The organism is Persephonella sp., from assembly GCF_027023985.1.
Classification (GTDB): Bacteria; Aquificota; Aquificia; order Aquificales; family Hydrogenothermaceae; genus Persephonella_A.
Genome location: NZ_JALVTW010000008.1, coordinates 1 through 53,944 on the forward strand (window position 1 = coordinate 1; position 53,944 = coordinate 53,944).

At 33.9% G+C, this 53,944-nt stretch carries 55 protein-coding genes, 1 tRNA gene and 1 CRISPR repeat array; of the genes, 22 read left to right on the forward strand and 34 right to left on the reverse strand.

Annotated features, from left to right (window positions below):
• Window positions 1-241: 241 nt before the first annotated feature.
• Window positions 242-382, reverse strand: a complete 141-nt coding sequence (locus MVE07_RS01260; RefSeq protein WP_297452991.1) for a hypothetical protein — start codon at window positions 380-382, stop codon at window positions 242-244.
• Between the two features lie 113 nt (window positions 383-495).
• On the opposite strand from MVE07_RS01260, the gene MVE07_RS01265 reads away from it, so the two are divergent.
• On the forward strand, window positions 496-759 hold the full coding sequence (locus tag MVE07_RS01265; protein WP_297452993.1) for a hypothetical protein: 264 nt from the start codon (window positions 496-498) through the stop codon (window positions 757-759).
• An 8-nt stretch (window positions 760-767) separates the two neighbouring features.
• Window positions 768-1,655, forward strand: coding sequence for a bifunctional methylenetetrahydrofolate dehydrogenase/methenyltetrahydrofolate cyclohydrolase FolD (folD, locus tag MVE07_RS01270; RefSeq protein ID WP_297452995.1), 888 nt, complete (start codon window positions 768-770; stop codon window positions 1,653-1,655).
• Here the strand turns inward: folD and MVE07_RS01275 are convergent.
• Genes MVE07_RS01275 through MVE07_RS01300 form a run of 6 tightly spaced genes read right to left on the reverse strand, consistent with a single transcriptional unit; the run spans window position 1,642 to window position 6,188 of the window.
• Complete coding sequence (locus MVE07_RS01275; RefSeq protein ID WP_297452998.1) at window positions 1,642-2,256, reverse strand: DUF502 domain-containing protein; 615 nt, start codon at window positions 2,254-2,256, stop codon at window positions 1,642-1,644. The genes folD and MVE07_RS01275 overlap by 14 nt on opposite strands.
• Window positions 2,249-3,118 carry an ATP-dependent Clp protease proteolytic subunit gene (locus tag MVE07_RS01280; protein ID WP_297453001.1) on the reverse strand — a complete coding sequence of 290 codons (870 nt, stop codon included), beginning with the start codon at window positions 3,116-3,118 and terminating at the stop codon, window positions 2,249-2,251. Before MVE07_RS01280 ends, MVE07_RS01275 begins: the two co-directional genes overlap by 8 nt.
• An 11-nt stretch (window positions 3,119-3,129) precedes the next feature.
• Window positions 3,130-3,810, reverse strand: coding sequence for a dUTP diphosphatase (locus MVE07_RS01285; protein WP_297453003.1), 681 nt, complete (start codon window positions 3,808-3,810; stop codon window positions 3,130-3,132).
• Between the two features lie 14 nt (window positions 3,811-3,824).
• Window positions 3,825-4,565: a carbonic anhydrase gene (locus MVE07_RS01290; protein WP_297453004.1), complete on the reverse strand. Its 741-nt coding sequence runs from the start codon at window positions 4,563-4,565 to the stop codon at window positions 3,825-3,827.
• Window positions 4,566-4,577: 12 nt separating this feature from the next.
• Window positions 4,578-5,615 (reverse strand): galactose-1-phosphate uridylyltransferase, encoded by a 1,038-nt coding sequence (gene galT / locus MVE07_RS01295; protein ID WP_297453005.1) that lies wholly within the window; start codon window positions 5,613-5,615, stop codon window positions 4,578-4,580.
• A 24-nt stretch (window positions 5,616-5,639) separates the two neighbouring features.
• On the reverse strand, window positions 5,640-6,188 hold the full coding sequence (locus MVE07_RS01300; protein ID WP_297453007.1) for a DUF507 family protein: 549 nt from the start codon (window positions 6,186-6,188) through the stop codon (window positions 5,640-5,642).
• 73 nt (window positions 6,189-6,261) lie between these two features.
• Between MVE07_RS01300 and truD the strand changes: the two genes are divergently transcribed.
• Complete coding sequence (gene truD / locus MVE07_RS01305) at window positions 6,262-7,158, forward strand: tRNA pseudouridine(13) synthase TruD (protein WP_297453009.1); 897 nt, start codon at window positions 6,262-6,264, stop codon at window positions 7,156-7,158.
• On the opposite strand, the gene MVE07_RS01310 is transcribed toward truD, so the two are convergent.
• From MVE07_RS01310 to dnaG, 5 genes are read right to left on the reverse strand one after another with little or no spacing between them, the layout of a single operon-like run.
• Complete coding sequence (locus MVE07_RS01310; RefSeq protein WP_297453011.1) at window positions 7,148-7,897, reverse strand: DUF523 domain-containing protein; 750 nt, start codon at window positions 7,895-7,897, stop codon at window positions 7,148-7,150. The two genes, truD and MVE07_RS01310, sit on opposite strands and share 11 nt — an antisense overlap.
• Window positions 7,881-8,561 (reverse strand): hypothetical protein, encoded by a 681-nt coding sequence (locus MVE07_RS01315; RefSeq protein ID WP_297453013.1) that lies wholly within the window; start codon window positions 8,559-8,561, stop codon window positions 7,881-7,883. Before MVE07_RS01315 ends, MVE07_RS01310 begins: the two co-directional genes overlap by 17 nt.
• Window positions 8,542-9,495 (reverse strand): ferrochelatase, encoded by a 954-nt coding sequence (gene hemH / locus MVE07_RS01320; RefSeq protein ID WP_297453014.1) that lies wholly within the window; start codon window positions 9,493-9,495, stop codon window positions 8,542-8,544. Before hemH ends, MVE07_RS01315 begins: the two co-directional genes overlap by 20 nt.
• Window positions 9,496-9,506: 11 nt before the next feature.
• Entirely contained in the window at window positions 9,507-11,237 is a 1,731-nt protein-coding gene (rpoD, locus tag MVE07_RS01325; RefSeq protein ID WP_297453088.1) for an RNA polymerase sigma factor RpoD, read from the reverse strand.
• Window positions 11,237-12,877, reverse strand: coding sequence for a DNA primase (dnaG, locus tag MVE07_RS01330; protein WP_297453016.1), 1,641 nt, complete (start codon window positions 12,875-12,877; stop codon window positions 11,237-11,239). Before dnaG ends, rpoD begins: the two co-directional genes overlap by 1 nt.
• 344 nt (window positions 12,878-13,221) lie before the next feature.
• Between dnaG and dnaA the strand changes: the two genes are divergently transcribed.
• The gene (gene dnaA, locus MVE07_RS01335; RefSeq protein ID WP_297453018.1) at window positions 13,222-14,541 is read left to right on the forward strand and encodes a chromosomal replication initiator protein DnaA; all 1,320 of its coding nucleotides are present in this window, start codon (window positions 13,222-13,224) and stop codon (window positions 14,539-14,541) included.
• Window positions 14,542-14,581: 40 nt separating this feature from the next.
• Here dnaA and MVE07_RS01340 read toward each other — a convergent pair whose 3' ends face one another.
• The 5 genes from MVE07_RS01340 to rpe all read right to left on the reverse strand — a co-directional run bounded on the left by MVE07_RS01340 (window position 14,582) and on the right by rpe (window position 17,985).
• Entirely contained in the window at window positions 14,582-14,704 is a 123-nt protein-coding gene (locus tag MVE07_RS01340) for a hypothetical protein (RefSeq protein WP_297453020.1), read from the reverse strand.
• 64 nt (window positions 14,705-14,768) lie between these two features.
• The gene (locus MVE07_RS01345; protein WP_297453022.1) at window positions 14,769-15,989 is read right to left on the reverse strand and encodes a folylpolyglutamate synthase/dihydrofolate synthase family protein; all 1,221 of its coding nucleotides are present in this window, start codon (window positions 15,987-15,989) and stop codon (window positions 14,769-14,771) included.
• Window positions 15,986-16,753: a prolipoprotein diacylglyceryl transferase gene (lgt, locus tag MVE07_RS01350; RefSeq protein ID WP_297453024.1), complete on the reverse strand. Its 768-nt coding sequence runs from the start codon at window positions 16,751-16,753 to the stop codon at window positions 15,986-15,988. The genes MVE07_RS01345 and lgt overlap by 4 nt, the downstream gene beginning before the upstream one ends.
• Before the next feature lie 30 nt (window positions 16,754-16,783).
• Entirely contained in the window at window positions 16,784-17,314 is a 531-nt protein-coding gene (def, locus tag MVE07_RS01355; RefSeq protein ID WP_297453026.1) for a peptide deformylase, read from the reverse strand.
• Window positions 17,315-17,316: 2 nt separating this feature from the next.
• The gene (gene rpe / locus MVE07_RS01360) at window positions 17,317-17,985 is read right to left on the reverse strand and encodes a ribulose-phosphate 3-epimerase (RefSeq protein WP_297453090.1); all 669 of its coding nucleotides are present in this window, start codon (window positions 17,983-17,985) and stop codon (window positions 17,317-17,319) included.
• A gap of 117 nt (window positions 17,986-18,102) precedes the next feature.
• Between rpe and MVE07_RS01365 the strand changes: the two genes are divergently transcribed.
• The 4 genes from MVE07_RS01365 (at window position 18,103) to MVE07_RS01380 (ending at window position 20,677) form a co-directional block, all read left to right on the forward strand.
• Complete coding sequence (locus MVE07_RS01365) at window positions 18,103-19,332, forward strand: hypothetical protein (RefSeq protein WP_297453028.1); 1,230 nt, start codon at window positions 18,103-18,105, stop codon at window positions 19,330-19,332.
• Between the two features lie 112 nt (window positions 19,333-19,444).
• Window positions 19,445-19,936 (forward strand): hypothetical protein, encoded by a 492-nt coding sequence (locus MVE07_RS01370; RefSeq protein ID WP_297453030.1) that lies wholly within the window; start codon window positions 19,445-19,447, stop codon window positions 19,934-19,936.
• Between the two features lie 50 nt (window positions 19,937-19,986).
• Window positions 19,987-20,211, forward strand: a complete 225-nt coding sequence (locus tag MVE07_RS01375) for a UPF0175 family protein (protein ID WP_297453032.1) — start codon at window positions 19,987-19,989, stop codon at window positions 20,209-20,211.
• On the forward strand, window positions 20,204-20,677 hold the full coding sequence (locus MVE07_RS01380) for a DUF3368 domain-containing protein (protein ID WP_297453034.1): 474 nt from the start codon (window positions 20,204-20,206) through the stop codon (window positions 20,675-20,677). The genes MVE07_RS01375 and MVE07_RS01380 overlap by 8 nt, the downstream gene beginning before the upstream one ends.
• 11 nt (window positions 20,678-20,688) lie before the next feature.
• On the opposite strand, the gene MVE07_RS01385 is transcribed toward MVE07_RS01380, so the two are convergent.
• The 7 genes from MVE07_RS01385 to amrS all read right to left on the reverse strand — a co-directional run bounded on the left by MVE07_RS01385 (window position 20,689) and on the right by amrS (window position 29,619).
• Window positions 20,689-21,003 carry a metal-sulfur cluster assembly factor gene (locus MVE07_RS01385; protein WP_297453036.1) on the reverse strand — a complete coding sequence of 105 codons (315 nt, stop codon included), beginning with the start codon at window positions 21,001-21,003 and terminating at the stop codon, window positions 20,689-20,691.
• 2 nt (window positions 21,004-21,005) lie between these two features.
• Window positions 21,006-22,277, reverse strand: coding sequence for a dihydroorotase (locus tag MVE07_RS01390; protein ID WP_297453038.1), 1,272 nt, complete (start codon window positions 22,275-22,277; stop codon window positions 21,006-21,008).
• A gap of 13 nt (window positions 22,278-22,290) precedes the next feature.
• Window positions 22,291-22,998 carry a signal peptidase I gene (gene lepB / locus MVE07_RS01395; protein WP_297453040.1) on the reverse strand — a complete coding sequence of 236 codons (708 nt, stop codon included), beginning with the start codon at window positions 22,996-22,998 and terminating at the stop codon, window positions 22,291-22,293.
• 10 nt (window positions 22,999-23,008) lie between these two features.
• Window positions 23,009-23,464, reverse strand: a complete 456-nt coding sequence (locus MVE07_RS01400; RefSeq protein WP_297453042.1) for a thermonuclease family protein — start codon at window positions 23,462-23,464, stop codon at window positions 23,009-23,011.
• A 115-nt stretch (window positions 23,465-23,579) separates the two neighbouring features.
• Complete coding sequence (purE, locus tag MVE07_RS01405) at window positions 23,580-24,071, reverse strand: 5-(carboxyamino)imidazole ribonucleotide mutase (RefSeq protein WP_297453044.1); 492 nt, start codon at window positions 24,069-24,071, stop codon at window positions 23,580-23,582.
• A gap of 8 nt (window positions 24,072-24,079) precedes the next feature.
• Window positions 24,080-28,480 carry a glutamate synthase large subunit gene (gltB, locus tag MVE07_RS01410; RefSeq protein WP_345781536.1) on the reverse strand — a complete coding sequence of 1,467 codons (4,401 nt, stop codon included), beginning with the start codon at window positions 28,478-28,480 and terminating at the stop codon, window positions 24,080-24,082.
• Between the two features lie 113 nt (window positions 28,481-28,593).
• Window positions 28,594-29,619: an AmmeMemoRadiSam system radical SAM enzyme gene (gene amrS, locus MVE07_RS01415; RefSeq protein ID WP_297453045.1), complete on the reverse strand. Its 1,026-nt coding sequence runs from the start codon at window positions 29,617-29,619 to the stop codon at window positions 28,594-28,596.
• 129 nt (window positions 29,620-29,748) lie between these two features.
• Here amrS and carB point away from each other — a divergent pair, with 129 nt between their 5' ends.
• The 7 genes from carB to MVE07_RS01450 are packed head-to-tail and all read left to right on the forward strand — an operon-like array spanning window position 29,749 to window position 34,442.
• Window positions 29,749-31,449, forward strand: a complete 1,701-nt coding sequence (gene carB, locus MVE07_RS01420) for a carbamoyl-phosphate synthase large subunit (protein WP_297453046.1) — start codon at window positions 29,749-29,751, stop codon at window positions 31,447-31,449.
• A gap of 4 nt (window positions 31,450-31,453) precedes the next feature.
• Window positions 31,454-32,293, forward strand: a complete 840-nt coding sequence (locus MVE07_RS01425; RefSeq protein WP_297453048.1) for a prohibitin family protein — start codon at window positions 31,454-31,456, stop codon at window positions 32,291-32,293.
• Window positions 32,294-32,309: 16 nt separating this feature from the next.
• Window positions 32,310-32,687: an OsmC family protein gene (locus MVE07_RS01430; RefSeq protein WP_297453050.1), complete on the forward strand. Its 378-nt coding sequence runs from the start codon at window positions 32,310-32,312 to the stop codon at window positions 32,685-32,687.
• Window positions 32,688-32,700: 13 nt separating this feature from the next.
• Complete coding sequence (locus MVE07_RS01435; RefSeq protein WP_297453051.1) at window positions 32,701-32,940, forward strand: hypothetical protein; 240 nt, start codon at window positions 32,701-32,703, stop codon at window positions 32,938-32,940.
• A gap of 9 nt (window positions 32,941-32,949) precedes the next feature.
• The gene (locus MVE07_RS01440; RefSeq protein ID WP_297453053.1) at window positions 32,950-33,228 is read left to right on the forward strand and encodes a hypothetical protein; all 279 of its coding nucleotides are present in this window, start codon (window positions 32,950-32,952) and stop codon (window positions 33,226-33,228) included.
• Between the two features lie 10 nt (window positions 33,229-33,238).
• On the forward strand, window positions 33,239-33,526 hold the full coding sequence (locus MVE07_RS01445) for a YtxH domain-containing protein (protein ID WP_297453055.1): 288 nt from the start codon (window positions 33,239-33,241) through the stop codon (window positions 33,524-33,526).
• 7 nt (window positions 33,527-33,533) lie between these two features.
• Window positions 33,534-34,442, forward strand: a complete 909-nt coding sequence (locus tag MVE07_RS01450; protein WP_297453057.1) for a YhjD/YihY/BrkB family envelope integrity protein — start codon at window positions 33,534-33,536, stop codon at window positions 34,440-34,442.
• Here MVE07_RS01450 and MVE07_RS01455 read toward each other — a convergent pair.
• Window positions 34,439-35,173 carry an SDR family NAD(P)-dependent oxidoreductase gene (locus MVE07_RS01455; RefSeq protein WP_297453059.1) on the reverse strand — a complete coding sequence of 245 codons (735 nt, stop codon included), beginning with the start codon at window positions 35,171-35,173 and terminating at the stop codon, window positions 34,439-34,441. The genes MVE07_RS01450 and MVE07_RS01455 overlap by 4 nt on opposite strands.
• A complete protein-coding gene (locus MVE07_RS01460; RefSeq protein ID WP_297453061.1) occupies window positions 35,086-35,691 on the reverse strand; it encodes an ATP-binding protein in 606 nt (201 codons plus the stop codon). The genes MVE07_RS01455 and MVE07_RS01460 overlap by 88 nt, the downstream gene beginning before the upstream one ends.
• A gap of 44 nt (window positions 35,692-35,735) precedes the next feature.
• Between MVE07_RS01460 and dapC the strand changes: the two genes are divergently transcribed.
• A complete protein-coding gene (gene dapC / locus MVE07_RS01465) occupies window positions 35,736-36,920 on the forward strand; it encodes a succinyldiaminopimelate transaminase (protein ID WP_297453063.1) in 1,185 nt (394 codons plus the stop codon).
• On the opposite strand, the gene MVE07_RS01470 is transcribed toward dapC, so the two are convergent.
• Window positions 36,921-36,997: transfer RNA gene (locus tag MVE07_RS01470), tRNA-Ile, on the reverse strand.
• 304 nt (window positions 36,998-37,301) lie between these two features.
• Window positions 37,302-37,735: direct repeats of the CRISPR family, unit length 29 nt; unit sequence GTTTTTAGAGTGCCTATAAGGAATTGAAA.
• Between the two features lie 91 nt (window positions 37,736-37,826).
• Between MVE07_RS01470 and MVE07_RS01475 the strand changes: the two genes are divergently transcribed.
• The 5 genes from MVE07_RS01475 to MVE07_RS01495 all read left to right on the forward strand — a co-directional run bounded on the left by MVE07_RS01475 (window position 37,827) and on the right by MVE07_RS01495 (window position 42,021).
• The gene (locus MVE07_RS01475; RefSeq protein WP_297453064.1) at window positions 37,827-37,952 is read left to right on the forward strand and encodes a hypothetical protein; all 126 of its coding nucleotides are present in this window, start codon (window positions 37,827-37,829) and stop codon (window positions 37,950-37,952) included.
• A gap of 362 nt (window positions 37,953-38,314) precedes the next feature.
• Entirely contained in the window at window positions 38,315-39,040 is a 726-nt protein-coding gene (locus tag MVE07_RS01480) for an SDR family NAD(P)-dependent oxidoreductase (protein ID WP_297453065.1), read from the forward strand.
• Window positions 39,034-39,801: an MBL fold metallo-hydrolase gene (locus tag MVE07_RS01485; protein ID WP_297453066.1), complete on the forward strand. Its 768-nt coding sequence runs from the start codon at window positions 39,034-39,036 to the stop codon at window positions 39,799-39,801. Before MVE07_RS01480 ends, MVE07_RS01485 begins: the two co-directional genes overlap by 7 nt.
• A gap of 11 nt (window positions 39,802-39,812) precedes the next feature.
• A complete protein-coding gene (gene thiO / locus MVE07_RS01490; RefSeq protein ID WP_297453069.1) occupies window positions 39,813-40,901 on the forward strand; it encodes a glycine oxidase ThiO in 1,089 nt (362 codons plus the stop codon).
• 1 nt (window position 40,902) lies between these two features.
• Window positions 40,903-42,021 (forward strand): aminotransferase class I/II-fold pyridoxal phosphate-dependent enzyme, encoded by a 1,119-nt coding sequence (locus MVE07_RS01495; protein ID WP_297453094.1) that lies wholly within the window; start codon window positions 40,903-40,905, stop codon window positions 42,019-42,021.
• A gap of 8 nt (window positions 42,022-42,029) precedes the next feature.
• On the opposite strand, the gene MVE07_RS01500 is transcribed toward MVE07_RS01495, so the two are convergent.
• From MVE07_RS01500 to MVE07_RS01520, 5 genes are read right to left on the reverse strand one after another with little or no spacing between them, the layout of a single operon-like run.
• Entirely contained in the window at window positions 42,030-42,644 is a 615-nt protein-coding gene (locus MVE07_RS01500) for an MjaI family restriction endonuclease (RefSeq protein ID WP_297453071.1), read from the reverse strand.
• A 12-nt stretch (window positions 42,645-42,656) separates the two neighbouring features.
• Window positions 42,657-43,901, reverse strand: coding sequence for a site-specific DNA-methyltransferase (locus tag MVE07_RS01505; RefSeq protein WP_297453073.1), 1,245 nt, complete (start codon window positions 43,899-43,901; stop codon window positions 42,657-42,659).
• 32 nt (window positions 43,902-43,933) lie between these two features.
• The gene (locus tag MVE07_RS01510; RefSeq protein WP_297453075.1) at window positions 43,934-45,280 is read right to left on the reverse strand and encodes a glucose-6-phosphate isomerase; all 1,347 of its coding nucleotides are present in this window, start codon (window positions 45,278-45,280) and stop codon (window positions 43,934-43,936) included.
• Window positions 45,281-45,291: 11 nt separating this feature from the next.
• Window positions 45,292-46,551, reverse strand: a complete 1,260-nt coding sequence (gene serS, locus MVE07_RS01515) for a serine--tRNA ligase (protein WP_297453077.1) — start codon at window positions 46,549-46,551, stop codon at window positions 45,292-45,294.
• A gap of 8 nt (window positions 46,552-46,559) precedes the next feature.
• The gene (locus tag MVE07_RS01520) at window positions 46,560-47,570 is read right to left on the reverse strand and encodes a tetratricopeptide repeat protein (RefSeq protein WP_297453079.1); all 1,011 of its coding nucleotides are present in this window, start codon (window positions 47,568-47,570) and stop codon (window positions 46,560-46,562) included.
• A gap of 72 nt (window positions 47,571-47,642) precedes the next feature.
• On the opposite strand from MVE07_RS01520, the gene MVE07_RS01525 reads away from it, so the two are divergent.
• Window positions 47,643-51,512 (forward strand): translocation/assembly module TamB domain-containing protein, encoded by a 3,870-nt coding sequence (locus MVE07_RS01525; protein ID WP_297453081.1) that lies wholly within the window; start codon window positions 47,643-47,645, stop codon window positions 51,510-51,512.
• Here the strand turns inward: MVE07_RS01525 and MVE07_RS01530 are convergent.
• The gene (locus tag MVE07_RS01530; RefSeq protein ID WP_297453084.1) at window positions 51,470-52,084 is read right to left on the reverse strand and encodes an aminodeoxychorismate/anthranilate synthase component II; all 615 of its coding nucleotides are present in this window, start codon (window positions 52,082-52,084) and stop codon (window positions 51,470-51,472) included. The two genes, MVE07_RS01525 and MVE07_RS01530, sit on opposite strands and share 43 nt — an antisense overlap.
• Before the next feature lie 53 nt (window positions 52,085-52,137).
• A partial coding sequence (locus tag MVE07_RS01535) for a bifunctional diguanylate cyclase/phosphodiesterase (protein ID WP_297453086.1) occupies window positions 52,138-53,944 on the reverse strand: 1,807 nt, incomplete at its 5' end.

Genomic DNA, 53,944 nt, shown 5'->3' on the forward strand with positions numbered 1-53,944 from the left:
ATGATTAGCGAACTGCATAAATTTTATGCAACTGAAAATCTGTAGAAATTTCACAATTTGGGGAAAACATTGATAATAAAGGCTAATAGGTAAATTTTAAGGAGAAATTTATACACATTTAAAAACATAAAATTATCCGCTAAGCCGCAAAAATCTAAGCGCTGGAACTGACCCGCTATTTTGAGGGTATTGTAGCTATGTGACTATAAATCTGGATTTATGCGTTATAAAGGGAAATAGTTTAGATTTTTATTTTGAATTTATTTTTTCTTTTTTTAATTTGCTGAGCTATGGCTTTTATATAAGCTTCTGATTTTTCTTTATCTCTAAACTTTTTAATTTTCTTTTGAAATTTATCTATATTTTTCTCTTCCTTTTGCAATTCCGAAATTGGACTTTAAAAAGTCTTATAATAAAGTTTACTTATACTGCGATTTTTCTAATATACCTTTCTTTCTGGTATAATTTTTTTAATATCTTTGTGTGGGGAAACATTTGGAAAGCAGTATTTTAGACAGCAACATAGAAGTTGAACTGGAATTTTTAATAGTTTCAAATAGCCTTAATTTAGATACTTTAAGAGATTTACAGGAAAACGATGAGATAGAAATAACAAATCCCCAATACATCATTACAGTTAATAAACTTCCCTTTTATATCCCAAAAATAAAAGAAGAAAACGGGCTTATCATAGGTAAAATATTAAAGATATTAGAGCCTTCAGATGCACTAAAATATAAAGAAAAATATTTACTATAGGAGAGAAAATGGCAGCTGTTATTTTAGATGGAAAATCCCTCGCTAAGCAAATAAGAGAAGAACTCAAAAAGGAAATAGAGGGATATTTGAAGCAAGGACATAGAAATCCTAATCTGGTTGTTATACTTGTCGGAGAAGACCCTGCAAGTCAGGTATATGTAGAAAACAAAAGAAAAGCCTGCAAAGAAGTCGGTATAAATTCAATGGTTTTTAAACTTCCTGAAAATACTACCCAGACAGAACTCCTTGAACTGATAGGAAAATTCAACGGGGATGAGGATATAGATGGTATTTTGGTTCAGCTCCCTTTACCATCACATATAAACACTCAGGAAATAATTGAAGCAATTAATCCCCATAAAGACGTTGATGGATTTCATCCTGAAAATATGGGTAAGTTAGCCACTGGCAAAGATGATGGGATAATTCCTTGCACTCCCCTTGGTATCTGGATTATGCTTAAACATTACAAAATTCCTACATTCAAAAGGGATGTTGTTATAGTAGGCGCAAGTAATATTGTAGGAAAACCAATGGGGCTTTTATTCCTTAAAAATGAGGAAGCTCCTGTATCTATATGTCATATAAACACAAGAGACCTTAAGTCTTACACAAGAATGGCGGAGATACTTATCGTTGCCGTCGGAAAGCCTGGACTAATCACAGCAGATATGGTTAAAGAAGGTGCTGTTGTAATAGATGTTGGTATTAATAGATTAGAAGATGGTTCTTTAGTTGGTGATACTGATTTTGAGGCTTTAAAAGAGAAAGTATCAGCAATAACACCAGTTCCCGGTGGTGTTGGCCCCATGACAGTAGCTTCTTTACTGCTAAATACAGTGAATATTTATAGAAAAAAACTTGGTTTTGCTCCACATCCTCTTACGCAGATTTGATATTATCCCGGGAAACTATACCACCTGATAGAATAATTTTTGTTGCGTCCTCAACAGACATATCTGTGTGGATTACCTCGTTCTCTTTTACAAAAACTGTATACCCAGAGGTCGGGTTAGGTGCAGTAGGCACATAAACCAGATAATAAATCTCTCCATCCACAAGGGTTTTATTTGCAATAAACCCTATTGAATACATGCCTTTTCTGGGGAATTCTACCAAAACAGTTTCTTTAAATTTGCCTTTTCCCTTTTGATTAAATAGGTTTTCCATTAGCTGTTTTACAGCCAGATAAACAGAGCGGACTATTGGTATTCTGTTTATTAAACTATCCCATAGAGAGATAACTTTTTTCCCGAAATAATTCTGGGCAATTAATCCAATAAGAAAAATCAAAACAATTGTAATAAGAAGGCCAATACCCGGAATATTGGGTATTGGCATTATATATCTAAGAATAGGTAAAACCAGATTATTTACAAAGGCCAGCAGCCATACAACAATCCATATTGTTATGGCTATAGGAATGAAAACAAATAAACCGGTTAAAAAAATATCTCTTAGCCTGACAATTAAAACCTTTTTTCTATAATCATTCACTTTTGCTTCCTGTTGGTGCCCCATTATTTCCCGGTCTTTGATATGGAACCGGTATGTATTGAACTGATGGTGTTCCAGCCGGTTGTGGATATAAATCCATTAGTGCATAAACTTCTTCTGGAACATCTGTAGAAACCTTGAGGCCTAAAGCCTGTAAATGTTCCACAGTCACAGGATAGTCATGGGTATATTTACCGGTTGATAACTCTTCTGCCACTCTTTCTGCGATTTCCTCACTGTAGCCCTTTTTCAATAATAGCTTTTTAACATTTTCAAACATCTGTTTAAGTGCCTTTTCACTCACATCAATTTTTACCCATGTTGCATCATCAATTTCATCAGGCTTCTTAAGTTCCTTAATTTTTACTAAAGAGGCTGCAGGTTCCTGTCCAAGCTGAGGGTCAACAGGTCCTAAAACTGCATGTCTATCAAGAATTATCTCATCTGCAGCAAGTGCTATAAGTGTTCCTCCTGACATGGCATAATGGGGGACTATTACCCTTACAGGTGCTTCGTGGTCTGCAAGTGCCTGTGCAATCTGTGTTGCAGCAAGGGCAAGACCACCTGGGGTATGAATAATAAAATCAATAGGTAAATCTTTTGGGGTCATTCTTATGGCTCTTAAAACTTGTTCAGAGTCTTCAATGGTAATAAATCTCATCATAAAAAATCCCAGAAAAGAACGAGTTTCTTGTCTGTGAATCATTGTGATAACACGGGATTTTCTTTTTTCTTCTATTGCTCTGATAAGCCTTTCCCTACTCCACTCTAAAGTCTGGGCTTTTAACATAGGGAATATTAAAAGCAGTATAAATATCAACCAAAATAACTGGTTTAACCACATTGCAGCAGATGGATCCATCTCTATTCCTCCTAACCATGTATTTTTTCAAATGCTTCTCTTATTTTGTGCTCCAGTTCTTCTCTAGTTTTAATAGATTTAACAATCTCAAATAAATATTGATTATCTTCCATTCCGTTAATTGTTTTTTTGTATTCTCCTTTGTTGTAGCCTTTTTCTTGTCTAATATGATTAAGTATATTCTTACCTATATATAAAAGATATAATTTTTCAAAAGAAATTGTATTTTTTACCAGTATCCCAAAGAAAAATATTCCAAAATCCAAATCCTGTTTTAAAAATCCTTCTGCTACCCTTTCTGCAAGGAATATGATTTTTTTATACTTGCCTGTTTCTCCAAGATAATGATTTATTAGACTTCCATCAATATCTATATTTGTAAAGTCTTCATTAAGGCCTTTTAAAAATATATCAATAGCATTACTCTCTACTGCTTCTTCAGGTTTTTCATAATCCATAAGTATATAAGACATAATAAAATGCCATATATCAACGACTTCTATTTGAACATTTTCCATGTCAGGAGTCTGTTTTTTCCACCATTTCCATGGCAGACTATCCACAAGCTCTGCACACTCTATCCATGTTGCCCGGGCAAAATCTTCTTTTGTCCTTATCTGTCTCCAGTTTTCATTTATTTTTTTGTTTAGTTTGTCCTGTAATTGAAACATCTCAATAAACTTGTCTTTCATACTCCACTCCATATTTATTTTTTCTCAATTATAAGACGGGCATTTATAGGTTGAACAGGTCTGTTATTGTTAACTCCCATTACTTTTTGGAATTTTTCAATCTGGCTTTTGGACATTTCTATTGGTGTTTCCATAACTATCCATCTGACCCCTTCTGAACAAGGTGGAGTTGTAAGGGAACCTGAATATCTAAAATAGCTTCTATGTTGTGGTAGCAATGTAGAAGGATTAATATTAACTATTCTGTTTTCCATCCCCGGCTTTGTAGGCATTTTTTGCCACAGTTTTTTGATAGTTGGATTTTCCCTTCCTTCTTTTACAAACACGCCGATAACTGCTAAATTTCCCTGTCTATCTTTGTGAACAAAATGAATTTCCATAGGGAAATGTTTGCCTCTTAATGTATGCTCACTTGGGGAATGGAAATGAAACTGTTTCAGGTGAAACTTTTTACTATCAATAGTCATGTATCCACCGCTTGTATAGGTTACTTCAATGGTATGTCCATTATTTAGAATTGTTTTGGAGCCTGAGCTGTAATTTATTTTTACATCTTTTAAAGAAGCTCTTATAGGGTCTTTGATATCAATAGGAGATTGGTTTTTTCCTATCTTGCACATAATATATCTTGTGCTCATACTTCCCCAGTGCTCTGGGCCATATTTTCCTGTATATCCCCAGTGTTGTGAAGAGTGATGCACTCCACAGCCGAAAACAAAGGCAGAAATTGCAGCAACAGATAAAACTCTTTTCATTTATCTCCCTCCCTATTTTATAGATTTTTCTCTAAGATACTTTGCTGCTTCTTCTGGTGGTGTCGGGTTTATGAAATATTCAGTTCCCAGTTCAAAACCTGCATGAATAGCTATCCTTGGCAGAATTTCTATATACCAATGGAAAAATTTATCTATATCATAAAAATAATCAGGTCTACCGGGGATATCTCTTATTGGTGGTGCTGTATGCAAAATCAGATTAAAAGGTGGATTATCAAATACTTTTGCCAGTTTTTTTACCGCTATTTGTAAAGTTTTTGCAAGATCTTCTAAATCCTCATCTGTAATATTTGAAAAATCATGGGAATGAAACTTTGGGAGTATTCTCATTTCAAATGGAAATGCAGATGCATAAGGAGCATAAATTAAAAATCTGTTGTTTTCTTCTATAATTCTTTCTGCATGTTTTCTTTCATATTTTATTTCATCACATAAAAAACATCTTTCCTTTTCAACAAAATATTTCCTTGTCTGGTTTATCTGTGTATCTATTCTCTTAGGAATTCGTGGCAGTGCTATAAGTTGTGAGTGGGAGTGATAAAGACTTTTCCCTGCTTCTTTTCCATGATTTTTGAAAATCTGAACATAATAGATATTTTTGTCCTTATAAAGCTGTTTCATCCTTTCCCTATAAGCAAGAAGCATAAGGAAAATTTCACCTACGGAAAAGTCTTGTAATTGCTTATAGTGGTCAGGGATATCTATAATAACTTCGTGATATCCAAACCCACCCATACGGTCATATATATCTTCAGAATCTCTAAAAAAATCTTCTTCAGGTCGGACTGCAGGAAATTTGTTTGGGATTATACGAACTTTCCAACCCGGTGTGTTAGGAGAACTTCCGGGTTCTCTAATCGCATAGACTTCAGGTGGAGTTAAATGTTCTTTACCTGGTTCAAAGGGACATTTATTTATATCGCCTACTTCCTTTCCCCATCCTACAGGATAGTCATGGGGTCTTTTGGCTCTTTCTTTGGATATAATAACCCACGTATTATTTAGTCTGTTATAACGAAGTTCTGGCATAAGAAACTCCCACGACGGGGAAGATTATAAAAGCCCTCTTCTTTTAAGGGCATCTTCATATATTCTGTTATACAGGATCCTCCACTCTGGAGTTCCTTCAATAATTTTCTTTGAATAAGATTTAATTCTCTGTCGGACTTCTCTGTCTATCTCTTTTTCTTCTTTTACAAGTTGCTTGAGCATCTCAAATACTTTTCTTCTTATTTTGTTAGGATGCTCAAAGATTTCTATGCTATCATCTGTTTCTATATATTTTTTAATTCTATGGGCTATCTGGTTCATTCTTTCTTCAGGGTCAAGATGTATGTTTCTTTCTTCTGCGAGTTTCTCTTTTACTTTTAAGACCGCTGTTCTATATCTGATGTCTTCTTCTTCTATAAGATGCATGTGTTGTTCTACAAGCCTTTCTGCTTCTTCCTCTATTTCTTTTTCTTCTTGAATTGCATTGTTTATTATTTCAAATAATTTATCTCTAAATTCTTCTTCATTTTCAGCTTCTATATAGTGCTTTTCTATTAATTCCTTTTCTATATTGTTTACAATTCTCTCTACCAGCCTTGCTGGTATTTTCATTAAAGTCCTCCTCAAATAATATTCAGAGTGTTATTATATTACACTTTAAATCTTTTTCAAAATCAGGGTAAAAATGGGGAAAATAATTTATTTTGACTGGAATATAAAGGAAAAACCTTCAGATTTTTTAGTAAAGGAAGTGTCTGAACTTGAAAAAGACGAAAACGAGCAGTTTTATCTTTATCTGCTAATTAAAAAAAATATGAACACAAAAGACATAACAGATAGATTTAAACTGAGTTATGCAGGTTTAAAGGATAAAAATGCAATAACTTTTCAGTATGTAACCTCACAACAATTTTTAGGGAATACAATTTTTGAAAAAAATCAAGATAGCTTTTTTGCATTAATTTATCAGGAAAAAGTCCGAAAAAAGCTTAAAATAGGACAGCTTAAAGGAAATAAATTTTCTATAAAACTAAAGGGACACAGGTTAAAACTGAAAGACTGGTTTATTAACTATTACGACCTCCAGAGAATAATTAGGAATAGAGAAAGAGGGAAAAAATTATTAAAAGAATTAAAATCAGGAATTAAATGGAAACATCTCAAATGGAGAGAAAATTTTTATATTGATGCTTATCTTTCCCATCTATGGAATAAAGCTGTTATGTATGCATTAAAACAGAAATATGACGGGTTTTTGGTGGTGGAAAAAGGAGTTAAATATTTTATCCCCTATACAGATCATAATGAGCTAATGTCTGATTTTTATAAGTTTTTCCCAATTCTGGGATATAAAGTAAAACTATCCTCTGAAGAAGAAAACATTTACAGGGAAATTACCCAAAAAGAAATTCCATTTGACGAACTTATGGAAAAATTATCCCAGCTCAGAATAAAAGGTGATTATAGGAAAACATTTCTAAAAGCTGAAGATGTTTATATAAAGGGAGACAGAATTAATTTTTTCTTACCAAAAGGAGCTTATGCAACAATGTTTCTGAAAAATCAGGAAATTATTCGCTAATGAGCTCTTCAGGAAAAATAATATATTTTTTGTAAACAGGGTCGTTTAATATTTTCTGTTTGAAATCTGGAATTTTGTTGTTTAGCCACTTTTGACCAATTTTTCTGGAAAATATCTTTAAAAAATTTTGATACAAAGGATTTTTTTTGAATTTCTCTGTCTGTTTTTTGCTAAACAGTTTCAAAATTTCCTCAAAATTTTTTACAAACTGCTGGGTTTCCATTGCTCTGTAATTAAAAAATAGATAAAGCTTTGTTAAAAATATATATTTTTTATAAAAATCTTTCAGCATTAGTTCGTCTGCCGCAGGATGATATGGAAATTTTTCTTTAACAGCTATAGCAAAAAGCCCCTTTCTTCGTCCTATATATCCTTTACCTTCCGGCGTTTTATATGTTTTAGTCCCTGAAAAACCACAGCTTGGGGACTTGCTTTTAAGCAAAAATCCATCTACTTGTGGAAGATTATCTAAAAATTTATAAGAAAAATCCTTTAGAGGCTTTGTTAAATCCCTACGGGTTTCTGGTTGATATACTTTGTATCTGTTTTCTTTCACTACTATTATCTTTGGTCTTGGAACAGGAAGACCTATCTCAACTTCCGGACATACAGGGATAATATCAACGTATTTTAGAAGTTTTTCCACAAAAGGGTCGTAAGCATTGGTTCCATCATACCGAACATTTTCACCGGCAAGACATCTACTAAGAACAATTACAGGTTTATTGGAACTGCTCATTTATCTCTTTTATCAGATTTTTATGCTGGGATGTAAATTCCTTTAATTTTTTTATAGCCTGATTTAAAGTTTCATTTGCTTCTTCTTCAAGGGTTTTAAATCTTTCAAGATTATTTTTATTAAAGAAATATAGCTTGTTATCCTTGACTATATAGCCTTTTGTTTTATTTAATGATTCCAAATACAATAATGCCTTTTGTTTTTTCTCTGCATAATCGGCAAGTAAATCAAAGGCTTCTTCCAGTATACGCTGGTTATCTATCATATATTTGTAAAAATAATCCCTTAACTCATCTGATATAGGTGCTTTTTCAAGAACTTTAAATGTTTTCATTCTAAACGTAATATAAGCATCACTTAATTTTTGTTTCAAATCTTGCGCTTTTTGTTTCAAATTAGAATATTGATTTATCAATTTCTGAATGCCTTTTAAGTCTTTAAAATTGTTTACTGATTTTTCTATCTGGTTAAGTTTTGTAATTTCTTCATTTATTTCCTTTATAGCCTGATTATAAATAGATACGAAATTACTGAGAGATTGCTGAGATTGTTTTATATTAATCTGTTTTTCTTTGATATATGAATTTTGAGCAAAAACAGAATTTACAGAAATAAAAATTAAAAAGAATAACAATCCTATGGCTTTAATTATTACTCCTTTCAATATCTTCCCCCACCAGAGTTTGTAATAGTTTTATAAAAGTCGGACTATCTTTTAAAGTCTCTATTCTTTTATAATGGGTTATTCCTTTATTATTTGCAAACTTTTTATATACAATATCAAGTTCATAAAGGGTTTCCGAATGTTCTGAGACAAAAGATATAGGGACAACTGCAAGTTTTTTAATGCCTTTTTCTGCAAGCTCAACTATTTTTTCATCGGTAAAAGGCTGTAACCATTTTACAGGGCTGACTTTTGATTGATATGCAATTGCATATTGATTTTGTGGAAAATGTTCCATAATTAGCCTTACACTCTCTTCTATCTGGGATTTGTAAGGATCCCCCTCTTTTATTATTTTTTCTGGCAGAGAATGGGCTGAAAATAGTAGAAAGTAATCCTGATATTCATTTCCAAGCTGATTTTTAATTTTTTCTACCCATGCCTGAATAAAAAGGGGATGGTTATGATAGGATTTTATCTCTTTAACAGGAATATTTAGAGCTTTTTTGTTGTAAATTCTGTAGAACTCTTTAAATGAAGAACCGGTTGTGGTTTTGCTGTAATAAGGATAAAGGGGAAGGAGAATAATCTGCTGAACATTGTTTTTTATAAGGGTTTCTACAGCCTCTTCTGTAAAAGGATGCCAGTATCTCATGGCAACAGTTACAAGATAATCGTTTCCTAAAAGCCGTTGCAGTTTTTCTGCCTGTTGTAAGGTCTGCTCCTTCTGGGGAGATTTTCCTCCCATATGGATATAGTATTCTTTTGTTTTTTCTGCCCTGATTTTTGAGATTAGATATGCAACCGGTTTTTGAATAGGTCTTGGAATTCTTATTATATCGTGGTCAGAAAAAAGATTATATAAAAAAGGCTGGATGGCCTCCAGACTATCGGGGCCACCCATATTCATTAAAACAACACCTGTTTTAGTCATCTATCACCTGATTAGTCTTCACAGAAAGGTCTGAGATATTTTGCCCTGTGTGGATGTCTGAGTTTTCTTAAAGCTTTTGCTTCTATCTGTCTTATTCTTTCTCTTGTTACACCGAATTTTTTACCAACCTGCTCCAGTGTGTATTCTGTATCATCTTCAAGACCAAATCTATATCTGAGGACCTGTTCTTCTCTTTCAGAAAGAGTTGAAAGAACTTCCTCAAGCTGCTGTCTGAGTGCCTGTCTAAGAACATGTTGCTCCGGAGACAGAACTGTTTTGTCTTCAATGAAATCTCCCAGGTGTGATTCATCATCATCTCCAATAGGTGTTTCAAGTGAGATAGGTTCCTGAGATGTTCTGAGGATTTTTCTAACTTTTTCTGCAGGCATTCCAACTTTTTTAGCTATTTCTTCAGGAGTTGGCTCTCTTCCAAGCTCCTGAACCATAGAACGTGAAACTCTCACCAGCTTGTTGATTGTTTCTATCATATGAACAGGTATTCTAATTGTTCTTGCCTGATCTGCTATAGCTCTTGTTATTGCCTGTCTAATCCACCATGTAGCATAAGTGGAGAATTTATATCCTTTTTTGTAATCAAATTTATCAACAGCTTTCATAAGACCGATATTTCCTTCCTGAATTAAATCAAGGAACTGGAGGCCTCTGTTTGTGTATTTTTTAGCAATAGAAACCACAAGTCTCAGGTTAGACTGGACAATTTTTTGTTTTGTTTCATTAACTTCTTTTCTTCCTTCCTGAATGATATTTATAACATGTTCAAACTCTGTTGGGACTGTTCCTATTTTTTCCCTAAGTTCTGCTATTTCTTCCTGAAGTCTGAGGGTTTCTGTTCTGAGAATTTCAAATCTACCAAATGAAAGTCCGTTTTCTTCAATTTTTTTCAGAATTTCAGGATCGTTATAATCACCTTTTAAGAGCTTTTCAACATCAGGGTCTATTTTTTGGAGCTTTCTAATTCTCTTATTTAGGTCTTTTTCTTTTCTTTTGAGTTTCATATACAGGTCTTTAAGCTCATCTGCTATCTTGTCTAATTTTGTGAATTTGATATTCAGGCTTTTGATAAATCTGTTTACCTTTGCGTGTTTTTTGATAAATTCTTTTTTCAGTTCTTCATTGTCAGGGTCTTCTATAATTGCTTTCTCAAGGTCTCTTAGCTCTCTATACATCTCAGCAAGTTTTAGACCTTTTGCAATAAACTCTTGTGTGATTGCATCCATTACTTCGGCTTCTTCTGTTTCTTCTTCCATATCATTGTTTGTTTCTATATTTATCAAGTCTTTTACTTTCATTTTTCCTTCAGCTATTTTTGCCCATTCATCAAGAAGTCTTTCAGCAAGGAAAGATGTTCTGAGAAGTCCCCTGAAAACTTTCTTTCTACCTCTTTCAATTTCTTTGGCAAGCATAATTTCTTCCTGTCTTGTTAAAAGAGGAATTTTACCCATTTCCTTGAGATAAAGTTTTACAGGATCGTCTGTTTTAGACCATGCATCATCAGAAAGATTAATACCTAGATGGTCTGATTCTCCTGAAAACTCTTCAGGTTTACCTTCCTCTACAACATCAATGTTAAGCTCGTTAAGATACTCAATAAGCTGTTCCAGCTCATCTTCTGACATCAGGAGGTCTTCATCAATTGTTTCAGAAAGTTCCTGATAGGTTACATAACCTTTTTCTTTTGCGAGGATGATGAGCTTTTGGACATCATCTCTTTCATGCATCATCATTTTTGCTTTCTTCCTCCTGTATATAAAGATTTTTTTGTCTCCAGTATTTTTTGGAGAATAGAATCATCTAAATTTGATAAGAATGTGGCATCTATCTCGGTTTGTTGTTTGAGCCAGTTTCTGTGAAGAAGATTAAGAGCCTCTATAGTATCTTCTGGAGAAACAGGTATTTCAAAATTTTTAATTTCTTCCAATTCCTCTAATTCCCCGCCTTTTAGTAACTCATTAATAAGATACATAAAATACGCAGAACCACTTATTTTATCAAACTGGTCAAACTCATTCAATATTTGGTCTTTATATAGCAATAGTCCCTTTAATATTAATTTTTCATTTAAAGGTAAACCTTTAAAACTGCTTATTTCCTCTTTTTCTACTTCAAACTCCCTTTCCTGAACCTCAAGCAATTCCACAGGAATTCCGGCTACTGTTGACAATTCTTTTAAATATACTCCCTGAATATGCTTATCCGGCATGTAAGACAAAATATCCAGATATAAATCTATGATTTCTTTTCTTTTTTTCAAATCCTTTTGTGCTTGAAGTCTATCAAGTAAAAACAGTAGAAAATCCTGTGATTTTTGAAGTTGATTTAGGACTGCCTGACTTCCTTCCTTGGCAAGCTCATCTGGGTCTTTTCCTTTTTCTATAGGGCAGTAATAAACCTCAATTCTATACGGAAGTAATACCTTCGCAGCCCTTATCGCTGCTTTTTTCCCTGCAGAATCAGAATCAAACATAAGAACTGCTCTATTTATAAACTTGGATAACAGCTTTCCATGTTCAGATGTCATTGCTGTTCCAAGGGTTGCAACAACATTTTTAATCCCTACTTGATACAGGGAAATCAGGTCTAAATAACCTTCAACAATAATGGCTTCTTTTTTCTCCCTGAGACTGTCCTTTGCATTATATAGCCCGTAAAGAACTTTTCCTTTGGAATAGATTTCTGTTTCAGGTGAGTTTATATATTTTGGGGATTTATTGTCTGATATTGCCCTTCCACCAAAGGCCACAACTCTGCCTCTATGGTTTTTTATCGGAAAAATAACTCTTCCTGCAAACTTATCAACAAAATCTCCACTCTCTTTTATGGTAATTAGCCCTATTCTCTGAAGCTCATCAACAGATATATTTTCTTTTTGTATAAACTGCTTTAAAGCATTACTTTCAAATGGTGAAAATCCTATCTCAAAGGTTTCTATTGTAGAAGGTAAAAGACCTCTTTTTTTCAGATAATTTTTAGCTTCTGAACTTTTTTTAAGCTGTTCCTGATAAAACTCTGTTATTTTTTGTGTTACCTGAAAAAGCCTGTTTTTTTCTTGAAATGATTTGTCTTCTTTGGTGAATTTAACAGGGATATTATATTTTTCTGCAAGCTTTATAACTGCTTCACCGAAGGATATACCCTCATACTCCATCAAAAATGTTATCGCTGAACCACTTTTACCACAACCAAAGCATTTAAATATATTTTTTTGGGGTGAAACCATAAAGGATGGTGTTTTTTCTGTATGAAAAGGACATAATGCTTTATAAGATGAACCGGCTTTCTCAAGTGGTATATACTCTGATATTACATCATATACATTGGCTACTCTAAGAACTTCTTCAACAGTTTCCTGGCTTATTGCCATTTATCCCTCTAAATCAGGAAATTAATTCTCAGATAAATTTAAATAAAAATTTTCTAAAAGCAATTTTATATGCGGGAATAAAAATATTTTTATGATTTAAATTACAGTTTAAGAAACTGATAATTTATGACGATAGGATACTAAATGAAAAGTGTAAGGGGTTGAAATTAGTAAAAAAATTATTTCTTAGTAGTTGTAAAAGCAGCTTAATATAGGCTTCAGAGACACATTAAATACATAGGATTTTATCACAGATTTTTAATTTTTCAAAAAAAATTTTTATTTATATTTTCACTAAAAATCTTTCTATAATAGATACCCACAAAGATTAGAGGGGGTATCTATTGGACGTCTGGGGTAGCATCCTTTCTTCTATGTCTAAGCAGGTTGACCGTTCAACCCTTAGTTTGCTTAAAGGTGTAGAGAAAGCAGAGTATAAAAACGGCCATTTATATATCTCAACCCCGGACATTGTTTATAAAGAATGGCTAGAGAGTAATTTCCTGACCCAGATTAAAGAATATGCGATAGACCTTCTGGGAGAAAATCTGGAAGTTCATGTCATATCGGAAGATGAAGAAGAAATAGAAAAAGAAGTTGAAACAGTAAAACAGGAAAGGAAAACTCCTTACCGACTGACAAATCTCAATCCTAAATTTACATTCTCTAATCTAATCATAGGAAACTGTAATAAAATTGCGTATCAGGCCTGCATCGCTGTAGCAGAAAATCTTGGAAATCTTTATAATCCTCTGTTCATATACGGTGGTGTTGGACTTGGTAAAACACATCTTTTACATGCTACAGCTCATCAGGTTTTATCAAAAAATCCAAAAGCGAATATCATATATACCACAGCTGACACCTTCATGTCTGAACTTATCTACTATCTGAGAAATGGCTCAATTCTTGAGTTTAGGAAAAGATATAGAGATGTTGACCTCTTGCTGATTGATGATGTTCAGTTTTTGCAGGGAAAAGAAAGAACGCAAATAGAGTTATATCATATATTTAATGCCCTTCATCTTATTGGAAAACAGGTTATTTTATCTTCTGATACCCCGCCTAAAAATCTAAAAGGTCTACAAGAAAGGCTAAGAAGTAGATTTGCCAGTGGTCTGGTTGTTGAGGTAAAAGCACCTGACCTGCAGACAAAATTATCTATTCTGAGGAAAAAATCTAAAGAAATGGGCATATACCTGCCTTCAGATGTGTCATTACTGATAGCAAAAACAATAAACTCTAATATAAGAGAATTAGAAGGCTCTCTGAACAAGCTAAAGGCCTATAGCGACCTGATGGGAAGAACAATAACACTTGATATGGCAAGGGAAGTTCTAAAGGATTTATTTGAAATAAAAGAGATGGAAGTTTCCCTTTCAATTCAGAAAATACAGCAGGAAGTTGCCAATTACTTTGGGGTTAATATAAACGAGATTTTAGGCAATTCCCGTAAGAAAAAGGTTGCAATGGCACGCCAGATAGCGATGTATCTATCCAGATATTTAACAGACAAATCTTTAAATGAAATTTCAAGGGCATTTAAGAAAAAAGACCATACAACAGTAATAAATGCAATTGATAAAGTTGAAAAAACAATGGAAAAAGACAGAAAATTCAAATTAACAGTTGAGTTTTTAAGGGATAAAATTCTTACGTCATAAGAGTTTTACCAGACTTCTTTACCAATAGGCTCTCCCCAATTTAATTCTTTGTGTTTATTTTCAGGGGTAATTTTAGAAACCAAATTTTCAAGTTTTTTTCTGTTTTTTTCTTCCTTTTTTCTAATTCCTTAAGCTCTTTTTCTTCTTTTTTTACATTAATCATAAATCTATCCTCCTATGGTTAATCTATAAGATTTCTATATAACTGTCAATGATTTATACTATGCTTACTTAAACCTTTTTAACACTTCTCCTGCAAGGTAAAGAGAGCCTGTAATGAGAATTATGCTGTTTTGGTTAGCAATATTTCTGGCTTTTTCTATAGCTTTATCAATTTCAGGATAAAACTGAACTCCTTCTACATCTTTGATTTCTTCTTGGGTTATACCCCGTGATACTGGAATTTGAGTAACAATTGTCTCAACAGATTTATATTTAATCAAATTCAGGATTTTTTTCCATTCTTTATCTTTCATTCCACTATAAACGGTGATGATTTTTTTGTCCGGATATAGCTGCGAAATTTCCTTAAATGTCTCCACAATGGCTTCTTCATTATGGGCACCGTCAAGAATTATAAACGGATTTTCTGAGATAATCTGCATTCTACCGGGTAAATATGTATTTTCTGCAGCTTTTCTTATTAAATAAGTATCAATCCTTATATTATTTCTTCTAGCAAAAAGTATAAAAGCAGTTATCGCAGCAGACAGATTAAAAAACTGCCTTTTCCCAAGGAGTGAAGGTTTAATATCCTTAATCACAATATCCTGAAACATGTAATCAATACGATTTCCTTTATCTTTGAAGGTATACCCAAAGGGATAATGATATATCTCCCTAATACCCTTCATAACAGCCTGCGTAATTAAATCCATCTGCTCTGTTCCTATCACAAGGGGTCTGTCTTTGCGGGCAATACCTAATTTTTCAGAAGCTATTTTAGACACTGTATCTCCAAGTAGATGTGTATGGTCTAAAGATACATTTGTTATAACAGAAACTTCCGGATATATTACGTTAGTTGAGTCCCATCTGCCACCAAGACCTACTTCCAGAACAGCAATATCAATTTTTTCATCTGAAAAGTATTTAAAAGCCAGTAAAGTAGAGGCCTCAAAATAAGTAAGATTATGTTTTTCAATAACTGGCTTTAGCTGTTTTATATATTCCTCAAGCTTATCATCCGGTATATCCCGGCGATTTATTTGCCATCTTTCATTCTCTTCAACAAGATGTGGAGATGTAAACATTCCTGTTTTTAAACCATGATGTCTTAATATACTTTCCAAAAAAGCAGCTGTTGAACCCTTTCCATTTGTTCCGGATATTAAAATAGAAAGATAGTCTTGATGGGGATTTCCAATTTCTTCGAGGGCTGATTTTATCCTTTCAAGCCCCGGTTCTATATTAAAAACCTTTTTGTTAAATAATTTATACAGCTTCATTTTTTTAAAAAACCATATCCAAGAAGAACTATTCCTACAGCAACCATTCCCAAAGTAACAACCTGATTCCATGTTAAGCCAATAGGCAGTGGTGGAGTAACCCCTCTCCAAAATTCCAGTAAAAATCTTTCAAATCCGTATAAAATTAGATAAAGTCCGAATATTTCACCATCAAATAACTTTTTTCTGTAAGCAAGAAACAACAGTCCAAAAATAATAAAATTTCCAATTGCCTCAGCTGGCTGGGTAGGATACAAAGGGACTCCTGCAGGTGCAGAACTATCAGGATGATGTGGAAACGTAATAGCTATATCTTTAAATGGCGAATCTTCCGGAACCGGTTTTCCATAACAGCATCCAGCACAGGTACAACCTATTCTCCCAAAAGCATGACCAATTATGATGGAGATACCTGCAACATCGGCTATTTTCAGAATAGGAATGCTGTATTTTTTTAAGAGAAATAAAAGAATAATCGCACCACCGATAAAACCACCGAACCAGTCTATTCCTCCTCTCCAGACAGCAATATAGTCCATAAAGGAGTGGAACTGATCATGGTGTTCAATAATATAGGCAATTCTTGCACCAACTATTCCACCTAATACGGTGTATAAAAACAGATTTTCTATCTTTTTAGATTCAATTCCTTCTTTTTTCCCAAAATAAATTGCCGTGAAATAAGAAACCGTAAGACCTATGGCCACCAAAACACCATAGGTATGAATTGTAAAATCACCTATTTTTATTAAATCAGGGAACATTTCCTCTCCTTTCTAAGACAGCATGTTGTCTTATTTTGACTTGGCAAGTTCTTTTCTTTTTTTCATATATTTTTCAAGGGTTAATTTTCTTTTTACAGGAGATAAATATTTTATAAACGGAATTCCGTTTATGTGGTCAATCTCGTGTTGTAATACTATAGCCAGAAAATCATCTGCATCTATCTGTATATCCTTTCCTTCTATATCTTTTGCCTCAACAACTACTTTTTGTGCCCTCGGGATAGTGATTTGCACTCCCGGGAAGCTGAGACATCCTTCTGTTGATTCAACTTCTCCTTCTTTATGAACTATTTTAGGATTTATAAGGGCAAGCTTTATTCCTTCTTTGTTTTCCTCATTTTCTTCCCTCGGTGTGGTATCCAGAACTATAATCTGATATGGGATGCCAATCTGGTTTGCTGCAAGACCAACGCCTTCATGTTCATACATTTTTTGGAACATTACATCAATATACTTTTTCAGCTTCTCCGAACCAAAAAAATCAACCTCTTTCATCTTTTGCTTAAGTATTTTGTCCGGCCATGTTCTTATTTCATACATTTTCAAACCTCAACAGAAATTGCTTTTTGTTTCAGGTTTCTGACAGCCTGTGCAGGGTCTTCAGCTTTAAATATAGAACTACCTGCAACAAAAATATTAACACCTTCCGCAGAAACCTGTGAAATATTACTTTCTTTAATTCCACCATCTATCTCAATTAATATATCCGTTCTTCCTGTTTCTTCCATAAGTCTTTTTAGTTTTCTGATTTTGTGGAGTGTTTCTGGGATAAATTTCTGTCCACCAAAGCCGGGATTAACAGACATAACCAGAACATAATCTACAAAATAGATAATCTCCTCCAGTGTGTTTACAGGGGTTGCAGGGTTAAGAACAACACCTGCCTTTACTCCCTGAGATTTTATGTAATCAACAAGCCTATGGGAATGTATGCAAGCGTCCATGTGAAAAGAAATCATATTACAGCCGGCTTTTATAAAGTCCGGAACATATTTTTCCGGTTCAACAATCATAAGATGTGCATCAAAGGGAAGGTTAGTTAAAGGTCTTAAACTTTCAACTACCGGAATACCAATTGTTATATTTGGAACATATCTGCCATCCATTATATCCAGATGAATAATATCTGCCCCTGCCTGCTCAACGGTTTTGATTTCTTCTCCAAGCCTTGCAAAATCTGCAGACAAAATAGAAGGAGCAATCAGTTTTATATCTTCCAAAACAAAAAACCTCCATGTCATGTTTAAAATAAATCTATAAAATTCTAAAGGAACACTATTAAAGTTTACAATGATTTATGCTATTATTTTTGAAAAAAGGGGGAAAGCATGAGATTTACAGCTCTTGCCTTATTCATTTTTATATCAATTTTTTTATCTCAAGGCTGCTCTTCAACTCATAATATAACAAATAAAGAAATAAAATCTGTCCTAAATATAAAAACCAATCCAGATATTTCCCCAATACAATTGGCCAAAAAGATAAATCCAGAATTAAAAAAAGTAGGAACCGTTTTCCAGGTGGGAAGGATAACATATAAAGGGTTTTTTAACCCAACCAATTTGCCAAGAAGATTTATTAATAGCGAAAAACCTTATAATTTAATCGGAATTTTTAAAAATTATTGTGAAAATAATGGTGGTTTTTTCGTTTATAAATCTTATTCTGGAGGAAATATAGAAGTATTAAGTGCAAATATTACCCCAAAAAGTTTCAAAAATTTATGTGAATCAAGATTAAAAAGGACTTTTCCAAAATATGAATTACCTCCTGGATATATAAAAAAAAGATGGTATTGCTATGATAGTCTTTACCCTTCTTTACTTATAGAAAGTATCCATAAAGATTTGGATAATTTCCTGAGTCAACACATAAGAAAAGTAATAGGAAATATATACGGAAATCTAAAAAATACCTATACTTTTGCTTGTATGGATAAGGAAAAGTCTTTTCTCCTTTTGGCAAAAGAAAAGATGATAAATTATGATTTGCGCTATATGGACGTATATTTAGATGTAAGCCCTTCTATCATTTCTAGAATATCTACCTATACACAACAGGCAAAGCAAAATATAACTAAAACATTAGATAAATACTTGAGCGATAAGATAAATAAAGAAATTCAAAATAAAATCTTTGGTTTTCCCATAGATAAGGGTTCTCCCATTGAATATGTAGTTTTGGATACTCCTGATGCTGATTTAATAAGAAATTTGAAGCATATATCCTATAAATCCTATCTAACAATCTATATTAACAACAAATCCAACAGCCCTGTAATTTTAAAATTATTTGATAGTCTCTTTATTAAGAAAAATAACAAAACTTACGGCCTACTTTATCAAATTAGAACCAAAGATAAAACAGTCATTGCAGATACTTCTCCTAATTTAAATTTAGAACCTAACAATAAAATCCTCATAAACCCAGATACACGAGGAAGCATTACAGTTCCAATAAAAATAAGTTCTATACGTTATAACGATTTAGATGGAACTATACTAATAGTAAACAATTATAGGTTTTTACTCAAAAAACCGATTAAAGATAAAAAATAATTTGGGGAAAATTTTAAGATTAGAGTTATTAAGAAAAATCTTTCATATCGTATCAATACTGCTTTTGCTTGTTCCCCTTTATTTATGGGGAAGGTATTCTATAGCTATTTTGATGGCTTTTATGCTGGTTATGATTTTTCCTATTTCCTATTTCAAAATAAAAAATAAATTTACCCTTTGGTTCTGGCAGATAATCAAATGGGTTGAAAGGGATAAAAATCTAAAAATGCCTGCCAGACAGGCTTTTTCTCTGGCAATTGGTATGCTAATATCCTCCCTGATTTTTGATGAGAAAACACTCCAGATAAGTATTATCTCTACTGCTGTTTATGATGGATTTGCAACTATTTTTGGAATACTTTTTGGAAAGCATAAATTTCCATGGGGTAAAAGTCTGGAAGGAACTATTGGAGGAATTGTGTTCAATATTGCTGCACTTAGTTTAATTACTTCATTAAGCTATGCACTTTTAATCTCAATCTTTGTGGCCTTTGTGGAAAATTTTTCAAGGTCAGACAAATGGTTTTTAGATGATAATCTTATAATTCCTATATTCACCGGTATTTTCGTTAAGTTTTTTATTCATAAAATTTGCTTATTCTAAAATTTGATTTAATATTCATACATAAAAATTAAATAAACCGAGGTATAGCAGTGAAATTTATAATGGATATTCCTGACGAATTAAAATTAGACGAAGAAGAGTTCAAAACTGCTGCAATAGTTAAACTATACGAACTTGGAAAAATATCTTCTGGCAAAGCAGCAAAACTTTTAGGAATATCACGCATAGAGTTCTTAGACTTACTTTCAGAATACAAGGTTCAGATACAACCTGATACAGAAGAAGAAATTCTAAAGGATATAAATAATGCCTAAAGTTGTATCAAATACAACTCCTATCTTATCTTTCATAAAATTAAACAGATTAGATATTCTAAGAAATATATACAAAGAAATTACAATTCCTGAAGCTGTTTTTAAAGAACTGGAAGAAGGTAAACACAAATATTATATAAATATTTTTAAAAAAGATTGGATAAAAATTTCAAAGGCAAGTAATAAAAGACTAGTTAAGCAATTTGAAGAAATATTAGATACAGGAGAGGCTGAGGCCATAACATTAGCTTTAGAACTAAAAGCAGATTTACTTTTAATGGATGAAAAAATAGGAAGGAAAATAGCAGAGGAACAAGGATTGAAAATCAGTGGAACTATTGGAATATTACTGAAAGCTAAAGAGGAAGGTATTATTTCAGAAGTTAAACCTTTAATTTATGAGTTAATTAAAATAAGGAAATTATTACAAAAAATCATTTTTAGAAACTGTATTAAAAATTGCTAAAGAAATATAATTTAAACATTCCAGCCTAATTCTCTTAGTCGTTGTAGACCCTCTGGAGAGATATCCTTTGTAGTCCAGGGTTGTGAGAAATCCAGCTGTATAGAAATATCTTCAAACTGCGGGAAATCCTTTCTAAGATGTCTGATTATTGTATTTTTAATATACTTTTCCAGAGGACATTTAGGTGTTGTAAGGGTCATAACAACCTCAAGGTTATTATCCTTAACATGAATTCCTTTAACCAGACCTAAGTCCACTATATTTAAAGGTATTTCCGGGTCGTAAACCTCTTTTAAAGAATTTAAAACATCAATTTCTACCGTCATAACTAATCCCTGTAAACAATTTCTCCTTTATAGAATGTGTATTTTACTTTACCAATTAATTTTCTTCCCATTAATGGGGTGTTTTTACTCTTGGAATAAATAACTTCCTCATTTACTTCCCAGCTTTCTGAAGGATCAAATATTGTAAGCTCAGCGATTTCTCCTTCTTTTATAGAAGGTGGTTTTAAACCTATTTTCTTAGCTGGATTTATAGACATAACTTCAACAAGTCTTGTTAAATCAAAATAATCTTTTCTTACCAGTTCCAGAACTATAGGCAGTGCAAATTGAAGCCCTATCATCCCTGGTGGACAGGCATGGTGTTCCTGCATTTTTTCTTGATGGGCATGGGGTGCATGGTCTGTAGCAACTATATCTATAATTCCAGAAGCAAGAGCCCATCTGACAGCTTCTAAATCCTCATGTTCTCTTAGCGGTGGAGATACTTTTGCTTTACAATCAAAATCAAGCCATTCCTCATCTGTTAAATAAAGATGATGGGGAGTAACCTCTGCAGTTACTTTAGCTCCCATTGCTTTCGCCCATGTAACTATCTCAACACCGACCTTTGTTGAAAGATGACATATATGGACAGGCATTCCAGTATGGATAGATAAAACACAATCTCTGGCAATCATGGTGTCTTCTGCTTCAGGTGGCAGTGGTGGCAGTCCTAAAGCTGCTGCTATTTCTCCTTCGTGGGCAACCCCATCTTTTGAGAGGGATAAATCTTCGCAGTGGTCAGCAACAAAGCTACCTATTGAACCGGCAAATTCCATTGCTTTCCTCATTACATGGGCATCCCAGACAGGTGCCCCGTCATCGGTAAAATAAACTGCCCCTGCATCTTTTAAAAGGGACATTTCGGTAAGCTGTTTACCTTCTCTGCCTTTTGTAACAGCTGCTGCAGGTAAGACTCTACACAGACCTATCTCCTCTCCCTTTTCTATTACATACCTGACAATTGAAGGCTCATCTATTGCCGGAAATGTATTTGGCATACAAACAACAGTTGTATATCCTCCTGCTACTGCTGCGAGACTTCCGGTGTATATATCTTCTTTATAGGTTTGTCCCGGGTCTCTAAAATGAACATGAATATCTGTAAATGCAGGACAAATGACCTTATCAGTTGCGTCTATAACCTGACAAGTTGGAGGTGGTTGTATATTTTCCTCTATTTTTATTATTTTCCCTTCGTCTATTAGTATATCTTTCTGGTCTTTAAGATTATTCTGTGGGTCTATAACTGTTCCACCTTTTATTAGTATCAAGCTGTTAACCTCCTTACTGGATAACTTTTCCTATTCTATTAAATCTAATTGCCGGAGATTTCAAGTCTATAGAAAAATAAATCACAAAAGCCTGACCTATTATGTAGTCATCAGGAACAAATCCCCAAAATCTACTATCACGGCTATTATCCCTGTTATCTCCCATAACAAAATAGCTATTGTCAGGAACTTTTACAGGTCCAAAATCTTTTCCTTCCCCGTCGTAAAGTTCCATAACTGTGTAGCAGTATTTTTTCCCGGTATATTTCCTGGTCGTGCACTCAAGATATTTTTTCACTTTTTCGTTTGGAGCAGTATAATAACCGTCAGGTTTCCTTGAAAGAGCCTTTCCATTTACATAAACAATATCATTTTTTACCTCAACTGTATCTCCTGGAAGGGCAATAATTCTTTTTATAAAATCAATTTTTGGATTTTCCGGATATTTGAAAACTATTACATCTCCTCTATCTGGCTTTGCAAGTCTGTTTTTGTATCTGTAAAAATCTATTCCTGTAAATGGTATTCCTATGCTCCAGTCCCCATAAACAAGTTTATTTACCAGTATAAAATCTCCTATCAGCAAAGTGGGTTTCATTGAGCCTGAGGGTATATTAAAAGCCTGTGCAAAAAATATTCTTATAAAAGAAACCACCAGAATTATAAAAATTATTGTTTTGGCTGCATCTTTTATGGTTTTTGTATCTTTAACCTCGTTCATTTTTCCTCCTTCACGGTCTTTGCCATAGTCCCAAATGGTTTTCCACTGCCTTTTTATAACATTCTAAAAATTCCCTGCTGTATTTTGTGTTTGGTTTTATAGTTAAAGGAAGAGCATATCCGTTGCAGATAATTTCTTTATTTAACATTCTTCCATCAGAAAGCCATACATAAGCAAGGAGCCTTCCATATCTATCCTGTGGCTGTTTATCAAATTCAAGATATACTTTTTTATAAATTTTCCTTTTCCCTTTTTTCTCAACTAATAGCTGCTTTTCTGTAAATTCTTTAGCTTTTTTCCCTAAGAAAACAACTATACGAACTGTTGTATTTAACTCTTTGGCCTGTAGCCTTGCCCTTCTGTTTTCTCTACTTTCCGGTGTATCTATTCCAAGAAGGCGCACTGTAAATCTTAAGTTCTTAAGTGTTGCTTGATTTTTATTAAAAGTTGTTTCAGGTATTCTCACTATTATTGTATCTCCATCAATAACCTTTATAACCTGAGCCTCAACCTTTGAATTGGTAAGCCCTCCCCCTTTACAACTAACAAAAATAAAAAATAAAGTGAAAACAAAGATCTTTTTAAATAAGGTTCTGTATCTCTTCATTTGCTTTTAGGACTTTCCCTTTCATCTCTTGTTTATAATCTTTTATCTTTTGCTGGATTTCTGGATAGGCTACACCCAGTATTTGAGCTGCAAGAACTGCTGCATTAATTGCACCTGCTTTTCCGACTGTAACCGTTGCTACAGGAACTCCAGGCGGCATCATAACTGTAGACAACAATGAGTCAAAACCTTTAAATGAAGAATTATCAACAGGAATTCCTATAACCGGTATAGCAACCTTTCCTGCTATTGTTCCTGCAAGGTGAGCTGCATATCCGGCAGCTGCAATTATAACTCCATACTTTTGTTCCGCATCTTTTACAGCTTCAGCAACTTCATCCGGAGTTCTATGTGCAGAAAGGATAAAAGCATCATATTCAATTCCAAATTTTTCAAGCATATCAAAACAGTTTTCCATTAAATCCATATCTGATTTACTACCCATAAAAACAGCAACTTTTTTCATAGCTCCTCCTATTTCTCAGGTTTTGCTTCATCTGTTTCAGGAGCAGGTTTTTTAACCTCTACAGGAGAAACTTTTACAAAGTTGTTTATTTCTTCATCAAAGTTTTCAAGGATTTTTCCAGCTATTTCGCTGTCTGTATAACCTTTGTGTTTTGTTACAAGTCTCTTAATGGTTTCTATATCCTCTTCATCCATTTCATCAATGAACACGTAGGATGGATTAATATTTTTTTCAACTTCTCCTTCAGGGTCGTATATATAAGAAACTCCACCTGTCATTCCTGCTCCAAGGTTCACACCAACTTTTCCGAGAACAACAACTGTTCCATTTGTCATATATTCACAGCAGTGGTCTCCTGCACCTTCTACAACAGCAACTGCACCGGAGTTTCTAACGGCAAATCTTTCTCCTGCAATTCCTGCTGCGAACAGATGTCCTCCTGTTGCACCGTAAAGGCATGTATTACCCATTATTACGTTTTCGTGTGGTTTTCCTTTGAACTCTTTAGGTGGTTTTATAACAATAAGTCCACCTGTCATTCCTTTTCCTACATAGTCGTTAGCATCTCCGGTAAGAATAAGGTTCAGCCCCGGAACACAAAAAGCTCCAAAAGACTGTCCACCTGTTCCTCTTAAGTTTAGCTCTATTTTTGAAAGTCTTAATCCTTTGTCTCCGTATCTTTTTACAATCTCATGGGCTATTCTTGCACCAACTGAGCGATATGTATTCCTAATTACATAAAATCCTGCAAAGTTTTCTTGTTTTTCTATATATGGAAGAACATCTTTTAGGATTTCCTCATCAAAAGGTTTTTTAGGAGGGTCATTTCTATCCTGAATACATCTAATTGGTTTAGACATATCAGGTTTTTTGATTATGTATCCAATATCAACAAATTTTGCTTTGTAGTGGTCTGCTGGGATTTTTGGTTTTATAAAGTCAACTCTACCTATAATATCATCAAGATGTTTGTATCCCATATCTGCAAGCCATCTTCTAACATCCTGTGCAAGGAACATAAGGTATCTAATTACGTGCTCTGGCTGTCCTGGGAATTTTTCCCTCAGTCTTTCATCCTGAGTAGCAACGCCGACAGGACATGTGTTAAGGTGGCACTGTCTTGCCATTACGCAACCTTCAGCAACCATAAGGGAAGTTCCCAGTCCAAATTCTTCTGCTCCAAGAAGTGCTCCTACAATTACATCTCTTCCTGTCTTTATTTGTCCGTCAACCCTAAGTTTTACCCTTCCTCTCAGGTCGTTATCGATTAAAACCCTTTGAACTTCCGATAATCCCAGCTCCCAAACAGTTCCTGCATGCTTAATAGATGTTAAAGGAGAAGCTCCTGTTCCACCATCATGTCCGGATATATGAATTATATCTGCAAATGCTTTTGCTACACCTGAGGCAATTGTTCCAATCCCTGTTTCAGAAACCAGTTTGACTATAACCTTTGCTTTTGGGTTTATCATTTTTAGGTCATATATAAGCTGAGCAAGGTCTTCAATTGAATAAATATCGTGGTGTGGTGGTGGAGATATAAGGGTTGTTCCAGGTTTTGCTCTTCTTAAAAATGCAATATATGCATTAACTTTTTTACCTGGAAGCTGACCACCTTCTCCCGGTTTTGCTCCCTGTGCAATTTTAATTTCTATTTCTTCTGCAGAGTTTAGATATTCAGGGGTAACACCAAATCTACCTGATGCAACCTGTTTTATCTTTGAGTTTTTGATTGTTCCATATCTTGCAGGGTCTTCACCACCTTCCCCTGAGTTTGATTTTGCTCCAACTCTATTCATAGCCTCTGCTATTGTTTCATGGGCTTCTTTTGATAAAGCCCCGATGGACATGGCAGCTCCAACAAATCTTTTAACAATCTCCTCTGCAGGCTCAACCTCTTCTATAGGGATAGGTGGTCTATCTGATTGTATTTCAAATAAATCCCTTACAGTGACAGGTTTTTCTCTCCACGCATCCTCTGTAAACTTAAGGTATTCTTCCCAGCTTTCACCTCTAACAGCTTTGTGTAAATCTCTAACTGCCAGTGGGTTCCATGAGTGGAACTCACCATCTTTTCTGTGTCTAAACTCTCCACCTGTTGGAACAGATACTTTTTCTGAGGCAAATGCTTCATTAAATTTTATTAATGTTTCCTGTGCTATCTGTTTAACTCCTATTCCTCCAAGCTGTGAAGGAGTTCCAGGGAAGTATTTATCTATAACTTCCTGTCCTATTCCTATTGCTTCAAATAGGCCTGAACCTCTATAACTTTTGATTGTGGCAATTCCCATTTTAGACATTATTTTAAGAAGACCTTCATTTACAGCTTTACGGTAGTTCTCTACTGCCTCTTCAAATGAGAGGTTGAACTTTTTATCTTCCTCAACAAGATTTCTTATGATTTGAACTGCCATATATGGATTTACAAGTGTAGCTCCGTATCCAATAAGGAAAGCAAATGAGTGGGTATCTCTTACCTCTGCTGTATCAGCTATTATAGAAAACTTACTTCTTTTTCCTTTTCTTCCCATGTAGCTATTTACAGCTGCAACAAGTAGCCCCATAGGAATAGGAGCACCTTCTATTGAGATAGCCCTATCTGTAAGAACAATTAGCTCTTTTCCGTTATCAACGGCATCTTCTACCCTTCTGCATATATCATCGATAGCAGGCTCCAATGCATCATCATAAGGATCAAATATAGCGGGTATGATTTCAACTTTACCATCATAAAGCTTAATAAGCTCTTCCATTTCATTATCAAAGATAATCGGAGAGCTGAGAAGCAGTTGTTTTGCATGCTCAGGGGTTTCTGTAAGGAAGTTTTCTTTTTTACCTACATAGGTATTTAAAGACATTACTTTCTTTTCTCTAATTGGGTCAATTGGAGGGTTTGTTACCTGTGCAAATCTCTGTTTGAAGTATGAATATATAAGCTGAGGTCTTTTGGATAAAACAGCTAAAGGAGTATCATTACCCATTGAGTAAACAGGGTCAGCCCCTTTTTCAGCCATAGGTTTTATTAACATATTTATCTGGTCTTTTGAGTATCCAAATGCAACAAGCTCCCTTGTTATATCCTTGTAGTCAACCTCAGGATGTTCTTTTACAGGGATAAATTCTTTTAGGTTCTCTTCAACCCATTCTTTATATGGTTTTCCAGAAGCTACTTTGTCTATAACCTCTTTTGAGAAGTATATTTTCCCTTCTCTGGTATCTATAGCAATTTTATCTCCAGGACCTAATCTTCCTTTTTTCAGTATTTTTTCCTCAGGAATATCAACTGTTCCAACTTCTGAAGCCATTATTACTGTGTCTTCTGTGATTACATATCTTGCAGGTCTAAGACCGTTTCTATCCAGCTTTCCAATAACAACATTTCCATCTGTGAAGGCTATAGCAGCAGGACCGTCCCATGCTTCAAAAATACACGAGAAATACTCATAAAATGCTTTTTCTGTGTCAGTAAGCCTATCATCATTTTCCCACGCCCTTGGAATAAGGGCGTTTATAGCAACCATAGGGTCTTTTCCTGACATAACAAGGAATTCAAGGGCATTATCCAGTGAAGCTGAGTCAGAATCATCATACTTAACTATTGGAAGAATATCTTCTGCCAGCTCACCCCAGATTTCTCTAACGTCTTCTGCTTTTGCATTTATCCAGTTTCTATTTGCTGAGATGGTGTTTATCTCACCGTTATGGGCAAGCATTCTAAATGGCTGTGCCAGTTTCCACTGAGGGAAAGTGTTTGTTGAAAATCTTTGATGAAAAAGTGCTATAGCACTTTCATAATCTTCATCTTGAAGGTCGGGATAAAAGTATTTAAGCCTTGGGGCTGTAACCATTCCTTTATAAACAATTGTTCTGTTTGACAGAGATGGAATATAAAAATCTTTGTATTCTTCCTTTTCAGCAAGTTTTTCTAATCTTTTTCTGAGGATAAAAAGTTCCTTTTCGTAGTTTTCTACTTCTTTTCCTTCTTTTGAGATAAATCCCTGCCAGATAGAAGGCATATTGGATTTTGCAATTACTCCAAGTTCTTCCTCAACTATAGGAACTTTTCTCCAGCCAAGGAAGGTAAATTTTTCATTTATTGTCTTTTCTATTTGTTTTTTTAGCTCTTCTTCTTTGCCTACAGGTAAAAAGAAAACACCTACGGCAAAATCTTCAGGTGCAGGGATATTTATGTTAAGTTTAGAAAGTTCTTTTTCAAAAAATTTATATGGAATGTGGGTTAAAATACCTGCTCCGTCTCCTGTTTTTCCATCGGCACTGACAGCTCCCCTGTGGTCAAGATTTGCAAGGGAAGTTAAGGCATCTGAGACAAGCTTGTGGGATTTAATTCCTTTGATATTTACTATAAAACCAACCCCGCAGGCATCTCTGTCAAAATTGTTGTTTATCATACTGGAACTCCTCAGCTTTTTATTAAACAGGTAAATATTTATTATATATCTGTAAATATAATAATTACAAACTGCCTGCGGAGTTTTTGCAAATAATTCTTAGTTAGAAGCTGTTATTTCCATACCCCTGCGATTTCTGTTCCACATTTTGGACATTTTCCATCTTCAAGATGATTAACCACATACTGTCCTATATGTCCTCTTCTATCTATTACCCTGAATCCACAGGATGGGCAGTATGTAGATTCTCTATCCTCATCATCAAAGTTTCCAACATATACGTAGTTTAGACCTGCTTCTTTACCTATTTCATAGGCTTTTTTCAGTGTTTCAATTGGAGTAGGTGGAACATCTTTCATTTTATAAGCAGGGAAAAATCTGGAAATATGCCATGGAATATTTTTATCCAGTGATGCAATCCATTTTGCAGCTTCTTTCAGTTCTTTTTCGTCATCATTGTATCCGGGAATAAGCAATGTTGTTAGTTCTACCCATATACCCAGTTCTTTTGCATGTTCTATAGCTTTTAAGACCGGTTTTAACCTTGCTCCTACAATCTCTCTGTAAAATTTATCATTAAATGCTTTAAGGTCTATATTCATTGCATCTAGATATGGTGCAAGAGTATCTAAAGCTTCTTTTGTTTCGTATCCACTGGAAACAAACACATTTTTTAAACCTTTTTCTTTTGCAAGTTTCATTGTGTCATATGCATATTCAAAAAAAACAACAGGTTCGTTATATGTGTATGCTACAGAAGGGATATTATTTGTTTTACAAATATTAACAATTGTTTCAGGCATAAGTTGAACACCAAACACTTCTCCGTTATGTGTCTGTGGATGTTGTGAGATTTCCCAGTTTTGACAGAATTTACAGCTCATATTACAACCAACAGTTCCTATTGAAAAAATAGGTGTTCCTGGCAAAAAATGGAATAAAGGTTTTTTCTCAACAGGGTCAACATTATAAGCTGCTGCAAGACCATATGTTGTTAAATATAAATTCCCATCTTCTCCAACCTTTCTAATACCACACTTTCCAAGTTCTCCTTTATCTAAAACACATCTCTGGCTGCAAGCCGTGCATAAAACCTTTCCATCTTCTCTTTTTTTAGACATCCAAGCAAGAACTTCCATTTTTAAATCCTCCTTATATCTTCTTTTGCCGTTTAATATAGGGAAGAAATCTTATAATGCAAGACTAAAGTTTAGCCGGCATATTTGGTGTAAAATATTTAAAATTCCAGATTTAGTGGGGTTAACTTCATGCCAAAAAGAACAGATATCAGTAGAATTCTTCTAATTGGTTCAGGACCAATAGTTATCGGTCAGGCAGCAGAGTTTGATTATTCAGGAACACAGGGAGCAAAAGCCCTAAAAGAAGAAGGATATGAAGTAATTCTTGTCAACTCTAACCCTGCAACAATCATGACAGACCCAGAAGTTGCAGATAAAACCTATATAGAGCCGCTTATAACCCCGGTTATAGAAAAAATAATAGAAAAGGAAAGACCTGATGCACTGCTTCCGACACTGGGAGGACAGACAGCCTTAAACCTTGCGGTTGACCTTTATGAAAAAGGAATACTGGATAAATATAACGTTCAGATGATAGGCGCAAACTACGAGGCAATCAAAAAGGCAGAAGATAGGGATTTATTCAAAGCTGCGATGGAAAGAATAGGTCTTCAGATGCCTAAAAGTGCCGTTGTAAAATCTATAGCAGAAGCCATGGAAGTAATAGAATGGATAGGCTTTCCTGTGATTATCAGACCTTCATTTACCCTTGGAGGAACAGGAGGTTCTATCGCATATAACATAGATGAGTTTTATCCAAAGGTTAAAGCTGGTCTTGAAGCTTCCCCTGTTCATGAGGTTCTCCTTGAGGAATCTGTAATAGGCTGGAAAGAATTTGAAATGGAAGTAATGCGTGACAAAAATGATAACTGTGTTATTATCTGTTCAATAGAAAACCTTGATCCTATGGGAGTTCATACCGGAGATAGTGTAACTATTGCTCCGGCAATGACCCTCACAGATAAAGAATATCAAATGCTCAGGGACTATTCTATTGCAGTAATCAGGGAAATTGGTGTTGAAACAGGCGGTTCTAACGTTCAGTTTTCCCAAAATCCAGAAACAGGACAGTTTTATGTAATAGAAATGAATCCAAGGGTTTCCCGTTCATCTGCCCTTGCTTCAAAAGCAACAGGTTTCCCAATAGCAAAAATAGCTGCCAAACTGGCGATAGGATACACCCTTGATGAACTTCCTAACGATATTACAAAAGAAACCCCTGCATCCTTTGAACCAACAATAGACTATGTAGTGACAAAAATCCCAAGATTTGATTTTGCAAAATTCCCGGAAACAGACCCAACCCTAACCACAATGATGAAATCTGTCGGTGAAGTAATGGCTATAGGAAGAACATTTAAAGAAAGCATTCATAAAGCACTGCGAAGCCTTGAACTTGGCAGATACGGATTTTATATGGGATTGGAAAAAGAAAGCGATGAAAAGATTAAAGAAAATATAGTCAGACCAAATGCAGATAGACTCTGGTATATAGCTGAAGCTTTCCGTAGGGGAATGGAAGTTGAAGAAATTCACCAGCTTTCTCATATTGATAAATGGTTTTTGACCCAGATAAAAGAAATAATAGATTTTGAACAGCAACTTGCAGAAAAAACTCTGGCATCTATAACAGACGAGGAGCTTGAGCAGGCGAAACAATGGGGATTTTCAGACAGAGAATTGGCAAGGCTTTTAAAAACCTCAGAAGAAAAAATAAGAGAAAGAAGACTGAAAGTTTCCTATAAAGTTGTTGATACCTGTGCTGCAGAGTTTAAAGCATACACCCCATATTTCTATTCCTCTTATGAAAAACCTTTTGGCAGAGTTACAGAGGAAGGAGAAGTTGTTAAGTTATTTGATAGTGAGAACCTAGAAGAAAGAGGGAACTAAAACTATGAATCCAAATCAAATAAAAATTCCGGCTATAGCAAAAATATTACCATTTATTTTTATTATCTTTATTATCTTTGCTCTTGTAGCACCACCTTTTGTAATCATACCCAGTGGATACGTTGGAGTTAAGCTACATCTTGGAAAGGCTGACATGGAAGAATTACCTCCGGGACTTAATTTTGTGGTTCCATTTGTAGAAAGAATAATAAAAATGTCTGTCAGAACCCATTCTTATGACCTTAGGGGAGCAAATTCTATAAATTCACTTTCAAAAGATGGTCTAACAATAAACACAGAACTGACGGTTCTATATAAGATAAAACCGGATAAAGCAGCAGAAATTTTTGTTGAGTATGGTCTGGACTATGAAGACAAAATTATAAAACCTGTTATCAGGTCAGCGGTAAGGGATGTTATCGCTACCCTTGACAGTTCACAGGTATATCAGGAAAGGGATCTAATCCAGAAAAAACTTATGGAACAAGTTTCAAAAGAGCTGGCAAAAAGGAATATAATCTTAGATGAGATATTAATCAGGGATATAAAATTACCTAAAAGAGTTGTAGAAGCAATAGAGCAAAAAAGAAGAGCCTACGAAGAGATGCAAAAAATGAAATTTGTTGTTGAAAAGGAAAAACTTGAAGCAGAAAGGAAAAGAGTAGAAGCAAAAGGTATAGCAGACGCTAATAAAATAATAGCCGGCTCTCTGACAAAAGAATACCTGCAATGGAAATTCATAGAAAATATAAAATCATATGCAGAAGGAGATAATAACACAGTAATTCTTATTCCTTATGACCAGCAGATGACTCCTATAATAAACATACCTAACCCAAAATAGTAAGGAGGTTTAAGAAGTGGAAAAAGTTGCAATAGTGAATCTGGATAAAAATGGACATTTCCATGGTGAAGTTGAGGGTAAAGGTTTTGATATCACAGCAACAGGACTTAGAGCTGTAGATTTAATGCTTATTTCTGTAGGATACTGTTTTGGCCTTACAGTTGAGGCATATACAAATCATAAAGGTTATAAAATAGAAAACCTTAAAATAGAAGTTGTAGGAAAAAAACATGAAAAAGAAAACAGATATGATGAGATTACAATAAAGGTTTCATTTGATTCTGACCTTGATGAAAAACAGATAGCTAGAGTGATGGAAATAGGCAAAAGGGGATGCACAGTAAGTAATACAATGTTAAAACCATCTATAATAAAAACTGAATTTATCAAATAAGGAGGGCAAAGTTATGGAAGCAAACACATTTTTCCTGGGAATTATTGCATTATGTATGGTAATTATCACTATTGGACTGTTTATTATGTCCATTGTTGTTGCAATGTTACTTAAACAGGTTGTTGTTCTTTTAATCAGAATTAACACAGATTACAAAGCATTATCTCCAAAAGTTTATCGGATTGTGGAAAATGTGGAATACACTTCATCTATTATGAGTATATTCTCTCTGCTTAAAAGAAGGAAAAAATAGGGGAAACAGATGAGAAGGGATTTTTATTTTTTTGCTGGAGGCTTTATTGCAGGTATTGTGCTTTCTATATATCTGTATAGAAAGCAGAAAAAACTTTTAAAGAAAATATCTTCTTTAGAAGAAAAAGCAAAGGAAATTTCCAAGAGAAGAGTTAAAGAAACTATTGATGAAATAGCAAAATTACTTAGAAAACTCACATCCAGCTCAAAGGGAGTTCCCCTTGATGAAAAAGAGCATATATTAAAAAAAGTAGAAGAAAAAATAAAAAAATTAGAAAAAATCATATAAGGAGGAAGCCATGAGAAGAGGATTAATAATGTTGCTTCTGGGAACTGCCATTGGAGCTGCAGGAGCTTATGCTGCAACACAAAGAAGAGAGGAGCTTTTACAAAAATTAAATGATATACAAAACTCCCTCAAAGAAGCAGAACTCAAAGGTAAAGCAAAAGCGATAGTCACAGACATTTCAGAAAAAGTGAGAACACTCCTGAAGAAAGGAGAAGAGCTCACAGCTAAAGAAAGAGAAGAAGTTCTTGAAGAAGTAGAAGAAAAGATTAAAAAACTTGAGGAAGTAGTAAAAGGTTAAAGGATTTTTGCTTGAAAAAATAAATCCTTACAAGTATTTAGAGTTAGATAAAGGCAGGTCGGTTCTTTATAACTATCTGGCAGCCCTTTATCGGGCTGTTCTGGATTACTTTTTTGAAGGTTTTTCATATCATGCAGCAGCAATATCTTTTTATACTCTTATGTCCTTTTTTCCGCTGCTTATTTTTATAACAGTTGTAGTTTCTTACTTTGCCACAATAAATACACAGGCAATAGTAGAAACACTACAAAAGCTATTTCCTCAAATAACCCAAGAATTTCTTAATCTTCTTGTAACTCTTACAGAAAAAAGAACATTTTTTGGAATTGGTAGTTTAATAATTTCCTTTTATTTTGCCTCAAGTATCTTTACCTCTTTACATTCAGCATTTATACATGTTTTTGAAAATAGGGAAGAAAGTATAAAGAAAAAAGCACTTGTTTATCTGCTTGGTGTCCCAATTTTCACACTAATCCTATTGGGAATTTATTTTATAGGGCTTCTCATATCATTTTTAATAAATCTGATTAAAGAGTTTACCGTTTGGCAGATGCTTTATAAAATTTTATCCGGTATACATTTAGAGTTTTTATTAGATATCTTTGGAAATGTAGGACTTATTGTTCAGCTAATATCATTCGTTTTTATAATGTTTATTCTCTATAAATATCTTGCTCCTCATACGATTTACAACTGGAAAACAGTTTTCAATGTTGGCTTTTTTATTGCAATCTTATTATTTTTGATTTCTCTGGTCTTCAACAAATATATAATTATCGCTTCAAAAGCTAATCCAATTTATGGTGCTCTAAGTGGTATTTTTGCTTTTCTGGCATGGCTTTATCTAAGCTTTGGTATTATTCTAATTGGTGCAAGAATGCTGTATTATCTTGAACAGGTTCAGTCTGAGCCCTAATTTTCCCATTTTTCCAGAGCTTTACGGTCGTATATAGATGAGAATTTATTCGCAAGCCATATAAATGGTTTATACCACCATGGATATGTAATTTCCCTTTTCTTCTGAACAAATGCCTTATAAACGGCTTTTGCAAAATCTTCAGGTGTTGTATTACCTGCAGGAGTCTCAGGAGGTTTTCGGGAACCTAAAGCTCTGCTGGAAAATCCTGTGTTAATTCTACCCACAATTAGATTTAAAACATGAACATTATCTTTTTGAAGTTCTGCCCTCAAACTATCAGAAAAGGCATTTAAAGCATATTTTGTAGCGCAGTAAGCTCCCATACATGGAACATAAAGCTTACCAGCCACTGATGAAACGTTTATTATTGTGCCTTGAGATTTTTTTAACAGTGGCAATAGTTTTTGTGTAAGAAAAACAACCGCAAAGAAATTTAGCTCAAAAACTTTTCTCAGCTCTTCCTCAGATATACCCTCCCATTTTTCATAAATACCAATACCTGCATTGTTAATCAGGATATCTACTCTGTCTGTAATTTTTGTTATTTCTGTGAAAACCCTGTCTATATCTTCTTTTTTGGTTAAGTCTGCCGGAATAAAATAATCTGGATTTGCTTCCCCTTTATTTCTGGAAATCCCGATTATTTTGTATCCATGTTTTTGAAATTCTTCTGATAGAGCTTTTCCAAGTCCTTTTGAAACTCCTGTGATAACTGCGAATTTTTCCATCGGAAACCTTTTCTTATAATAATATCAAATTCTTCAAAATCCGGTGGTTCAATCATTTCAAACTGCTGGAGTATAACCTTTGGAGAAACAATTTTATCCCTGTTTTCCTTAAATTGTCTTTTTATACACTCTTTTAAATCGGGTTTAAAAAATACAGCAATTTTCAGGTAATCCTGTGCTATGCATAAAAATTTATTTCTGGACTTTTTCTTAAGATTTGTATTGTCTATATAGACAATTTTTTTATCTGTATTTAGTAATTTCCTTTTTGCCAGAGGCAGCAACTTTATTCTATTTTCATTTATATATCTATAAACCTTATGGTAATTGTCTGGATTTTCACCGGTTTCTTTTTTAAAAATCTCCATTCTCAAAATATCAAAGGATATATGCTCAATATCAAACCTTTTAGACAATTGCTTATAAAGTGTGGTCTTTCCACTACCGGAAATACCTATAGGCATTATAATTATTTTCTTATCTTTATTGTTTGCTAAAATATTTTCCAGCAACTTCATACCCCATAACTTAGAAAAATTTTAAAAATTTTCAAGGAGAGGAAATGAATAACATAATTAAAAACCTCAGACCTTATCCGATGGAAGAATTAAACAGAATAAAAGCCGAACTAAAGAAAAAAGGGATCAAGATTTATGATTTTGGGACAGGAGACCCAAAGGAACCGACAGATCCAAAGATAAGACAGGCTCTTATTGATGCAGTTCCGGAGGTCAGTCAATATCCTTCTGTTGCAGGGAGAAAAGACCTGCGGGAAGCCATATCAAAATGGTTTAAAAATAGATTTGGAGTTTATCTAAATCCTGATACCCAAATAATCCCATCTAACGGCTCAAAAGAAGCAATATTCCATTTCCCACTGGTTTTTATAAACACAGACATTCCGGAAAAAAGAAAAGTTATTTTCGGAACTCCGGCATATCCGGTGTATGAAAGGGGAACTCTTTATGCCGGTGGTGAACCTGTAACTGTTCCATTAAAAGAAGAAGATAATTTCCTGCTTAGACTGGACAAAATTGATAAATCTATACTGGAAGAAACACAGATAGTCTGGCTTAACTATCCTCACAATCCTACCGGGGCCACAGCTTCACTTTCTTATCTTGAGGATATGTATGGTATTTGCAGGGAATACAATATTATCCTGTGTTCTGATGAATGCTATACAGAGCTTTACTTTGATGAAAAACCTCCTTCTGCTTTGCAGGCAGGAATTGAAGGAGTTGTGGTTTTTCATTCTCTTTCTAAAAGAAGCGGGCTAACAGGATATAGAACAGGCTTTGTTGCCGGAGACAAAAAAATAATCTCAGAATATAAAAAAGGCAGGGCTTCCTTTGGCGTGGCCACTCCGGATTTTATACAGGCTGCGGCCAAGGTTGCATGGTCAGATGAAAAACATGTTGAAGAAAGAAGGAAAATATTTAAGAAAAAAAGGGATATATTCATAGAATTTTTTGATAAAATCGGGCTGGAATATCTGTATCCAGAAGCAACTTTTTACTTCTGGATAAAAGCACCTAAAGACCTGTCTGGGGAAGAATACGCAAAACATCTACTAAATTACGGAATTGTTGTATCTCCCGGCGTTAACTTCTGTGCCGGAATTGAGATTATGAATAATACCTGTCAGTCAAAATATTTCAGAATAGCCCTTGTTCCAACGATTGAGGAATGTAAAGAAGCTGTTAAAGTATGGGAAAAGGCTCACAAAGATTTAATCAGAAATTAATGGTGGGCCCGGGAGGACTCGAACCTCCGACCGGACGGTTATGAGCCGTCTGCTCTAACCAACTGAGCTACGGGCCCAAACGGAGATAATAATATATAACGAACTACTAATATTGTCAATAATTTTTTGGATATAAAAATTTGAGTCTGTCGATCGTAGATTTTTGATCCTTAATTGAGACAAAATCTCACAGGAAAAAAGGCCAAAATTCCAATCTTGATATTGTGTATCAAAGATTTGTCGATCCCCAGGGATTTTTGCGGGATTAGAGGTCGACCGAAAATTAACTCAATTTGACAAGGATTTCAATTTTTCGTATATTTAATTTCAATAAGATATATCAATGGCTATTTGACAACAGAATATGAAACCAATTTCAGGGTTTTTAGAGTGCCTATAAGGAATTGAAACCCGATAAAAACACGAAAAACAGGATAATAGGGGTTAGTTTTTAGAGTGCCTATAAGGAATTGAAATTATCTTTTGCTTTGGCCATTCCACCTTCACCATCATGTTTTTAGAGTGCCTATAAGGAATTGAAATTTTCTTCTTCTTTTTCTAAAAACTCCTCAATTGCAATCTCGTTTTTAGAGTGCCTATAAGGAATTGAAATCAAAGTCTTTCTATAGCTTCTATCCTTATCTGTCTTTGTTTTTAGAGTGCCTATAAGGAATTGAAATGCCGCTACTACTGCCATAATAGCAAGCCCAAGTGGGTTTTTAGAGTGCCTATAAGGAATTGAAACTTCTTCAATACATTCTCAAATGCAGTAGCGAGATGTATTGCGTTTTTAGAGTTCCTATAAGGAATTGAAATAACCATTGCTCTCCGTCATATACTCCGTATTTGTTGTTTGTTTGTGTACCTATTAGGAAGTTTGTTAAAAAACAATAATCAACGGTAATTATGGAACTGAAAGAAGCACTTAAAAGATTAATAGACCTAAAAGGAGAAAGAGATAAAATTAAAGAGGCTTTAATGCCCAGATGGGAAGACGGTAAGATTATAAAAATTTGCGACCCTAATCTATAGCAAAAACTAAATGAAATAGAAGCACAAATGAAGCCTTTATTGGAAATTTTAAGTGTTGAGCTTGGAATAAGTGATACAACCCTGTGGACAAATCCAGAATTTGTATGGGATAAACGCTTTGGAAAAAATAAAAACAAGGATTAATTTTTATAAAAATCTAGGCTAAAATTTTTATCATCAAAATTTTATTATTTAATCTCCGTTTCTAGCTATCTCTACTTTATTAACTTCCAATCACGAAATCACTCTATACCACCATCTTATGATATTCCTCTTTGAAAAATCCCCATTCATCATTTAAAAATTTGGCATATAAATCAGCCGGATTTTCCTGTAAAATTAAAGAATAAAGAGGATTAAAGATGGAAATAAAGAATAAAAACATTTTAATAACAGGTAGTGCTAAGAGGATAGGAAGGGAAATAGCCCTTTATCTCGGAAAAGCAGGAGCAAATATAGTTGTCCATTATAGAACTTCGCAAAAAGAAGCACAGGAAGTAGTTGATATCCTCAAAAGCTACGGAGTCAAATCAATTGCCCTTCAGGCTGACCTTGAAAAAACACAAGATGCCCTTAAACTTGCAGAAGAAGCCATCAAACATTTCGGACATATAGATGTGCTTATTAATAATGCTTCTATTTACTACCCGATAGAACTGGATAAAACCACAGAAGAAGATTTAGATAGATTTTATAACGTTCATGTAAAATCTGTATTCTTCCTATCAAGAGAACTTGGAAAAATAATGCATAAAAGAAAAGAAGGGAGAATAATCAATATCTCAGATTACAGTGCCCTTAGACCTTACAAAGATTACACTGCCTATACAATATCAAAAGGTGCTATGCTAACCCTTACAAGAGCTTTTGCAAAAGAACTTGCTCCTTATGTCTTGGTAAATGCAATATTACCGGGACCTATAGTCCCCGCTCCAGAATATGAAGACATGGAAACTCCACTGAAAAAAACACTTCTCAAAAAATGGGCAGGAGAACAGGAAATAGCCAAAACTGTTGAATTTTTAATAAAATCAGATTTTGTAACAGGCTCTTTCATACCAGTTGAAGGAGGAAGGCTAATTTGCTGAAAAATACAATAACATTTTTAGGCACCGGTGGCGGCAGGGTTGTTGTTTTTAGACAGATAAGACATTCAGGGGGAATGTGGCTTAATCTGGAAGGGGTTAATATCCTGATTGACCCGGGTCCCGGCAGCCTTGTAAGAATATTTGAACATGGATTTGACACAAGGGATATAGACATTATAGTTGTGTCCCATAGACATCTTGACCACTCTGCAGACCTGAACTCTGTTTTAGAATCTGCAACAGAAAGTAAGAAAAAACCAAAAGATGTGCTAATAGCTCCAATTGATGTGGTAGAAGGAGAAGACCCGATACTATTAAAATATCTCAGGGATTCATTTTCCCAATATATTCAGCTTAATGACCAGACAGATTTTGAATACAAAAATATAAAAATAAAAGGCAGAATTAAACATATACATCCAGGCGCTGAAACCTATGGTATAGAATTCTATTCTAACGATAAAAAAGTCATATATGTCCCATGTGGAAAATTTTATGAAGGAATGCTTGAAGGATATTCAGAAAATGCTGACCTGATGATTTTCAATACAACTTTTCCCCATAGAACAGAAAAATATTACCATCTATCCGCTGATGATGTTGAATTAATGCTTGAAAGATATAAACCTAAAAAAGCCGTAATTACACACTTTAGTCTTGCTATGCTAAAGGAAGAACCTGATAAAATTGCAGCAAAACTGCAAAGGAAAACAAATATTCCTGTCATAGCGGCTTATGATGGAATGAAGATACAAATTTAGGGGTGTAATAGATGAAAGGAATTATTATTGGTGGAGGAATTATCGGACTATCTATAGCCAGAGAGCTTCATAAAAATGGATATGAAGTTGCTATTATTGAAAACTTAAAAATAGGAAGAGGTGCTTCCTGGACAGCTGGAGGAATGCTGGCACCTCAGGCGGAAGGCCTTGAACCCGGGGATTTTCTGGATTTTTGCCTTGATAGCAGAGATATGTATAGCAGCTTTGTAAGGGATATAGAAAGGGATGTTCATCAGGAAGTTGGATACTGGAAATGCGGAATACTATGTCCGGCATTTTCTGAAGAAGAAGAAAATGAGCTTAAAGAAAGAATTGAAAAATACAAACAACTTGAATTAACAGGACAATGGCTGGATAGAAAAGAATTAGAAGATATCTACCCATCACTGGGAAAAGAAATCAGAGGAGCAGCTTTATTTCCTGACGATGCACAGGTGGATAACAGGCTATTGATGGTTGCATTTGAAAAATATGCCCGCTCAAGGGGAATAGAACTTTATGAATTTACAAAAGCAGAAGAAATAATCCATAGAAACGGTAAATTTGAAGGAGTAAAGACAAACAGAGATTTTATAGAAGGTGATTTTTGTGTTATAGCGGCAGGTGCATGGACAGACACACTTTATAAAAGCCATGTATTTCCAATAAAAGGAGAAATGGCAGCCATTGATATTACCCCGAAAGACATTGATAGAGTTATATTCGGTTCAAGGGCTTATTTAATACCAAGAAAGGACTACAAAAGGCTGGTAATAGGTGCAACTGAAGAAATGGTAGGATTTAAAGATGGTAATACAGTAAAAGGCCTTATGCAGCTATTTAATGGATTAAAAGATACACTGCCACATCTAATAAATAAAAATATTCAGGAAACATGGTTTGGGTATAGACCGGCAACACCTGACTTTTTACCGGTAATAGGCAAAACTGATATAAAAAATCTTTATGTGGCAACAGGACATTACAGAAACGGAATTCTCCTCGCCCCTGCAACAGCAAAAATAATGTTTGACCTTATAGATAAAAATATAGAAAGTTTTTATCTGGAAAAATTTTCTGTTAAGAGGTTTGAAAAATAATATGGGCAGACTTGATAAAGTAAAACCTTTTATTGTAATGGACATAGTCCGGGAAGCTGCGAAGTTTGAGGATACTGTTCATTTTGAGATAGGAGAACCTGACCTTCAGCCTCCACCAGCCGTATGGGAGATGGCAGAAAAAGCCGTCAAAGACAGACTAAATCATTACACAGAAAGCTTAGGTCTAATTCAGCTAAGGGAACAAATATCCGAGTTCTATCTCCATAAGTATGGTGTTGAAGTATCCCCTTCAAGAATTGCCCTTACAGTCGGAACTTCAGGTGCATTTCTTGTTGCTTATTCTATACTTCTTAATGACGGGGATAAAATAGCCTTACCTGACCCATCTTATCCATGCTATAAAAATTTTGCCCATATCCTTGATATAAAACCTGTTTTAATCCCTGCCGGAAGAGAAACAGATTATCAACTAACTGTTAGTGCTCTTTCAGAATACAAAGATATAAAAGCAGTTCATATCTCTTCTCCTGCAAACCCAATTGGAAATTTATACTCAGAAAAAAATTTGAAAGAGTTAGCTGAATATTGCCAGGAAAATGGTATCTATTTTATTTCAGATGAAATATATCACGGGCTTGTTTATGAAGGAAAGGAACATACAGCCCTTAAATTTTCAGACAAAGCTATCGTGATTAACGGGTTTTCAAAATATTTCTGTATGCCGGGATTTAGACTTGGATGGATAATCCTCCCTGAAGAACTTATTAGAAAAGCTGAAATAGTTATGCAAAATGTTTTTATATCTCCACCGACTATAAGCCAGTATGCAGCTTTAGGGGCTTTTGATTATCAGCATTTAGAAGAAAACAGAAAAATTTTCCTTGAAAGAAGAAACTTTTTATACTCGCAGCTAAAAGAAATATTTGAAATAGACGCCCTTCCACAAGGGGCGTTTTATATCTGGGCTAATATAGAAAAATATTCTTCTAACTCTTTTGAATTCGCCAGAGAATTACTGGAAAAAATCCATGTAGCAGTCACTCCGGGAGTTGATTTTGGTAATTACAAAACCGATAAATACATAAGATTTGCATATACACGGGACATAAACCATATGAAAGAAGGAATTAAAAGACTAAAAGAATATTTAAAATCCTAAACTGAAAATTATATATTACTTAACTGCCGAAGTTTTTCTTCTAATTGTGGCGGAATTATAACTTTTAATCCATCTTTTTTCTTTTCGTAATAGATAATATCTACAGCTATTTCTTCCGGTAACATTTCTTTTTGTTTATAAGTGATTGGCTTTAGACTAACAGGTATATTTCCTACATATCCATCAATACCTTTGCTTTCTTCTTCAGGAGTTGAAAGTTTGTAGTTTAATTTAAATTTATCGGCAATCTTCTTTAAAATAGCTTCTTGAAATTTTAATCCAATAAACGTTTTAATAATTACCAAATCCCTAACCCATTGGCGAACTAAATTTTCATCTATTTGGCTAATAACTTCCCTAAAATTATTAATCATTTCTACTATTTTCTTAGTTGCCTCATCTATAGCTTCTGGATGTTTATCCATATACCATTTTTCCCATTCCTCAATGGATTTGCCTGTAAACTCTTTTATTAACTCACTCATCTGCCCTACCACTTTAGGCCTTGTTGCCTGAGCATTTTGATTTGCAAGATTTATAATTTGAGTTGCATATTTAGGGAATTCTGGAGTTTCTATATTTAAAAGTTTCCTTATTTCCTCATTTTTTATTTTAAATTCCATAAACTTTTCCTTCTAAACATTAATATAATTGTCCAATTTTATAAATTTATTCTTCAAGTCAAATTCAGAGTCTATATCAACAGAAGCAAACCCTTCTTTTAATAGATATGCGTTTATAAATATTTTATTTTTTAAATATACATAAGCCTCAACTGAATCTTTATTATCTATCTTATATCCTTTATCAAATTTAAGATAAATATCTTTTTTCAGCACATACTGTTTTAAATATGAAATTGTATCTTCCAAATTTTTAATAATAATCCCTCTAAATTTTACCGTAAGCCCTGTATTTAACTTCAATCTTCCGTCATCTAATATTTCAACAACTTTATAAAATTCATTTTTACCAAATTTGAGTTTTTCTGGTTCTATAACGGGTTTTGCATCTTTTATCCTTGGACTATAGTCAACAGGCTCTAACACTGTCGGCTTTTCTCTTTTAATTATTTCTACCTTTTTATTTAGCATATCCAATCTACTACAAGGCAATTTTTGTTTTATAATTTTCAAGAAATCTCCATTTATTTCGTATCCAATTGCATTTCTGTTTAATTCCAGAGCAACTTTGGCAGTGGTTCCACTTCCAAGAAATGGGTCAAGAACTGTCTCTCCAACAAAAGAAAACATTTTTATTATTCTTTTTGGTAATTCTTCCGGGAACATTGCTTGATGCTCTATTTGCCTTGCACCTGCAAAATACCAATGACCGGAAAAATATTCTTTCCATTCTTCTTTGGATAATTTTGATTTTTCTTTAATTTCTTTATCTACTTTTTTACTTTTTCCAGGTTTCTTAAAAATAAGTATATGTTCATAATCTATTTCTATCATACCATTTGGAGGATAAGGATAAGAACCCATTACATTTGCACCACCTGTTGTATTCATAGTAGTCTTCTTCTGCCATATAATAGAGCCCATGTAATCAAATCCAATATCTTCACATTGCGCTATTACTTCTGCATGCAAGGGAATTATCTTATACCTACCATAAACTATAGACCTTGCAAATTGGTCTCCTATGTTAATAATTAGTCTTCTTCCCGGTTCTAATACCCTATAAGATTCTTTCCAGACTCTATAGAGGTCTTTTAAATACTCATGAAGGGTCTGGCCATATCCGATTTGATTTTCTTTTCCATAGTTTTTTATAGACCAATATGGTGGTGAGGTGACTATCAGCTGAACAGAATTATCTTCAACCTCTAACATCTTACGGCTATCACCTATTATTATCTTAGCCAAATTGTTCATATTTTCCTCTAAAATTAAATTTTATTATCTTTTTACTGTATTTCTATTTTGTATTTTTCTTTATACAGTTCTTTGAATTCTTCCAATTTTTCTTCATAGCCCTTTCTTCCCATAAGAGCATAAGTAAAGTTCTTCCCTTCTTCAACAGCTGGCTGGTCAAATGGATTAATCTTATACAGATATCCTGAAAATCCTGTCGCCAGCTCATACATATAAATCATCATTCCAATATTGTAAGCAGAAAGCTTATCCATAGAAATAGTTATATTTGGCACTTTGCTTTTTATTAAAGCGGCTTTAGTTCCAAGTAGTTCTTTGTTTAAAATCTCATGAAGAGAATGTCCAGAGAGATAAGATATATCTTCCGGTAAATCCTCTGGAATTTTAAAGTCTTCCTCCGTCTCTTCTATCTGTATAAATGTTATGATTTTGTCTCTTATGCCTTCTCTGTAAAGCTGTATCTGGGAATGCTGGTCTATTGTGCCTATAGCCTTAACAGGTGTCTGTCCAAGGCCATCTTTACCAAGGCTTTCTGCCCATAGCTGTCTATACCAGTCTACAAAAGATGATAATTTTTCTGCATAAGGCATCATTACAGAAATTGTTTTCCCTCTTCTCATATTAGCTATGTAATGGGTAAGAGCTATCAAATATGCCGGATTATGCTCAACATGCTCCTCAATGGAGCATATCAAGTCCATTTTCTTGGCACCTGACAGCAGCTCATCTATATCTATTCCCACAACTGCAGCAGGCAGAAGACCAACGGGAGATAAAACAGAAAATCTACCACCTACTTTAGGTGGAATATCAAACATTTTTATACCTTCCTGATTTCCAAGTTTACGTAAAAAGCCCTTTTCCGGGTCTGTGGTAAAAACAAGATGTTCCTTGTATTTATCCCCAAGCTCTTTTTTAAGCATTGATAAAATTATTGAAAAATTGGCAATGGTTTCTACAGTTGAACCTGATTTTGTTACCACATTAAAACAGGTTTTTTTAATATCTATCTGTTCTAAAACAGAAGCAAAAACAGCTGGGTCAACATTTTCAAGGGCGAAAAATTTAGGGCTATTTTTCAGGTTATAGTTCAGGTCTGTTAAGCTTTCAAAAAGCATTTTAGCTCCAAGCGATGAACCACCTATCCCTATAAGAACAAAATACTCAAAATTTTCCCTTATATGCTGTGCATAATCTTTTATTTCCTGTGTATCCTGATAAGGAAGCTTACAAAAATAAAATTTTCTGTCTTTTTCCCTCTGGATTATTGAATGGGTTTCAACAACAAAATGTCTAAATGATAAGAGTTCTTCCCTGAGAATACCATCTCTTTCCCCGATAACCTCTGCCATAACATTGGTGTAATCTATCCTTATCAACTCCGCCTCCCTTACATGTATTTCTTAAGCACTTCAGGTATTTCAAAATCTCCGTCTTTAGTTTGATAATTTTCCATTATTGCAAGGAGAGTTCTGCCGACGGCAAGGCCTGAGCCGTTTAATGTATGGACAAACTGATTTTTACCCTCTTTATCTTTATATCTGATTTTTGCCCTTCTGGCCTGAAAATCCTCTGTATTTGAACAGGATGATATTTCCCTGTATCTATTCTGGGAAGGTATCCAGACTTCTATATCGTATGTTTTAGCAGCTGAAAATCCTAAATCTCCTGTGCAAAGTTCCACAACTCTGTAGGGAATTTCCAGTAGTTGTAATACCTTTTCTGCTTCATTAACCAGTTTTTCCAGTTCAAGATATGAATCCTCAGGTTTGACTATTTTTACCAGCTCAACTTTATCAAACTGGTGTTGCCTTAGAATACCTCTTACATCTTTACCATGGGAACCTGCTTCCCTACGGAAACAGGGAGTATAGGCTGTATAGTATTTGGGTAAATCTTCCTCTTTTAATATCTCATTTGCATGAAGGTTTGTAAGGGAAACCTCTGCTGTTGGCAAGAGGTATAAATCCTCATCACATATTTTATATAAATCTTCCTCAAATTTTGGAAGCTGACCTGTTCCTGTGAGTATCTCAGGTTTTACCAGAACCGGAGACCATACCTCTGTATAGCCGTGTTCCTTCGTATGAAGATCAAGCATAAAGTTTATCAAGGCTCTTTCTAATCTGGCAGCCTTATCATACATGACCGTAAATCTGGAACCTGAAAGCTTTGCACCCCTTTCAAAATCCAGAATTCCTAACTTTTCTCCTATCTCCCAGTGGGGAACAGGCTCAAAATCAAATTTCCTTGGTTCTCCCCATCTGCGAACTTCAACATTATCTTCTTCATCTTCTCCGATAGGAACTGTAGGATGGGGAATGTTTGGAATACTAAGCAGTAGTCTGTTGAATCTATTTTCTATTTCTTTTAATTCTTTTTCCAGTTGTTCTATTTTTTTATTTTTTGCATGGACTTCTTCTTTTGCTTTTTCAGCTTCTTCTTTTTTTCCTTCCCTAAATAACTGGCCTATCTCCTTTGAAAGTTTATTTTTTTCTGCCTTTAGCTGCTCTACCTCTTTTATTATGCTTCTTCTTTCTTCATCAATGTCCAGCAGCTCATCAATCATTTTTGCATAAACTTTGTCCCTTGTTGAAAGTCTTTCTTTTACATAATCTGGTTTTGTTCTGATTAACTTTATGTCTAACATGGCCTCTCCTATTTGGCATAGATGTCATTTAGTTTTTTAAGAATTCTTTCTTTAAGGGGAAGTCCTTTTTCTGCTTCTTTCATTAATGCCTGAACATTATTTTTCAGCTGGATACATTCCTCAAAAGGAAGTTGTTCATCAACACATCTATTATCAACAACCCTTTCTGCAAACTCCAGATATTGTATGGCTTTTTGATATTCTCCTTTTGACATGGCATCTTTAGCAGCATCTTCAAGAACTTTTTCATATTCGGGTTCAATCTTAAGGTGGTAGTTTATCTTAAGACCCTCTATAAAGTAATCTGCAGCGGTTCTTATATCTCCTTCATCTGCAGCTTTCATAGCTTTTTTGAAATATATCTTTGCCATATCTGTAAAATATTTTTTCTCTTCAGGGGTAAGGGTGGCTGCTTTTTTCAGGTCTTCTATTGCTTCATCATACTTGCCGATAGCTTCATAGGCCTTTGCCCTGAGATAGTATCCATCAACCAGATATTTGTTATCTTCAAGGGCTTTTGAGAGATTCTCAATTGCGGCTTCATAGCTTTTTGCATTCAGGAATATCTTTCCAAGGTTGTAGTAATACTTGTAATCTCCACCTGTTGTTACCTTGTTCAGATATTCCATAGCCTTCTGGTCATTGCCCCTCTGTATCTCTATCTGAGCGAGATATGAATAAACTTCCTTGAAATTAGGGTTTAGCTGGGCAACTTTAAGAAAATCTTCTTCTGCCTCATCAAGTCTATCAAAATAGAGATAAACCTTACCCCTTTCAAAATAGGCTTCCCAGTAATCAGGCTTTAATTCAATAGCCTGTGTAAAATCTCCTATTGCTGTTTCAATTACTTCATCATTAAGGTCAGTTGTAGCTACTTTTCCCCTCCAAAAATGAACCTCAGGCATATCCGGTGCCTGCAACAGTGCATCATCCAGATAAACCTGTGCCATTTCATAATTTTCACTGTCGTAAGCAAGTTTTGCTTTTTCAAGTAGTTGAAGAACTTCTAAAGATGCCATGTCTCATCCCTCCATTTAAATAAAGGAAAGCTGATATAATTTTACTACTATCCTTCATAAAAGATAAATATAATGAAAAAAGATATAATCACCATACTTGTTGTTTTTGCCATAATAATTTCCATTTTTTCATTGATAGGTCTGACAATTTCATTTTTCTGGAAAAAGAGAACAGTAATAGCAAAACATTACGGTATTCAACTTGAGGATGATTGTAGCCTATATTTTGGGGAACTTCATTGCAGCTATATAAAAGCAAAGGCAGAAAATAAGTTTAATGTATCAATAAAAAATCTTGATGCATATTTTAATCTACTAAATCTGATACGAAAGAAGCCATTTATTGAACTTTATGTAAAAAATGCAGATATTTCAACTATTGTCCAAAAAAAAGGCAAGAAAACCCGGAAAATCAAAACAAATCCTTTTAAATATATATTTTTTACCTTGTATTTTATAAAATCAGATATAGACAATCTAAATCTAAAAATTCAGTTTCCAAATAAAAAAAACCTGAAAATTAAGGATTTTTCACTGGAGAATAGTTTTAATGAATTTTCAACAAAAAAACCATTTTTTGTAATATTTGACGGTCTGACTGCAAAATTTGAGGAGATTTCAGGTTCCATAGACCCTGAAAGTATTTCTGTAAACAGGGGCATTGCCTATATAGACAAAGGTAAATTCATTTTTAATGGAAATTTTAATTATAAAGGGGATTATGATTTTAGCGGCAACTACAAAGGTAAAGAACTTGTCTTACAAAACCTCAGTCTGAAGGGCTGTAATATATCCTTTAATCTAAGTCAGCAGGGAACCAAAAAAACAGGAAACCTAAATTTTTCATTTGACTGGATTGCTTACAAAAAAAGCAGTATAGATAACATAAAAGGTAAGCTAAACTATGCCGGTGAAGAAAGATTAAAAGGGAAACTCCTTTTAACCGCTGCAAATCTAATTAGCGGTAATCTAAAAGCTACAACTATATCATTATCCCAAAATTTTGATTATCTGCTGAAAAGCCATGTTTTTGTTTCTTCAGGAAATGGATACATAAAAAGCATTCAAATAAAGAATTTTTTAATTCCTGAAATAAAATCCGTCCTTAAACTCTCTCTGAAAAACAGAAAAATCCATATAACTGGAAATGCTTCTTCCAAAAACCTGAAGTTATCCTTTGACTACAAAAACAACCGTATTAAACTCTCCCTGAATAAAACGAAACTTTCCGAACTTTATGCCTTTTTAGGAAAACAGATACCTGTAGAATCCCTTATAACCGGAAATATTCAGGTTAATCTAAAAAATAACCTGACCACAGTTAATTTGAATCTTGATTCTCCTAATATCTATGGAATTCAGTATGACAAAGGCAGCATATACTCTGAAATAAAAAACAAATCCCTTTCAGGCATATACACCCTGAAACTTGAAAAACAGGATGGTTTTGCTTTTCTCAACGGTAGCTTTAACAAAAACTATCTGGAGGGGGATTTTTCATTTGAAAATCTAAATCTATATCAGCTAACCTTCGGTGAAAGATTTAAATTCGGTGGTATTCTTGATGGGAATGGACATTATGCAGGAGCTCTACCTGACATAAGTATAAACCTTTCAGGAATAGCTCAAGAATTTTATTATGACAAAATTAAACTAAATCAGGTTTCTTATCTGATTAACTACTCTCAGCAGGAAAGGAAACTTGATGTTTCATTTAGCAAAGATAATCAGCTTGATGGAAAACTGAATATTGCATTTTTGCCATTCCAGTTAGACCTTGAAATAAAAGCAAATAATGCGGACTTAAAACCAATAAATCCTTTCCTTACAGAAAAGATTCCCGTCCTATTCTCAAACATAAAACCTGAACAGATATCCGGTAATCTACTTTTCTCAATTGTGGATAAAAAATGGCAGCTTGAATATAACTTTTTAGATGGTCAGGTTTTTATCCCGGCAACTGAAAGCCGTCTTCATTTTAGTTCAAAAGGAAAATTATCCCCATCTGATATAAAAATACAGGCCTTAATACATGGCAAAAATGTAAAACTCAGGGAATACACTGTCCAATCTATAAAAGGGCTGTTCCATTTAAAAAACAAAAATGGATTTTTAAATCTTCAAGCTAAGGGATTATCTGATTTTAATAAAAGTATTCTAAATGCAAACACCAGGTTTAACCTTAAATCCCAGACAATAAACGGTAAAGCTTCTTTACTTCTTGAAAAAAATGGATTTAAAAATAACCTAAATATTATTTTTGCAGGAAATCTAAAGGAAATAAAAGGAAAACTAACAGAAGAAGGTAAGCAAGGTAAAAGCGTATCTATAAAAACCACCGTTAATTTTAAACTGAAAAAAGACAAACAGTTTGTAAATCTGAATATCTCTTCTGATAAATTTGCCATAATGCTACCGGAAGACCTTAATATTTATTTGATGAATCTTAAAGGAAGCTTAATTGTCCCTGTTAAAAATCCAAAACAGTTTGAAGGCAAGCTAAATCTCCAGAAATTTGCTATATCTCAGAAATACCTTTATTTCTTTGATTCCTCTGCAGTTAATATGTCAATAAAAAATGGGGTTATCACAGCACAGCCTATCAGCTTTGCAGGAATCATAAAAGGAAAAATAAACAAATTTATTTTCAAGCCCCTTGACAGCTATATGGAAATAAACTCAGAAGGCACTATAAACAGAGATTTTCTTTCTGTTTTTCTAAAATATGTAAATACCTCTGGAGACTTGCAATACAGTTTTGATTTTTCAGGAAAGCTCCAAAACTTTGTTAAAAATGCAAAAATCAAAATATACTCTAAAGACTTAGGGGTAAAAACCGCATACACAATAGGAATTCTTAGAGTAAAAGATGCATTGTTATCAATGGAGAATGGAAAAATAAAAATATCCATTTCAGGTAAAAGTCCAAATGTTTCCCTTGGGGAAAGTTTTTTTGATATCAATGGAAATGGTTATCTACCTAAGAATGTATTCAGGGTTAATATAAACTCCCAGTTTTTACCTGTTAAATATATGAACATAATTTCCGGAAATGTAAATACAGCCTTAAAAATAAAATCTTTTATGAAAAATAAAGATACCTATTACAAAGTATCAGGGAAAATTACGGCTACAGGAAGAGTTAAACTGGAAAAAGATATGCAAGACCGGTTCAAAAAAGAGGAAACACCGGAAAGCCAGCAAAAAAATTTCCTGAAAAAAATTCTCCTTAATATAGGTTTAGAAAGCTATATACCGGTCTATATATACGGAAGCTGGGGAAAAGCATACGGCGAATTTAAACTTAAACTGACGGGAACAGCTGCAAAGCCTGTTATAAATGGTAATCTGAGTATAATCTACGGCGAAATCTTCTTTATGAGAAATAAATACAATATAGATTTCGCCAATATCAAATTTATAAACAGTGAACCTTATATATCTGCAAGAATTTCAACATCCATAGCAGAAACATTTATATTTATAGATGTTACAGGTTCCCTGTATCAGCCTAAGATTAATTTCTCATCCAGTCCTCCAAAATCAAAGGATGAGATACTGTCCATACTACTATTAAGGGATACTCCATCTGCACTTGAAAATATGCCTATATTCCAGACTATTGGAAAAATCATATATGCCCTGCTGCCGTTCAAATCTAAAAACCAGCGGGGGCTGTTTAATACCGGATTTGAGATAAACATACTTCCCCAGTATTCGCCTTCTACCGGTATATCTGCATCTATATTTGCCAAAAGGAATATAACAAGGAGAATATTTGTTGCCCTTTCAAAGCCTCTGGGGGAAATAGAAGAAGAAAAAATGGTTGGATGGTATAGCTTCGGATTTAGAATAAGGGAAAGGTCTTCATTCCAGTATAAATGGTTTGAAACTGGTAATCAGGAATTTGATATAGTTTTCAACTTCCCCTTTGATTTTTGAGAAAGCTCCATAAAGTTTTTAAGTAGTTTTTTTCCGTATTCTGTAAGAATAGATTCCGGATGAAACTGGACACCCCAGATTGGATATTTTGTATGCTCTATGGCCATTATTTCATCATCTTCTTTAGTCCATGCAGTTATTTTAATGTCTTCCGGTAGCGTTTCTTTATCTATAACAAGGGAATGATATCTAACTGCTTTAAATGGAGATGGTATTCCTTCAAACAATCCTTCTCCTGTATGGTAAATATCCGAAGTTTTCCCATGCATAAGGCATTTTGCCTTTACTATCTTTGCCCCAAAAGCTGCTCCGATAGACTGATGACCAAGACATACACCTAAAATCGGGTAAATACCTTTAAACTCCTTTATAACCTGAACAGAAATACCTGCTTCATTAGGTGTGCAAGGTCCCGGTGATATAACAATAGCATCAATATCATCAAAGGATTTTATATAGTCAATATTAATTTCATCATTTCTTTTAACTAAAACATCTGCCCCAAGCTCATAAAAATATTGAACTATGTTATATGTAAATGAGTCGTAATTATCTATCATAAATATTTTCATCTGCATTACCCCAAAACAGATTTTCCAAAATATATTTTATTCTGAGTCTTTTTTCAAGAAAAATATTTCTTGATTATCTCATCAACTGGCAAAGGTCTTGAAAAGTAATAACCCTGCCCATAATCAATTCCGAGTTCAAATAATGCATTGAGTATCTCTTCATTTTCAACGAATTCTGCTATTGGAATTTTTTCCATATCTTTGCAGAACGAAACCAGATGTTTGGTAAGTTTGTAATACTTCTCACTATCCGGTAATTGTCTGATAATTGAACCATCCAGTTTAAGATATTTTGCATCTATATCGGTTATGTAATAAAAATCTACATATCCGGCTCCAAAATCATCCAGGACTATCTGATACCCTGCTTCAATTAACTTGTTTAGATTCTTTTTCAGAGATTCATAATTATGAATTTCTTCTGTTTCCAGAACTTCTAATTTCAATCTACTAATTACATCTTTATCTGCCGAAAGCAGTAAGTCCACAGTAGTTTCATTGATAAAATCGGAAGGTGACATATTTATACTGATAATAAGCTGAGGATACTTTTTCAGAGTTTGTAGATTATACTCAATAATTGCCTTTGTAAATTTTGAATACATAAATGTTCCTTTAATTAGGTCAACAAATTTGGGAGGTGGAAGATATTTTCCTTTATGGTAAATTCTGGCAAGGGCTTCAAAATACAGAGGTTTTATGGTTCTTATATTAATAATAGGCTGATACCAGCATTCTATTTTTTTATTTTCTATAATCTCTTTTAACTCAGCCAGAGTAATACTCTCTTTATCATCCTTACTTGAGTATATTTCAACTCTATCTCTACCACTATTTTTTGCTTTATATAATGCTATATCTGCCTTTTTAATCGCATCATTTAAATCCCTTGATTCATCGGTTTCAAGATTTACACCTATTGAGGCAGTTATATTTATATCTCTGTATTTATGACTCCTTATTTTCTGAAGTAATTTTTCCGCAACATGAACTGCCCATTTACCCTCTGTATCATCTGAGCTTTTCTTTAGTAAAATTAAGAATTCCTCACCACCATATCGAACTATATAATCTCCACCACGTAGATTTTCTTTTAGAATTCTGGCAACATTTTTGAGAATTTCATCTCCAACCTGATGCCCATATGTATCATTAACATTTTTGAAATAATCTACATCAAGCAGTAAAATAACGTAATCATTTAGATTTAATGAATTTTGTAAATTTTCAAGATAACTTCTATTGTGAACTCCTGTAAGGGTATCAACATATATTTTTTCTTTAAGAACAACATTTTTATAAAAAGAATATCCACTAACAAGGATTAAGACTATTATAATTCCTCCTGCAAATATCAATGTTTTTTTGATATAACCTATAAGCCTTTTAATTTCTTTAAGAGCTTCAAACGAAAAATCAGCAATAAGAACAGATTTCACTTGTCCATTTTGTATTATCGGTAAATAATAGGTTATTCCTATTGTATTTATATCCTTATGAATTATCACTTTATCATTTTTTTCTCTAAAAGCTTGTTGAAGAATTTTTTCTTCTTCTTTTAAAGGTATAAATGGAAAGCCCGGAAAGAATTTTTCATTCTTATTACTTACATCAAGTAAATATCTGTATTTATTTTTATCCCTAAAAATTAAAAAGATATACTCAAGCCTATCTGACAGGAACACAGATAAAGCTTTTGAAAGAGAAGTTCTATAATTATTATCCTTTAAAGTTTTTTTAATAAAATCCTCTTTAGGAATATACATATTTATTGTATTTTTTATAGCATTTATTACATCTATGGTAGAAATATGAACTATTCTGTGCTCAAGTTTGTTTTCTATATCTGGAATAGCTTTA

Coding starts and splice junctions, on each gene's coding strand:
- folD (WP_297452995.1), top strand. CDS start 768: ATGGCAGCTGTTATTTTAGATGGAAAATCCCTCGCTAAGCAAATAAGA.
- MVE07_RS01280 (WP_297453001.1), bottom strand. CDS start 3,118: ATGGATCCATCTGCTGCAATGTGGTTAAACCAGTTATTTTGGTTGATA.
- MVE07_RS01285 (WP_297453003.1), bottom strand. CDS start 3,810: ATGAAAGACAAGTTTATTGAGATGTTTCAATTACAGGACAAACTAAAC.
- MVE07_RS01290 (WP_297453004.1), bottom strand. CDS start 4,565: ATGAAAAGAGTTTTATCTGTTGCTGCAATTTCTGCCTTTGTTTTCGGC.
- galT (WP_297453005.1), bottom strand. CDS start 5,615: ATGCCAGAACTTCGTTATAACAGACTAAATAATACGTGGGTTATTATA.
- MVE07_RS01300 (WP_297453007.1), bottom strand. CDS start 6,188: ATGAAAATACCAGCAAGGCTGGTAGAGAGAATTGTAAACAATATAGAA.
- truD (WP_297453009.1), top strand. CDS start 6,262: ATGGGGAAAATAATTTATTTTGACTGGAATATAAAGGAAAAACCTTCA.
- MVE07_RS01310 (WP_297453011.1), bottom strand. CDS start 7,897: ATGAGCAGTTCCAATAAACCTGTAATTGTTCTTAGTAGATGTCTTGCC.
- hemH (WP_297453014.1), bottom strand. CDS start 9,495: ATGACTAAAACAGGTGTTGTTTTAATGAATATGGGTGGCCCCGATAGT.
- rpoD (WP_297453088.1), bottom strand. CDS start 11,237: ATGATGCATGAAAGAGATGATGTCCAAAAGCTCATCATCCTCGCAAAA.
- dnaG (WP_297453016.1), bottom strand. CDS start 12,877: ATGGCAATAAGCCAGGAAACTGTTGAAGAAGTTCTTAGAGTAGCCAAT.
- MVE07_RS01340 (WP_297453020.1), bottom strand. CDS start 14,704: ATGATTAATGTAAAAAAAGAAGAAAAAGAGCTTAAGGAATTAGAAAAA.
- MVE07_RS01345 (WP_297453022.1), bottom strand. CDS start 15,989: ATGAAGCTGTATAAATTATTTAACAAAAAGGTTTTTAATATAGAACCG.
- lgt (WP_297453024.1), bottom strand. CDS start 16,753: ATGTTCCCTGATTTAATAAAAATAGGTGATTTTACAATTCATACCTAT.
- def (WP_297453026.1), bottom strand. CDS start 17,314: ATGTATGAAATAAGAACATGGCCGGACAAAATACTTAAGCAAAAGATG.
- MVE07_RS01365 (WP_297453028.1), top strand. CDS start 18,103: ATGAGATTTACAGCTCTTGCCTTATTCATTTTTATATCAATTTTTTTA.
- MVE07_RS01370 (WP_297453030.1), top strand. CDS start 19,445: ATGGCTTTTATGCTGGTTATGATTTTTCCTATTTCCTATTTCAAAATA.
- MVE07_RS01380 (WP_297453034.1), top strand. CDS start 20,204: ATGCCTAAAGTTGTATCAAATACAACTCCTATCTTATCTTTCATAAAA.
- MVE07_RS01385 (WP_297453036.1), bottom strand. CDS start 21,003: ATGACGGTAGAAATTGATGTTTTAAATTCTTTAAAAGAGGTTTACGAC.
- lepB (WP_297453040.1), bottom strand. CDS start 22,998: ATGAACGAGGTTAAAGATACAAAAACCATAAAAGATGCAGCCAAAACA.
- purE (WP_297453044.1), bottom strand. CDS start 24,071: ATGAAAAAAGTTGCTGTTTTTATGGGTAGTAAATCAGATATGGATTTA.
- gltB (WP_345781536.1), bottom strand. CDS start 28,480: ATGATAAACAACAATTTTGACAGAGATGCCTGCGGGGTTGGTTTTATA.
- amrS (WP_297453045.1), bottom strand. CDS start 29,619: ATGGAAGTTCTTGCTTGGATGTCTAAAAAAAGAGAAGATGGAAAGGTT.
- carB (WP_297453046.1), top strand. CDS start 29,749: ATGCCAAAAAGAACAGATATCAGTAGAATTCTTCTAATTGGTTCAGGA.
- MVE07_RS01425 (WP_297453048.1), top strand. CDS start 31,454: ATGAATCCAAATCAAATAAAAATTCCGGCTATAGCAAAAATATTACCA.
- MVE07_RS01435 (WP_297453051.1), top strand. CDS start 32,701: ATGGAAGCAAACACATTTTTCCTGGGAATTATTGCATTATGTATGGTA.
- MVE07_RS01440 (WP_297453053.1), top strand. CDS start 32,950: ATGAGAAGGGATTTTTATTTTTTTGCTGGAGGCTTTATTGCAGGTATT.
- MVE07_RS01445 (WP_297453055.1), top strand. CDS start 33,239: ATGAGAAGAGGATTAATAATGTTGCTTCTGGGAACTGCCATTGGAGCT.
- MVE07_RS01455 (WP_297453059.1), bottom strand. CDS start 35,173: ATGGAAAAATTCGCAGTTATCACAGGAGTTTCAAAAGGACTTGGAAAA.
- MVE07_RS01460 (WP_297453061.1), bottom strand. CDS start 35,691: ATGAAGTTGCTGGAAAATATTTTAGCAAACAATAAAGATAAGAAAATA.
- dapC (WP_297453063.1), top strand. CDS start 35,736: ATGAATAACATAATTAAAAACCTCAGACCTTATCCGATGGAAGAATTA.
- MVE07_RS01475 (WP_297453064.1), top strand. CDS start 37,827: ATGGAACTGAAAGAAGCACTTAAAAGATTAATAGACCTAAAAGGAGAA.
- MVE07_RS01480 (WP_297453065.1), top strand. CDS start 38,315: ATGGAAATAAAGAATAAAAACATTTTAATAACAGGTAGTGCTAAGAGG.
- thiO (WP_297453069.1), top strand. CDS start 39,813: ATGAAAGGAATTATTATTGGTGGAGGAATTATCGGACTATCTATAGCC.
- MVE07_RS01495 (WP_297453094.1), top strand. CDS start 40,903: ATGGGCAGACTTGATAAAGTAAAACCTTTTATTGTAATGGACATAGTC.
- MVE07_RS01500 (WP_297453071.1), bottom strand. CDS start 42,644: ATGGAATTTAAAATAAAAAATGAGGAAATAAGGAAACTTTTAAATATA.
- MVE07_RS01505 (WP_297453073.1), bottom strand. CDS start 43,901: ATGAACAATTTGGCTAAGATAATAATAGGTGATAGCCGTAAGATGTTA.
- serS (WP_297453077.1), bottom strand. CDS start 46,551: ATGTTAGACATAAAGTTAATCAGAACAAAACCAGATTATGTAAAAGAA.
- MVE07_RS01520 (WP_297453079.1), bottom strand. CDS start 47,570: ATGGCATCTTTAGAAGTTCTTCAACTACTTGAAAAAGCAAAACTTGCT.
- MVE07_RS01525 (WP_297453081.1), top strand. CDS start 47,643: ATGAAAAAAGATATAATCACCATACTTGTTGTTTTTGCCATAATAATT.
- MVE07_RS01530 (WP_297453084.1), bottom strand. CDS start 52,084: ATGAAAATATTTATGATAGATAATTACGACTCATTTACATATAACATA.